The sequence below is a fragment of the Streptomyces sp. AA4 genome (assembly GCF_000158875.1).
GTDB lineage: Bacteria > Actinomycetota > Actinomycetes > Mycobacteriales > Pseudonocardiaceae > Amycolatopsis.
This window is the reverse complement of record NZ_GG657746.1, coordinates 1,583,078-1,640,608: the sequence shown is the minus strand read 5'-3', so window position 1 is coordinate 1,640,608 and position 57,531 is coordinate 1,583,078. Positions and strand designations below refer to the sequence as shown.

51 protein-coding genes (2 of these 51 only partly in view) are annotated in these 57,531 nt (G+C 69.6%); 10 read left to right on the top strand and 41 right to left on the bottom strand.

What is annotated here, in order from left to right; all coding sequences use genetic code 11:
• On the bottom strand, positions 1-1,085 hold the 5' portion of the coding sequence (locus tag SSMG_RS07660; protein WP_009074381.1) for an 8-oxoguanine deaminase. 253 nt of this gene lie to the left of the window's left edge; the window shows 1,085 of its 1,338 coding nt (coding positions 1-1,085); its start codon is at positions 1,083-1,085; the stop codon falls past the left edge of the window.
• Between the two features lie 69 nt (positions 1,086-1,154).
• Positions 1,155-3,035 (bottom strand): molecular chaperone HtpG, encoded by a 1,881-nt coding sequence (gene htpG, locus SSMG_RS07655; protein WP_037712914.1) that lies wholly within the window; start codon positions 3,033-3,035, stop codon positions 1,155-1,157.
• Between the two features lie 161 nt (positions 3,036-3,196).
• Here htpG and SSMG_RS07650 point away from each other — a divergent pair, with 161 nt between their 5' ends.
• Positions 3,197-3,586 carry a nuclear transport factor 2 family protein gene (locus tag SSMG_RS07650; RefSeq protein ID WP_050788406.1) on the top strand — a complete coding sequence of 130 codons (390 nt, stop codon included), beginning with the start codon at positions 3,197-3,199 and terminating at the stop codon, positions 3,584-3,586.
• 53 nt (positions 3,587-3,639) lie between these two features.
• Here the strand turns inward: SSMG_RS07650 and SSMG_RS07645 are convergent, their stop codons facing one another.
• Together SSMG_RS07645 and aceB are read right to left on the bottom strand one after the other, a co-directional pair.
• Positions 3,640-4,836 (bottom strand): aldolase, encoded by a 1,197-nt coding sequence (locus SSMG_RS07645; protein ID WP_009074374.1) that lies wholly within the window; start codon positions 4,834-4,836, stop codon positions 3,640-3,642.
• Positions 4,836-6,410 carry a malate synthase A gene (aceB, locus tag SSMG_RS07640; protein WP_009074372.1) on the bottom strand — a complete coding sequence of 525 codons (1,575 nt, stop codon included), beginning with the start codon at positions 6,408-6,410 and terminating at the stop codon, positions 4,836-4,838. Before aceB ends, SSMG_RS07645 begins: the two co-directional genes overlap by 1 nt.
• A gap of 108 nt (positions 6,411-6,518) precedes the next feature.
• On the opposite strand from aceB, the gene SSMG_RS07635 reads away from it, so the two are divergent.
• A complete protein-coding gene (locus SSMG_RS07635) occupies positions 6,519-7,283 on the top strand; it encodes an IclR family transcriptional regulator (protein ID WP_037712911.1) in 765 nt (254 codons plus the stop codon).
• On the opposite strand, the gene SSMG_RS07630 is transcribed toward SSMG_RS07635, so the two are convergent.
• Together SSMG_RS07630 and ftsY are read right to left on the bottom strand one after the other, a co-directional pair.
• Positions 7,276-7,758, bottom strand: coding sequence for a GNAT family N-acetyltransferase (locus SSMG_RS07630; RefSeq protein ID WP_009074368.1), 483 nt, complete (start codon positions 7,756-7,758; stop codon positions 7,276-7,278). The genes SSMG_RS07635 and SSMG_RS07630 overlap by 8 nt on opposite strands.
• Positions 7,759-7,762: 4 nt before the next feature.
• Positions 7,763-9,106: a signal recognition particle-docking protein FtsY gene (gene ftsY / locus SSMG_RS07625; protein WP_009074366.1), complete on the bottom strand. Its 1,344-nt coding sequence runs from the start codon at positions 9,104-9,106 to the stop codon at positions 7,763-7,765.
• A gap of 140 nt (positions 9,107-9,246) precedes the next feature.
• Between ftsY and SSMG_RS07620 the strand changes: the two genes are divergently transcribed.
• Together SSMG_RS07620 and SSMG_RS07615 are read left to right on the top strand one after the other, a co-directional pair.
• Positions 9,247-10,461, top strand: a complete 1,215-nt coding sequence (locus tag SSMG_RS07620) for an anhydro-N-acetylmuramic acid kinase (protein ID WP_009074364.1) — start codon at positions 9,247-9,249, stop codon at positions 10,459-10,461.
• A gap of 9 nt (positions 10,462-10,470) precedes the next feature.
• Positions 10,471-12,036 carry a sodium:solute symporter gene (locus SSMG_RS07615; RefSeq protein WP_009074362.1) on the top strand — a complete coding sequence of 522 codons (1,566 nt, stop codon included), beginning with the start codon at positions 10,471-10,473 and terminating at the stop codon, positions 12,034-12,036.
• Between the two features lie 52 nt (positions 12,037-12,088).
• Here the strand turns inward: SSMG_RS07615 and SSMG_RS45275 are convergent, their stop codons facing one another.
• The 11 genes from SSMG_RS45275 to kdpF form a co-directional block, all read right to left on the bottom strand.
• Positions 12,089-12,613, bottom strand: a complete 525-nt coding sequence (locus SSMG_RS45275) for a hypothetical protein (RefSeq protein WP_158688000.1) — start codon at positions 12,611-12,613, stop codon at positions 12,089-12,091.
• A 145-nt stretch (positions 12,614-12,758) separates the two neighbouring features.
• Positions 12,759-16,361 carry a chromosome segregation protein SMC gene (smc, locus tag SSMG_RS07605; RefSeq protein WP_037716752.1) on the bottom strand — a complete coding sequence of 1,201 codons (3,603 nt, stop codon included), beginning with the start codon at positions 16,359-16,361 and terminating at the stop codon, positions 12,759-12,761.
• Between the two features lie 179 nt (positions 16,362-16,540).
• Positions 16,541-16,828, bottom strand: coding sequence for an acylphosphatase (locus SSMG_RS07600; protein WP_037712908.1), 288 nt, complete (start codon positions 16,826-16,828; stop codon positions 16,541-16,543).
• A 279-nt stretch (positions 16,829-17,107) separates the two neighbouring features.
• Positions 17,108-17,389 (bottom strand): hypothetical protein, encoded by a 282-nt coding sequence (locus SSMG_RS46030; protein ID WP_199785833.1) that lies wholly within the window; start codon positions 17,387-17,389, stop codon positions 17,108-17,110.
• An 18-nt stretch (positions 17,390-17,407) separates the two neighbouring features.
• Entirely contained in the window at positions 17,408-17,704 is a 297-nt protein-coding gene (locus SSMG_RS46025; RefSeq protein WP_009074354.1) for a hypothetical protein, read from the bottom strand.
• 77 nt (positions 17,705-17,781) lie between these two features.
• Complete coding sequence (locus SSMG_RS07590) at positions 17,782-18,480, bottom strand: response regulator (RefSeq protein ID WP_009074352.1); 699 nt, start codon at positions 18,478-18,480, stop codon at positions 17,782-17,784.
• Positions 18,477-21,035, bottom strand: coding sequence for a sensor histidine kinase KdpD (locus tag SSMG_RS07585; RefSeq protein WP_078560726.1), 2,559 nt, complete (start codon positions 21,033-21,035; stop codon positions 18,477-18,479). Before SSMG_RS07585 ends, SSMG_RS07590 begins: the two co-directional genes overlap by 4 nt.
• 5 nt (positions 21,036-21,040) lie before the next feature.
• Positions 21,041-21,652 (bottom strand): potassium-transporting ATPase subunit C, encoded by a 612-nt coding sequence (locus SSMG_RS07580; RefSeq protein WP_009074348.1) that lies wholly within the window; start codon positions 21,650-21,652, stop codon positions 21,041-21,043.
• A gap of 1 nt (position 21,653) precedes the next feature.
• A complete protein-coding gene (gene kdpB / locus SSMG_RS07575; RefSeq protein ID WP_009074345.1) occupies positions 21,654-23,747 on the bottom strand; it encodes a potassium-transporting ATPase subunit KdpB in 2,094 nt (697 codons plus the stop codon).
• Positions 23,744-25,405 carry a potassium-transporting ATPase subunit KdpA gene (gene kdpA / locus SSMG_RS07570; RefSeq protein WP_009074343.1) on the bottom strand — a complete coding sequence of 554 codons (1,662 nt, stop codon included), beginning with the start codon at positions 25,403-25,405 and terminating at the stop codon, positions 23,744-23,746. The genes kdpB and kdpA overlap by 4 nt, the downstream gene beginning before the upstream one ends.
• A gap of 1 nt (position 25,406) precedes the next feature.
• Complete coding sequence (gene kdpF, locus SSMG_RS07565) at positions 25,407-25,508, bottom strand: K(+)-transporting ATPase subunit F (protein WP_037712906.1); 102 nt, start codon at positions 25,506-25,508, stop codon at positions 25,407-25,409.
• A 422-nt stretch (positions 25,509-25,930) separates the two neighbouring features.
• Here kdpF and asnB point away from each other — a divergent pair, with 422 nt between their 5' ends.
• Positions 25,931-27,772, top strand: a complete 1,842-nt coding sequence (gene asnB, locus SSMG_RS07560; protein WP_009074340.1) for an asparagine synthase (glutamine-hydrolyzing) — start codon at positions 25,931-25,933, stop codon at positions 27,770-27,772.
• A gap of 148 nt (positions 27,773-27,920) precedes the next feature.
• Here asnB and SSMG_RS07555 read toward each other — a convergent pair whose 3' ends face one another.
• Positions 27,921-28,424 (bottom strand): GNAT family N-acetyltransferase, encoded by a 504-nt coding sequence (locus SSMG_RS07555; RefSeq protein WP_199785832.1) that lies wholly within the window; start codon positions 28,422-28,424, stop codon positions 27,921-27,923.
• A 53-nt stretch (positions 28,425-28,477) separates the two neighbouring features.
• The gene (locus SSMG_RS07550) at positions 28,478-29,137 is read right to left on the bottom strand and encodes an SDR family NAD(P)-dependent oxidoreductase (RefSeq protein WP_086024874.1); all 660 of its coding nucleotides are present in this window, start codon (positions 29,135-29,137) and stop codon (positions 28,478-28,480) included.
• 61 nt (positions 29,138-29,198) lie between these two features.
• Here SSMG_RS07550 and SSMG_RS07545 point away from each other — a divergent pair, with 61 nt between their 5' ends.
• Positions 29,199-29,795 carry a TetR/AcrR family transcriptional regulator gene (locus SSMG_RS07545; protein WP_037712902.1) on the top strand — a complete coding sequence of 199 codons (597 nt, stop codon included), beginning with the start codon at positions 29,199-29,201 and terminating at the stop codon, positions 29,793-29,795.
• Position 29,796: 1 nt separating this feature from the next.
• Here the strand turns inward: SSMG_RS07545 and SSMG_RS07540 are convergent, their stop codons facing one another.
• Both SSMG_RS07540 and SSMG_RS07535 read right to left on the bottom strand, forming a co-directional pair.
• Positions 29,797-30,798: a Gfo/Idh/MocA family oxidoreductase gene (locus tag SSMG_RS07540; RefSeq protein WP_009074332.1), complete on the bottom strand. Its 1,002-nt coding sequence runs from the start codon at positions 30,796-30,798 to the stop codon at positions 29,797-29,799.
• Positions 30,795-31,805, bottom strand: coding sequence for a LacI family DNA-binding transcriptional regulator (locus tag SSMG_RS07535; protein WP_009074330.1), 1,011 nt, complete (start codon positions 31,803-31,805; stop codon positions 30,795-30,797). The genes SSMG_RS07540 and SSMG_RS07535 overlap by 4 nt, the downstream gene beginning before the upstream one ends.
• Before the next feature lie 99 nt (positions 31,806-31,904).
• Here SSMG_RS07535 and SSMG_RS07530 point away from each other — a divergent pair, with 99 nt between their 5' ends.
• The 4 genes from SSMG_RS07530 to SSMG_RS07515 are packed head-to-tail and all read left to right on the top strand — an operon-like array spanning position 31,905 to position 35,612.
• Entirely contained in the window at positions 31,905-32,777 is an 873-nt protein-coding gene (locus tag SSMG_RS07530; protein WP_009074328.1) for a sugar phosphate isomerase/epimerase, read from the top strand.
• 29 nt (positions 32,778-32,806) lie between these two features.
• Positions 32,807-33,808 carry a sugar ABC transporter substrate-binding protein gene (locus SSMG_RS07525; protein WP_009074326.1) on the top strand — a complete coding sequence of 334 codons (1,002 nt, stop codon included), beginning with the start codon at positions 32,807-32,809 and terminating at the stop codon, positions 33,806-33,808.
• Positions 33,805-34,833 carry an ABC transporter permease gene (locus SSMG_RS07520; protein WP_009074324.1) on the top strand — a complete coding sequence of 343 codons (1,029 nt, stop codon included), beginning with the start codon at positions 33,805-33,807 and terminating at the stop codon, positions 34,831-34,833. Before SSMG_RS07525 ends, SSMG_RS07520 begins: the two co-directional genes overlap by 4 nt.
• Positions 34,830-35,612 carry an ATP-binding cassette domain-containing protein gene (locus SSMG_RS07515; protein ID WP_037712900.1) on the top strand — a complete coding sequence of 261 codons (783 nt, stop codon included), beginning with the start codon at positions 34,830-34,832 and terminating at the stop codon, positions 35,610-35,612. The genes SSMG_RS07520 and SSMG_RS07515 overlap by 4 nt, the downstream gene beginning before the upstream one ends.
• Positions 35,613-35,644: 32 nt before the next feature.
• On the opposite strand, the gene SSMG_RS07510 is transcribed toward SSMG_RS07515, so the two are convergent.
• The 20 genes from SSMG_RS07510 to SSMG_RS07415 form a co-directional block, all read right to left on the bottom strand.
• A complete protein-coding gene (locus tag SSMG_RS07510) occupies positions 35,645-36,463 on the bottom strand; it encodes an alpha/beta fold hydrolase (RefSeq protein ID WP_009074320.1) in 819 nt (272 codons plus the stop codon).
• Positions 36,464-36,530: 67 nt separating this feature from the next.
• Positions 36,531-37,475: a PD40 domain-containing protein gene (locus SSMG_RS07505; protein WP_037712898.1), complete on the bottom strand. Its 945-nt coding sequence runs from the start codon at positions 37,473-37,475 to the stop codon at positions 36,531-36,533.
• Positions 37,472-38,704 carry an MFS transporter gene (locus tag SSMG_RS07500; protein ID WP_009074315.1) on the bottom strand — a complete coding sequence of 411 codons (1,233 nt, stop codon included), beginning with the start codon at positions 38,702-38,704 and terminating at the stop codon, positions 37,472-37,474. Before SSMG_RS07500 ends, SSMG_RS07505 begins: the two co-directional genes overlap by 4 nt.
• A 9-nt stretch (positions 38,705-38,713) precedes the next feature.
• Positions 38,714-40,357, bottom strand: a complete 1,644-nt coding sequence (locus SSMG_RS07495) for a discoidin domain-containing protein (RefSeq protein ID WP_078560724.1) — start codon at positions 40,355-40,357, stop codon at positions 38,714-38,716.
• A gap of 244 nt (positions 40,358-40,601) precedes the next feature.
• Positions 40,602-41,657 (bottom strand): NAD(P)-binding domain-containing protein, encoded by a 1,056-nt coding sequence (locus SSMG_RS07490; RefSeq protein WP_037712895.1) that lies wholly within the window; start codon positions 41,655-41,657, stop codon positions 40,602-40,604.
• Positions 41,658-41,695: 38 nt separating this feature from the next.
• Positions 41,696-42,985 carry a diguanylate cyclase gene (locus SSMG_RS07485; protein ID WP_199785831.1) on the bottom strand — a complete coding sequence of 430 codons (1,290 nt, stop codon included), beginning with the start codon at positions 42,983-42,985 and terminating at the stop codon, positions 41,696-41,698.
• Positions 42,986-43,129: 144 nt separating this feature from the next.
• Complete coding sequence (locus SSMG_RS07480; protein ID WP_037712893.1) at positions 43,130-43,870, bottom strand: SRPBCC family protein; 741 nt, start codon at positions 43,868-43,870, stop codon at positions 43,130-43,132.
• Between the two features lie 133 nt (positions 43,871-44,003).
• Positions 44,004-44,858, bottom strand: coding sequence for a xanthine dehydrogenase family protein subunit M (locus tag SSMG_RS07475; RefSeq protein WP_009074305.1), 855 nt, complete (start codon positions 44,856-44,858; stop codon positions 44,004-44,006).
• The gene (locus SSMG_RS07470; protein WP_037712892.1) at positions 44,855-47,293 is read right to left on the bottom strand and encodes a xanthine dehydrogenase family protein molybdopterin-binding subunit; all 2,439 of its coding nucleotides are present in this window, start codon (positions 47,291-47,293) and stop codon (positions 44,855-44,857) included. The genes SSMG_RS07475 and SSMG_RS07470 overlap by 4 nt, the downstream gene beginning before the upstream one ends.
• Entirely contained in the window at positions 47,293-47,820 is a 528-nt protein-coding gene (locus SSMG_RS07465) for a (2Fe-2S)-binding protein (protein WP_286156938.1), read from the bottom strand. Before SSMG_RS07465 ends, SSMG_RS07470 begins: the two co-directional genes overlap by 1 nt.
• A gap of 908 nt (positions 47,821-48,728) precedes the next feature.
• The gene (locus tag SSMG_RS07460) at positions 48,729-49,841 is read right to left on the bottom strand and encodes an XdhC/CoxI family protein (protein WP_037712891.1); all 1,113 of its coding nucleotides are present in this window, start codon (positions 49,839-49,841) and stop codon (positions 48,729-48,731) included.
• A complete protein-coding gene (locus SSMG_RS07455; protein WP_037716746.1) occupies positions 49,834-50,949 on the bottom strand; it encodes a VWA domain-containing protein in 1,116 nt (371 codons plus the stop codon). The genes SSMG_RS07460 and SSMG_RS07455 overlap by 8 nt, the downstream gene beginning before the upstream one ends.
• Before the next feature lie 1,281 nt (positions 50,950-52,230).
• Entirely contained in the window at positions 52,231-53,109 is an 879-nt protein-coding gene (locus SSMG_RS07450) for a MoxR family ATPase (protein ID WP_009074293.1), read from the bottom strand.
• A 152-nt stretch (positions 53,110-53,261) separates the two neighbouring features.
• Positions 53,262-53,852 carry an NTP transferase domain-containing protein gene (locus tag SSMG_RS07445; protein WP_009074291.1) on the bottom strand — a complete coding sequence of 197 codons (591 nt, stop codon included), beginning with the start codon at positions 53,850-53,852 and terminating at the stop codon, positions 53,262-53,264.
• 9 nt (positions 53,853-53,861) lie between these two features.
• Entirely contained in the window at positions 53,862-54,668 is an 807-nt protein-coding gene (locus SSMG_RS07440; protein ID WP_009074287.1) for an IclR family transcriptional regulator C-terminal domain-containing protein, read from the bottom strand.
• 10 nt (positions 54,669-54,678) lie between these two features.
• Positions 54,679-55,080 (bottom strand): 4-carboxymuconolactone decarboxylase, encoded by a 402-nt coding sequence (gene pcaC, locus SSMG_RS46715; protein ID WP_009074285.1) that lies wholly within the window; start codon positions 55,078-55,080, stop codon positions 54,679-54,681.
• Positions 55,077-55,856 carry a 3-oxoadipate enol-lactonase gene (gene pcaD / locus SSMG_RS07430; RefSeq protein WP_037712886.1) on the bottom strand — a complete coding sequence of 260 codons (780 nt, stop codon included), beginning with the start codon at positions 55,854-55,856 and terminating at the stop codon, positions 55,077-55,079. The genes pcaC and pcaD overlap by 4 nt, the downstream gene beginning before the upstream one ends.
• 30 nt (positions 55,857-55,886) lie before the next feature.
• Positions 55,887-56,438 (bottom strand): protocatechuate 3,4-dioxygenase subunit alpha, encoded by a 552-nt coding sequence (pcaG, locus tag SSMG_RS07425; RefSeq protein ID WP_009074282.1) that lies wholly within the window; start codon positions 56,436-56,438, stop codon positions 55,887-55,889.
• Positions 56,435-57,145, bottom strand: coding sequence for a protocatechuate 3,4-dioxygenase subunit beta (gene pcaH / locus SSMG_RS07420; protein ID WP_286157031.1), 711 nt, complete (start codon positions 57,143-57,145; stop codon positions 56,435-56,437). Before pcaH ends, pcaG begins: the two co-directional genes overlap by 4 nt.
• A 39-nt stretch (positions 57,146-57,184) precedes the next feature.
• Positions 57,185-57,531, bottom strand: the end of a protein-coding gene (locus tag SSMG_RS07415) for a thiolase family protein (RefSeq protein ID WP_009074278.1). Its footprint extends 835 nt past the window's final position; 347 of the gene's 1,182 nt are visible here — the last part of the coding sequence; its start codon lies off the right edge, out of view — the gene reads right to left on this strand; its stop codon occupies positions 57,185-57,187.

The following is a 57,531-nucleotide window of genomic DNA, read 5'->3' as shown; positions in this document are numbered from 1 at the left end:
AGACAGCGCGCGCCGCCCATTGTCCCGAGCCACAAGGCTTCCCGCGTGGTCAAGCCCTTCGGCCCGCCGCGTTGCCGGGCCTGCAGCAACGCCTGATGCAGTTCCTCAGCCAAGCCGCCGGATTCGCTCGAAGCCGCGCCGTCGACGCCCAGCCCGACCGGGGCGCCGGCGTCGAGCAGGTCCCGCACCGGGGCGATTCCGCTGCCCAGGCGGCCGTTCGACGTCGGGCAGTGCGCGGAACCCGTTGCCGTCGCGCCAAAACGACGGACCGCGTCCGGGGCGAGGTGCACGGTGTGCGCGAGCCAGACGTCCGACGCCAGCCAGCCCAGTTTGTCCGCGTACTCCGCGGGCGTGAGGCCGGTTTCGGCGAGGCATTGCTTTTCCTCGTCCTGCGTTTCGGCCAGGTGCGTGTGCAGCCGGACGCCCTTGCGCCGCGCCAGCTCGGCCGATTCCGCCATCAACCGCTCGGTGACGGTGAACGGCGAGCACGGGCCCGCCGCGATCCGCAGGTGCGCGTTCGGCGAGGCGTCGTGGTAGCGGTCGATCGCGGCTTCGGTGCCGAGGAGGGCGTCCTCGGCGGTCTCGACCAGGCTGTCCGGCGGGAGTCCGCCGTCCGATTCGCCGCGGTCCATCGAGCCGCGGACCAGGTGCAGCCGCAGCCCGATCCGCTCCCGCGCGGCGACGAGCGCGGCCACCTGGTCGCCGCCGTCGGCCGGGAAGACGTAGTGGTGATCGGCGACCGTGGTGCAGCCGCTGAGGGCGAGCCGCGCCATTCCGGCGGCACCCGCGGCGTGCGTGATCTCCGCGTCCAGCTTGGCCCACACCGGGTACAGCGCGACCAGCCATTCGAACAGCGTGTGGTCGGCGGCGAGTCCGCGGGTGGCCCACTGATAGAGATGGTGGTGCGTGTTCACGAGGCCGGGCGTGACGAGACAGCCAGCCGCGTCAACGCGTTCGTCCGCCTCGCCGGTGAAGGCCCCGTCGCCGACCGCCGCGATGCGGTCGTCCTCCAGCACGACGTGCCCGTTGCGGTACTCGGGACCGCTGACCGTCGCGATCGCGGCGTTCTCGACGACTGTCCTCATGCGACACTCACCTCCGGAAGGTCTCGGGAGTGGCTACCCCGAAGCCGGGGCCGCCACTCCCGGACCGCCTCACAACGCCTTGGCCGCGCGATCCGCCACCAGGTTCAGGAACCGGCTCGGGTCGCTCAGCTCGCCGCCCTCGGCGAGCAAGGCCATGCCGTGCAGCAGCTCCGCCGTCTCGGCCAGCGACGCGTCCTCCGGGTGCTCGGCGAACGCCTTGCGCAGACCGGTCACCAGCGCGTGCTCCGGGTTCAGCTCCAGCACCCGCTTCACCGGCGGCAGCTCCTGCCCCATCGCGCGGTACATCTTCTCCAGCGTCGGCGTCAGGTCGCCCGCGTCGCCGACGATGCAGGACGGCGACGTGGTCAGCCGCGACGAAAGCCGGACCTCCTTGACGGTGTCGGACAGGGTCGCCGACATCCACTTCAGCAGGTCCTCGTACTCGGCCTTCTTCTCGTCGGTCGTCTCGTCGCCGAGGTCGACCTCGCCCTTCGCGACCGACTGGAACGTCTTGCCGTCGAAGCCGCTCACCGCGTCGGCCCACATCTCGTCGACCGGGTCGGTGAGGATCAGCACCTCGTACCCCTTGGCGCGGAACGCTTCCAGGTGCGGCGAGTTCTCGATCGTGGTGCGCGAATCGCCGGTCAGGTAGTAGATGTGCTCCTGGCCCTCCTTCATCCGCGACACGTAGTCGCGCAGCGAGGTGGGCTTCTCGGCGTGGTGCGTCGAGGCGAACGACGAGATCTCCAGGATCTGCTCCCGGTTCTCCGGGTCGTCGAGCAGGCCCTCCTTGATCGCGCGGCCGAACTCGGCCCAGAACTTCGCGTACTTCTCGGCGTCCTCGGTCATCATCGTCTTGACCGTGGACAGGATCTTCTTCTCCAGCCGCCGCCGGATCGCGCGGATCTGGCGGTCCTGCTGCAGGATCTCGCGCGACACGTTCAGCGACAGGTCCTGCGCGTCGACGACGCCCTTCACGAAGCGCAGGTAGTTCGGCATCAGCGCTTCGCAGTCGTCCATGATGAACACGCGCTTGACGTACAGCTGCACGCCGCGCTTCGCGTCCCGCATGAACAGGTCCATCGGCGCGCGCGAGGGCAGGAACAGCAGCGCCTGGTACTCGAAGGTGCCCTCGGCCTGCATCCGGATCGTCTCGAGCGGGTCGGTCCAGTCGTGGCTGATGTGCTTGTAGAACTCGTGGTACTCCTCGTCGGAGACCTCGTCCTTCGACCGCGCCCAGAGCGCCTTCATCGAGTTGACGGTCTCGAGCCCCTCTTCGCCCTCACCGGTCTTGGCCATCTGCACCGGCCAGGTGATGAAGTCGGAGTAGCGCTTGACGATCTCGCGCACCTTCCACGGCGACGTGTAGTCGTAGAGGTGGTCCTCGTCGTCGGCGGGCTTGAGGTGCAGCGTGACCGAGGTGCCCTGCGGCGCCTCGGAAAGCGACTCGATCGTGTAGGTGCCCTCGCCGGTGGATTCCCAGCGGACGCCCTCGTCGGCGCCCGCGCGGCGGGTCACGAGCGTGACCTTGTCCGCAACCATGAAACTGGAGTAGAAGCCAACGCCGAACTGCCCGATCAGGTCCTGGCCCGCGGACTCCTTCGACTCCTTCAGCTTGCGCAGGAAGTCGGCGGTGCCGGATTTCGCGATGGTGCCGATCAGGTTGACGACGTCGTCCCGGCTCATCCCGATGCCGTTGTCGCGCACGGTGAGGGTGCGCGCGTCGGAGTCGAGGAGGATCTCGATGTGCAGGTTGTCCGTGTCCGCCCGCAGATCCTTGTCGCGGTACGTCTCCAGCTTCAGCTTGTCCAGCGCGTCGGAGGCGTTGGAGACCAGCTCGCGCAGGAAGATGTCCTTGTTCGAGTAGATCGAGTGGATCATCAGCTGCAGCAGCTGGCGCGCCTCGGACTGGAACTCCAGCGTTTCGACCGTCCCGGTTTCCTCAGCCATGGCTTTCGTGTTTCCTTTCGCCCCTGAAAGACCGGCGTGAAGTCTACCGAGGGGGTACGGCAAAACGTGCGGAGACCGCGAAGTCCGATTGCCGCCAGCGACCCCGGCCCGCGGCGGCCACGCTGGGGCCCGTGACTGATCCCGCAGCCGTGCTCGACGGCATGTATCGAGCCGAAGCCGAGTATTTCGCCGCCGGCGGCCCCGGTTCGGCTTCTTTTGCCCCGCTGGCCCCGTATTTCGCCGAGGATGTCGTACTTCACCAGGCCGACGGACTGCCGTTCGGCGGCGACTGGCACGGCCACGCCGGGCTGGAGAAGTTCTTCCTCGAGATGAGCCGGATCTGGGAGCTGTTCGAGATCGGCGAGCAGGAGTACCTCGCCGTCGGCCCGACGTCGGTGGTGCTCACCCAGGTCCGCGCCCGCACGCGGACGACCGGGCGCGAGCTGGAGTTCCCGATCCTGCAGGCGATCCGGATCGAGGACGGGCGGATCGCCGAGGTGCGGCCGTTCTACTGGGACACCGCGGCGATCGCGGAGGCCTACGGCAGCTGAAGACTCGTGAGCGGCTAAGCCGGTTCTAACCGGCCTAGCCACTCACGAGCAGTTCAGGCTTGCCGCCGCGCGTACGCGTCCAGCCGAGCCACCTCGAACGGCAGCTCCGACTCCGCCAGCGCACCGCACTGGTACCCGCCCAGCAGGTACCGCGCGAGCGCTTCCGCCGTGGCCGGTTCGTCCAGCACTCCCCCGGCCGTCTTCGACGCGTAGTCCTGCAACCGCTTGGCCGCCGCCGGGGCACCCTCGCGGTAGAAGGCGTACGTCGCCGCATACCGGGTCGGCAGCTGGTGCGGATGCAGGTCCCAGCCCTGGTAGAAGCCGTTCTCCAGCGACCGCCGCACCAGACGCAGGTGTTCTGCCCACGCGCCCGGCAGGTCGTCGCCCACCGGGAGCCGGTTGGTCGAACCGTCGGACAGCCGCACGCCCGTTCCGGCAGCCGCGACCTGCATCAGCTGCTTCGCGAAGTCGGCGGCGGGGTGCGCCATGCTTTGGTACGCCGCGCTGATTCCGAGACCCGCGCTGTAGTCGTACGTCCCGTAGTGCAGCCCGGAGCACCGGCCGTCCGCGGCCTGGATGATCCGCGCCACCGAGACCGTGCCGTCGGTCGAGAGGATCGACTGCGCGGTCTCGATCTGCACCTCGAACCGCAACGCGCGGTCGGGGAGTCCGTACGCGGTTTCCAGTCGCCCCAACACTTCTGCGGCGACTTCGACCTGCTCGACCGCGGTGACCTTCGGCAGCGTCACCACGAATCCGTCCGGCAGCGAGCCTTCGGACAGCAGGCCGGACAGGAACAGGTCGAGCGTCCGGATGCCGCGGCGCCGGGTCGCGGCTTCGAAGCTCTTGAACCGGATGCCGGCGAACGGGGTGCCGCCGGTGGTCGCGAGGGTGCGCCCGGCAGCCTCCGCCGCCGCGTCCTCCGCTTCGTCGCCGGGACGGCCGTAACCGTCCTCGAAGTCGATGCGGAGGTCCTCGATCGGCTCGGTGAGGAGCTTCTCGCGGACCCGCTCGGCCACCGCCGGGTCGAGGTTCAGCAGGTCGCCGTGTTCGACGAAGACCCGCATCGCCTGTTTGCCCCAGTCGGCGACCAAGCGCGTGCGGTACTGCGAGGCCGGCACGTAAACCGTGTGCACCGGACGACGGCCCGGAGACTCGCCGGGGTACTTCGCCGCCACGCGCGCGTCGGCCTCGGCCAACCGCGCGTCGGCGGCGCTGTAGACGTCCTCGGCGAGCCGTCCGCCGCCCATTACTGGATGTGCTCGTACGCCGGCAGGGTCAGGAAGTCCGGGAACTCGTCGGCCAGCGCGACCTGCTCGAACAACTCGACCGCGGGCTTCAGCAGATCGTCGGCGATCTCCGCGGCCAGCTCGCCCCGGACGTCGGCGACGACGCCGCGCACCAGCTCCGCGGTGACCTTCTCGCCGTTGTCCAGCTGCGTGCCGTTCTTGACCCACTGCCACACCTGCGACCGCGAGATCTCGGCCGTGGCGGCGTCTTCCATCAGGTTGTGGATCGCCGCCGCGCCGTTGCCGCCCAGCCACGAGGCCAGGTAGCGGATGCCGACGTCGACCGCCGCGCGCAGCCCGGCCGCGGTGGCGCTGCCCGGCGTCGAGGCGACGTCCAGCAGCTGGTCGGCGGTCACCTGCACGTCGTCGCGGGTGCGGTCGAGCTGGTTCGGCTTGTCGCCGAGGACCTTGTCGAACTCTTCCTTGCAGAGTGCGACCATGCCCGGGTGCGCGACCCACGAACCGTCGAAGCCGTCCCCGGCCTCCCGCGACTTGTCGGCGTGCACCTTCTCGAAGGCGCCCTGGTTGACCTCCGGGTCCTTGCTCGGGATGAACGCGGCCATGCCGCCGATCGCGAACGCGCCGCGCTTGTGGCAGGTGCGCACGAGCAGCTCGGTGTAGGCGCGCATGAACGGCGCGGTCATCGTGACCGAGTTGCGGTCCGGCAGCACGAACTTCTCGCCCGCGTCGCGGAAGTACTTGATGACGCTGAACAGGTAGTCCCAGCGGCCCGCGTTGAGGCCGGAGGCGTGCTCGCGCAGTTCGTAGAGGATCTCTTCCATCTCGAACGCGGCCGGGATGGTCTCGATCAGCACGGTCGCGCGGACGGTGCCGTGCGGGATGCCGAGCGCCTTCTCCGCGTGCGTGAACACGTCGTTCCACAACCGCGCTTCGAGGTGGCTTTCCATCTTCGGCAGGTAGAAGTACGGGCCCTTGCCGCGGTTGAGCAGTTCCTGGGCGTTGTGGAAGAAGTACAGGCCGAAGTCGACCAGCGCGCCGACGCCCTTGCGGCCGCCGAAGGTCAGGTTCCGCTCGTCGAGGTGCCAGCCGCGCGGGCGGACCACGATGGTGGCGTGCTCGACGTCGGGCTTCAGCTCGTAGTGCTTGCCGTTCTGGTCCAGCGTGATGGTGCCGCGGATCGCGTCGGACAGGTTAACCTGGCCGCCCACGACGTTCGCCCAGTGCGGCGTGTTCGCGTCCTCGAAGTCCGCGAGCCACACCTTGGCTCCGGAGTTGAGGGCGTTGATGGTCATCTTGCGGTCGGTCGGGCCGGTGATCTCGACGCGGCGGTCGCGCAGCGCCTCCGGAGCGCCGGCGACCTGCCAGTCGCCCTCGCGGATCTCCTTCGTCTCCGGGAGGAAATCGAGCCGGCCGGTAGTGCGGGCCTCCTCGCGCCGCTTCCCGCGCGCGACGAGGAGTTCGTCGCGCCGCGCGGCGTACTCGTCGTGCAAGCCCGCTACGAAAGCGAGGGCTTCCGGCGTCAGAATCTCGTCCCCACGCTCGACGGACCCGCCGAGAACCTGGACCTCAGACATGCGCAACACCCCGAGTAGTGCTTTGGATAACGTCCCTACGGTTTTTACCTGACGGACTATAGTTTCTGCATAGCGGAACATCAATCGGGTCTGTGAGGAGGACCACTGGTGGCGGCTGAGAAGAGCGGACGAGACGGCGGCGTCCAGTCCCTGCAGCGCGCGTTCGAGCTGCTGGAGCACCTGGCGGACACCGGCGGCGAGGCCAGCCTGTCGGAGCTGGCGACCCTGTCCGGGCTGCCGATGCCGACGATCCACCGGCTGATCCGCACGCTGGTGTCGCTGGGCTACGTCCGGCAGAACACCAACCGGCACTACGCGCTCGGCGCCCGGCTGATCCGGCTCGGCGAGAACGCCAGCATGCAGTTCGGCGCGTGGGCGCGGCCGTTGCTGGTGGAGCTGGTCGAGGAGGTCGGCGAGACGGCGAACCTGGCGGTGCTGGAACGCGACGAGGTGGTGTACGTCGCACAGGTGCCGTCGAAGCACTCGATGCGCATGTTCACCGAGGTCGGGCGGCGCTTGCTGCCGCACGGCACCGGCGTGGGCAAGGCGATGCTGGCGGAACTGCCCGCCGACGAGGTCGCGGCGCTGCTGGAGCGCACCGGGATGCCCGCGTACACCGAGCACACCTTCACCGATCCCGACGCGCTGGCGGTAGAGCTGAAGAAGATCGCCGGACAGGGTTACGCGCTGGACGAGGCCGAGCAGGAACTCGGGGTGCGCTGCATCGCCGTCGCGATCCCCGGCGCGCCGGTCCCCGCCGCGGTGTCGGTGTCCGGCCCGTCCGGCCGCCTGACCGCGGACGCGGTGAGCCACATCGCGCCGGTGGTGCAGAAGGTGGCGGACCGGCTTTCGCAGCAGCTGCCGGTTACCTGAGTTCGCCCTTGAGGAGGTCCATCAGCAGCCCGTCGTGCCAGGTCCCGTCGAGGCCCTGCTCGTAGTCGCGAAGGACGCCGACGCGCCGGAAGCCGAGCTTCTCGTACACGTGGATCGCGCGGTGGTTGGCCGCCGCCGGGTCGATGGTGATCCGGTGGTGCCCCTGGTCGAACAGCCGCTGGGCGAGGATCCGGATCGCCTCGGAGCCGAGCCCGAGACCGTAGTGGTCCGGATGCACCGCGAGGTCGATTCCGGCGTGCCGGTAGCGGCGTTCGAGTTCTTCCCAGCTCTGGATCACGCCGACGGTCTGGCCTTCGTACCCGATGGCGTACGCCGTGTGGTCCCCCTGAGCGAAAAGCCCGTCGGTCTCCTCGTCGGGATCGCCCCACCACTGCGCTACTTCCGGCGCGGACAGGATCTCGTGCACTCGCGACCGATCTGCTTCGGTCAGCGTGCGAAGGGTGACGCGGTTCACTTCATCAGCCCAGCAAAGCGTCCACGAACGCCCCCGGCTCGAACGGAGCCAGGTCGTCCGGCCCCTCGCCCAGCCCCACGAGCTTCACCGGCACCCCCAGTTCCTTCTGGACCTGGAACACGATCCCGCCCTTGGCCGTGCCGTCCAGTTTGGTCAGGACGATGCCCGTCACGTCGATGACCTCGGCGAACACCCGCGCCTGCGCCAACCCGTTCTGGCCGGTCGTGGCGTCCAGCACCAGCAGCACCTCGTCCACTCGCGCCTGCTTTTCCACGACTCGCTTCACCTTGCCGAGTTCGTCCATCAGGCCGGTCTTCGTGTGCAGGCGGCCCGCGGTGTCGACCAGGACCGTGTCCACGCCCTCGCTGATTCCCTGCTTAACCGCGTCGAACGCGACCGCCGCCGGGTCCGCGCCTTCCTTGCCTCGGATCACCGACGCGCCTACCCGCTCGCCCCACGTCTGGAGCTGGTCGGCGGCAGCCGCGCGGAACGTGTCGGCCGCGCCGAGGACGACGGTGCCGCCCTGCGCCACCAGGACTCGGGCGAGTTTGCCGGTCGTCGTGGTCTTGCCGGTGCCGTTCACGCCCGCGACCAGCACGACCGCGGGCTCCTTCTTGCCGTCCACCTCGTGCGGGAGGGCCCGGACCGCGCGCTCGGCGTCCGTGGACAGCGCGGCGGTCAGCACCTCGTGCAGCAACTCGCGGGCTTCCGCCGACGTGCGCACCGCGCGGCGGTTCAGTTCGTCGCGCAGCCGGTCCACGATCTGGGTCGTCGTGGCGGCGCCGAGGTCCGCCATGAGCAGCGTGTCTTCGACGTCCTGCCAGGAGTCCTCGTCCAGGTCGCCGCCGCCGAGGAGGCCCAGCAGGCTCTGGCCGAACACCGAGCGGGACTTCGACAGGCGGCCGCGCAGGCGCTCGAGCCGGCCCGACGGGGACTCGATTTCCTCGATGGGCTCGACCGTTCCCGGGACGACCGCCTCGGGAGCCTCTTCCTCGACCGGCTCGGGGAGTTTGACGTCGCGCACCGTGCGCTGGTCGGAGTCGCGCGGGACCGCGGCGTCGTCGCCGACCGCGGGCTGGCCGTCGACTTCCGGCCGGTCTTCGACCGGATGCTCGACCACCGGCTCCGGCGAAGGCTCGGGAACCGGCGGCGCCTCAGCGGTCTTCCCACCGGGAGCCAGCGAGATCCCGCCGCTCGCGGCGTACCCGCCGCCCTTCGGCTTCTCCTCGACCTCGCGCTGTTCGGCGATGCTGATCCGCCGCTTGCGCGCGATGAGCAGCCCGGACACCAGCAAGGCGACCAGGACGACGACGGCGACGACAACGATCCAGAACCAGGTGCTCGACACGCCACCATCCTGTCATCCGCGTGCACAAGCCACCGGACACCCCACCGCGAAGCCAACGAGTAACGCGAACGGTTCCGATTCGGCCAAGACTCCACGAAGCGTCTTGCGCCACCCCTTCGGTGTTGACTAGACCACATCGGATGACCACCCCCGCCGGCCACTGTTTCCGCGTCCTCGGGCTGCTTTCGGGCACGTCCGCGGACGGGATCGACGTCGCGGTCGCCGAAATCCGCGCCGAGAACGAGACCGTCGTCCTCACCCCGCTCGGCGAACTCGACGTGCCTTATCCCGCCGACCTCCGCGCGGATCTTCTCGACGCCCTCCCGCCGCGGCCGAGCAGCGCGCGCCAGCTGACCGTCCTCGACACCCGGGTCGGCCAGGCGTTCGCGGACGCGGCCGCGCGCGGGATCGCCGCGTACGGGCCGGTGGACGTGATCGCCTCGCTCGGCCAGACCGTCTACCACTGGGTGGAGAACGGCGTCGCGCTCGGCACGCTCCAGCTCGGCCAGCCGGCGTGGATCGCCGAGCGCACCGGAGTGCCGGTGATCGCCGACCTCCGCATCCGCGACATCACCGCGGGCGGCCAGGGTGCACCGCTGGCCAGCACTCTCGACGCGATGTGGCTGCGAGGCCTTGCCGAGGAGACCGGACGTCCGGTGGCCGCGCTCAACCTCGGCGGCATCGCGAACATCACCGTCGTCACGCAGTCCGACAAGGTGCTCGCCTACGACACCGGCCCGGCCAACGCGTTGCTCGACCTCGCCGCCGCGCACGTCAGCGACGGCAAGCTGTCCGCCGACGTAGACGGACACCTCGCGCTCGCCGGTTCGGTCCGGAAAGACCTGCTCGACCGGCTGCTGGCCGACCCCTATTTCGCCGCTCCTCCCCCGAAATCCACTGGCAAAGAGCACTTCCACGGCGGATACCTGAACGCAGCCCTGTCCGGACTGCCGCCGTTGTCCCCGGAGGACCTGCTGGCCACGCTCACCGAACTGACCGCCGCGACGGTCGCCGCGGAATGCCGGCGGCACGGCGTCGCGACCGTTGTCGCGTCCGGCGGCGGGGTCGCGAACCCGGCGACTATGGCCGCGCTCGCCCGGCTTCTGCCCGGCGGCGCGCTCCGCACCAGCGACGACCTCGGCCTCCCCGGCTCCGGAAAAGAGGCCTATCTGACCGCGCTGCTCGGCTGGCTGAGCTGGTGCGGTGTCCCGGCGACGCTGCCGTCGGCCACCGGAGCGAGCGGTCCCCGCCTGCTCGGCGCGCTGACGCCGGGCGCGGCGCCCCTGAATCTCCCCGCCCCGCTGGGGGGCGCCGCGACCCGGCTCCGGGTCGCGGAATCCGGGCAACCACGGTAGGAGAACCCCATGAATCCAGTCGATCTGGTGATCGTCATCGTGTATCTCGCGGCGATGCCGGTCATCGGCGTGCTGGTCGGACGCAGACAGAAGTCCGCGAACGACTACTTCGTCGGCGAGCGCAGCATGCCGTGGTGGGCGGTCACGCTCTCGGTGGTGGCCACCGAGACGTCCACGCTCACCGTGATCTCCACGCCCGGGCTCGTGTTCGGCAGCGCCTTCCTGTTCCTGGAAGTCGCGTTCGGCTACATCATCGGCCGCGTGATCGCCGCGTTCGTGCTGCTGCCGCGCTATTTCCGCGGCAATTACGTGAGCGCGTACGAATTCCTCGGCCGCCGCTTCGGCCGCGGGCTGCAGGGCACCGCGTCGGTCACCTTCGTGGTGACGCGGCTGCTCGCCGAAGGGCTGCGGCTGTTCGCCGGGGCGATCCCGATCAAGGCGATCCTCGGCCACTACGGCATCCACACCGAGTACTGGCACATCGTCGTCCTGCTGACCGCGCTCACCGTGGTCTACGCGTTCGTCGGCGGCATCAAGTCGGTGATCTGGGTGGACGTCATCCAGTGGTCGCTCTACATCCTCGGCGCGATCGGCGCGGTGATCTTCCTGTCCACGAAGCTGCCGTCCGGCTGGACGCAGCTCGCTTCGAGCCAGGGCCGGTTCCAGTTCACCGATTTCGCGTCGAACCTGCTCACCAACCCGTACGCGTTCCTCTGCGCGGTGGTCGGCGGCGCGTTCCTGTCGATGGCTTCGCACGGCGCGGACCAGCTGATCGTCGGCCGCCTGCTGTCGTGCCGGAACCTGCGGGACGGGCAGCGCGCGCTGATCGGCTCGGCCTTCGTGGTGTTCGTCCAGTTCGCACTGTTCCTGCTCGTCGGCGCGATGCTGTGGGTCTACACCGGCGGCAAGACCGGCGCGACGGCCACCGCGGTCGCGGCCGGGAAGATGTCCGGCGACGACGTGTTCTCCAATTTCATCGTCAACGACCTGCCGGTCGGCCTCGCCGGGCTCTTGATCGCCGGCATCCTCGCGTCGACCATGGGCGCGCTCGCCTCCGCGCTCAACGCGCTGTCCACGTCCACCATCGCCGACCTCTACCAGCGGTTCACGCACAAATCGATCGAGGACGCCAAGCTGCTCCGGCACGGTCGCATGTGGACACTCATCTGGGCGGCGGTGTTCGCGGTGTTCGCGTCGATGTTCACCAACTCGAAGGACCCGGTGATCCAGCAGGGCCTCGGGATCGTCGGCTACACCTACGGCGCGCTGCTCGGCTCGTTCTTCCTCGGCCTGCTGGTGCGCAAGGCCCGGCAGTCCGACGCGGTGATCGCGTTCGCCTGCTCGGTCGTCGGGATGGCGTTCCTGATCCTGTTCGTGAAATTCGACAAGGCGACCACCGCGGTGCACATCCACTTCGGCGCGGCGACCAAGACGCTGGTGCCGCTGGCGACGTATTGGTACACCTTCGCGGGCGTGCTGATCACGCTGATCGTGGGCGGGCTGCTGTCCCTGCGGCGGCGCGGCGTGGACCCGAATGTCGAGCAGGTCGAGGAGCCGGCGGAAACCCCGGCGTAGAAAGCTGGTGCGTGGTTGTGCCGGGACTCACCGGCACAACCACGCACCGGGCTCAAACGGCCTTGCCGTGGAACGAAAGCCCCTTGCTGCCGCAGAAAAACTGCTTGCTGCCGCCGTTTCCGCCGTCGTATCCGCAGTTCCAGCCGTCGACGTCGAGGAAACGCCCGGTGCCCTCCGCTTTGGTCGGGGCCTGGGCCAGGTAATCGGACATCACGTTAATCGCTTCGGTGCAGCCGACGGTGCCCGCGGGCATCGCTTCGGTCACCACGTCGACCTGGCCGCCGGGGCCGTCGACCGGACCGCAGTCGGCGCCCTTGCCGAGTTCTCCCTTGCCCGGCAACCGGTCTCCGCTGGGCTGCTCCTTGGCCGGAGTCGAGTGTGTCTTGGGCGGGGCGGGCTTGCTCGCGTGGGTGGTCGGCGCGGAAGAACTCGGCGCGGCCGCCGACGACGCGGTCGGCGCGGTCGAGAGCGCACTTTGCATCGCCGCGACCTGCCCGCTCTGCGAGCCGCTGCCGCACGCGGCGACCGTCACCGCGGCGCCGAGGATCGAACCGGAAATCAGGGTGCGGGGCACCATGGTGCGCATTGTCGAATCCCCTCCAGGAGGTGGTGCTTGCGAACACCCCTGAAGACGCGTCGGCGCCACGGCAGTTGGCCGATCGAACGACAGTCCGGGCAGGCCTGCCCGTTCGGGCACGATCGCCGGAACGGGCGCAACCCGCCTAGGACGCCGGGACGGGTTCCTCTTCCGCGGTGCGCAGCCGCTGCGAGATCACCTTGGTGATGCCGTCGCCCTGCATGCTCACGCCGTACAGCGCGTCGGCGATCTCCATCGTCGGCTTCTGGTGCGTGATGATGATCAGCTGCGACGAATCGCGCAGCTGCTCCAGCAGGCCGATCAGCCGGCGCATGTTGGTGTCGTCCAGCGCCGCCTCGACCTCGTCCATCACGTAGAAGGGCGAGGGGCGGGCGCGGAAGATCGCCACCAGCATGCCGACCGCCACCAGCGACTTCTCGCCGCCGGACAGCAGCGACAGCCGCTTGACCTTCTTGCCCGGCGGGCGCGCCTCGACGTCCACGCCGGTGGCGAGCAGGTCGTTCGGCTCGGTGAGGACCATCCGGCCCTCGCCGCCGGGGAACAGCACGCCGAAGACGGTCTCGAACTCGCGCGCCACGTCCGCGTAGGCCGAGGTGAAGACCTCCAGGATCTTCTCGTCGACCTGCTTGATGACGGCCTCGAGGTCCTTGCGCGTGTCCTTGAGGTCTTCCAGCTGGGTGGAGAGGAACTTGTACCGCTCCTCCAGCGCCGCGAACTCCTCCAGCGCCAGCGGGTTCACCTTGCCGAGCAGGGTCAGGTCCTTCTCCGCGCGCTTGGCGCGGCGGGCCTGGGTGTCGCGGTCGTACGGCATCGGCGGCGGCGGGGTGACGTCCTCGCCGCGTTCCTTGGCCGCCTCGTACTCGGCCATCTCGCCCGCGCTCGGCGGCACCGGCACGTTCGGGCCGTACTCCTCGACCAGGTCCGCCAGGCCGATGCCGAAGTCCTCGGCGATCTTGGCCTCCAGCGTTTCCAGCCGCAGCTTCTGCTCGGCGCGCAGCACCTCGTCGCGGTGCACGGCGTCGGTCAGCTTCTCCAGTTCGCCGGACAGCTCGCGCACCTTCGCGCGCACCGCGGTCAGCGCGGTTTCCCGGCTTTGGCGCTGCGCCTGGGCTTCGTCGCGCTCGGCGGCCGCGCGCTGCACGGACACCTCGATCCGCTCCAGCGCGAACTCACCGGCGTTGACGACCGCGTTCGCGATTTCCGCGCCGCGCTCGCGCGCCTCCCGGGCCTTGGCCGCACGCTCGCGCGCCTGCTGCTCGGCATAAGCCGCGCGGCGCAACGATTCCGCGCGTCCGGCGATGCTGCGCGCGCGTTCCTCGGCGGTGCGCTGCGCGAGCCGCGCTTCGACTTCTTCCTGCCGTACCACGGCAAGCTGCTCGGCGGCCTCGTCGCGCTCGGCGGTGTCCGGGTCGTCCTCGACCGGCTGCTCGGCGACCGCGGCGAGCCGTTCTTCCAGCTCCGCCAACTGTTCCAGCGCCTGCTCGCGGCTCTGCTCGACCTTCGCGCGCTGCTGAGTCAGCCGTTCGACCTCGGCCTGCGCGGACCGGGCCGCCTGCTGCAACCGGTTGAGCCGCTCGGAAGAACGGGCCTTGCGCACCTTGGCTTCGCCGAGCGCGTCCTTCGCCTGGCTGACCTCTTCGCGCCGGGACTGCTGTTCGGCGCGGGCGCCTTCCAGCTCGGCGGAGTACCGCTCCAGCGCGCGTTCGGCCGTGCGCAAGCGTTCCTGCGCCTCGTCGACCGCCGCCTGGACCTCGATCACGCTCTCGCGGGCGGCGGAACCGCCGGCGATCCAGTCGGCCCCGAAGACATCGCCCTCGGCGGTGACCGCACGGACCTCCGGGTGCTGCGCCACGAGCTGACGCGCGGCGTCCAGGTCCGGCACCAGCGCGAGCCGGTCCAGCGCCTTCTCGACCGCGGGCCGCAGCTGCTCCGGCGCGCTGACGACCTCGCGGGCCCAGCGCGCGCCCTCCGGCAGCGTCGGCCACGAGCTGGTGTCCACAGTGGACCCGGCACCGACCGGCACGATCCCGGCACGGCCGGAATCGGTGTCCTTCAAGTACTTCAGGGCCGACAGCGCGTTCTCGCCGCCGGACACCGCGACCGCGTCCGCCACCGGCCCGAGCGCGGCGGCCAGCGCGACCTCGTGCCCCGGCTGCACGGTGAGCAGCGCGGCGACCGAGCCGAGCAGGCCCGGCAATTCCGCGGACGCACCGAGCAGCGCGCCCGCGCCGTCCTTGCGCTTGAGCCCCATCGACAGCGCTTCGACGCGAGCCTTCTCCGACGCGATCTCCCGCTCGGCCCCGCGTTCGGCCTTCACCAGCTCTTCGACGCGGGCCTTGGCGGCGTTGTTCGCCTCCACCGCGCGGTCGTGGCGCTGCTGCAGGTCGGCGTCGTCGGATTCTTCCGTGCCGCCGGCGGCTTTCGCTTCTTCCAGCTCCTCGACCGCGATTTCCGCGCGCTCGGCCGCTTCCTGCAGGCCGACGGTGAGCCGGTCGACTTCTTCCGCGGTCGCACCGTTCTTGCTGCGCAACGCTTCGACCTGGCCGGTCAGCTTCGCCATGCCCTCGCGGCGGTCGGCGATCGCCCGGACCGCGGCCCAGTGCGCGCGCTCCGCGGCCTGCACCCGCTGTTCGAGATCTTCCCGGCGCAGCACGGTTTCCGCGAGAAGTTCGCGGGCCTCCATGACCGCCTCGGTCAGCTCCTGCTCGCGCTCCGCGGCCTGCTCGGCCTCGGCGAGCAGCTCCTCCGGGTCACGTCCGCCGGTCGGCGCGGAGACGTCGGAAGAAAGGTGCCGCTGCCGTTCGACCGCCAGCCGCACGGTGCCGCGCAGCCGTTCGGTGAGCGCGGACAGCTTGTACCAAGTCTCCTGCGCGGTCTGCAGCCGCGGCGCGTCCTCGGCGAGCGAAGCCTCCAGTTCGGCCTCTTCGGCGGCCACGATTTCCAGCGCCTGCTCGACCTCGGCGCGGCGCTGGCGGGCGGTGCGCTCGTCGGCCTCGTCGCGGGCGATGGACTCGCGCTGGGTGACCAGGTCGTCGGCGAGCAGCCGGAGCCGGGCGTCGCGCAGGTCGGACTGCACCGACTGGGCCTTGCGGGCGATCTCGGCCTGTTTGCCCAGCGGTTTGAGCTGACGGCGCAGCTCGGTGGTGAGGTCGGTGAGCCGGTCGAGGTTGCCCTGCATGTTGTTGAGCTTGCGCAGGGTCTGCTCTTTGCGCTTGCGGTGCTTGAGGACGCCCGCGGCCTCCTCGATGAACGCGCGCCGCTCCTCGGGTTTCGACTCGAGGATCGCCGACAGCTGGCCCTGCCCGACGATGACGTGCATCTCGCGGCCGATGCCGGAGTCCGACAGCAGTTCCTGGACGTCCATCAGCCGGCAGCGGTCGCCGTTGATCTCGTATTCGCTCGCGCCGTCGCGGAACATCCGGCGGGTGATGGAGACCTCGGCGTACTCGATCGGCAGCGCGCCGTCGGCGTTGTCGATGGTGAGCGTGACCTCGGCGCGGCCGAGCGGGGCGCGGCCCGCGGTGCCGGCGAAGATGACGTCCTCCATCTTGCCGCCGCGCAGGTCCTTCGCGCCCTGGGTGCCCATGACCCAGCGCAGCGCGTCGAGGACGTTCGACTTCCCGGAGCCGTTCGGGCCGACCACGCAGGTGATGCCGGGTTCGAAGCGCAGCGTGGTCGCCGAGGCGAAGGACTTGAAGCCCTTGAGCGTCAGGCTTTTCAGGTGCACGTGCTGCCGACCCCTCTTGGCCACGGGTACTGGATGGCTACCGGTTCCCCCGGTTCGGGACAGGCTACCCGGGGGTTCCGGCGCGCCGTGGGAGGCCGGGCCGCCCGGGCGCGCCTAGCACAGGATCGGCCGCCCCGGCAACCCCAGGCACCCCGTCAGCCGCATCCGTCCCAGCGGCCTCAGCGTTCGGCGAACCCGTCCAGCCCGCCCTTGGCGGCGGTCCAGCGTTCAACTACCCGTTCCACTCTTCCGGGTGAGGTTCCGGAGCGCAGCGCGGCCAGCAGTAGCGCACAGTTGTCCCGGTCACCCTCCGCGACCACTTCGACACGGCCGTCCGGGAGGTTCCTGGCGAATCCGGTCAGCCCGAGTTCGAGCGCGCGGCTCCGGGTCCACCAGCGAAAACCGACTCCCTGCACCTGCCCGTGCACCCAGGCGGCCAGCCGGACGGGCTTTTCCTGCTCGTTCACCGGTCCCATCCTGCCGCACGCGCCCGGCTGCGGACGGTGACGGCCCCCGTCCCTCGGTCGCGCGATCGGGTCCTGAGCAGTGATAACCTCCCGCCTGGCATCCGGGGCCGGAGCCCCGCTCCCCCGTGCCGCCCCTCGACTCGAGCGTTGACCCTTCTAAGGAGCCTGCATGTCCCGTCCCGACGGGCCTGAACCAAGCTCGGCGTCGCCGGAGATCGCGGTGAGCGCCGCCCCCACCGCTCCGCCGAAGGGCGCGAGCGGGAGGCTCAGCCGCTCCGGCTACGCGATCCTGGGCGTCAGCGGCCTCGTGGTCGCGACGGCCTTCGCCGCGGTCGCCGAACTGGCCGGCCCCGGCTCGGTCACCGACACCGCGACCAGCACCAGCGGCGGCGGAATCGGCGGCCAGCCGGTCGGCTCGCAGGTCGTCGTCCCGGGCAACGCCGTCCCCGGCGGTCCGATGACCGTCCCCGGCTCGCCGACCCCCGGCCAGACCGTCCCGCCGACCCCGACGACCGTGGTGGCCGTCGGACCGGACGGGAAGCCGACGACGAGCGTGATCACGCCTCCGCCGAACGCCGGTCAGCCCGGCGGGCAACCGGGAGGGCAGCCCGGCGGCGGACAGCCCGCACCGCCCCCCGGCGGGAATCCGGGCAGTTCGCCGAGCACGCCGCGCAGCGACACGCCGCCCCCGAAGACGGTCACCCCGACGCCCCCGGACACGACGACCACTTCGCCGGGCAGCTCGAGCGCGACTCCTCCGGCTTCGGACAGCTCGGCGCCGAAACCCCCGCCGGGCAGCAGCTCGACCGGCGGCCAGCCGTCGTCGTCCTCGTCGCCGAGCGCGTCCACTTCGGACAGCAACCCGACGAGTCCCACCAGCCACTGAAGTCCGTGAAGGGCTCCTTGAGGGAATCTGATTCCTTCAAGGAGCCCTTCACGGCTTTGCGGCCAGGTCAGGCTTCGAAGCGGTACCCCATGCCGGGTTCGGTAAGCAGATGCCGCGGCCGCGACGGTTCCGGCTCCAGCTTCCGCCGCAGCTGCGCCAAATACACGCGCAGATAATGGGATTCCGTCTCGTACGACGGCCCCCACACCTCGTGCAGCAGCTGCTTCTGCGCCACCAGCCGGCCCCGGTTGCGGACCAGCAGTTCCAGCACTCCCCATTCGGTCTTCGTCAGGTGCACCTCGCGGCCCTCGCGCAGCACCTTCTTCGCCGCCAGGTCGATCGTGAACGAACCGGTGTCCACCACAGCTTCCGCGCCGTCCGTGCCCGCCACCGACGAACGGCGGACCGCGGCGCGCAAGCGGGCCAGCAGCTCGTCCATGCCGAACGGTTTGGTGACGTAATCGTCCGCACCCGCGTCGAGTGCTTGGACCTTGTCCGCCGAATCGCCGCGCGCGGACAGCACGATGATCGGCACCGTCGTCCAGCCGCGCAGTCCCGCGATCACCTCGGTGCCGTCCAGGTCGGGCAGGCCGAGGTCGAGCACCACCACGTCCGGTTTCGTTTCGGCGACCGCTTTCAGCGCGGCGGTGCCGTCGTGGGCGGTGATCACCTTGTACCCGCGCGCGTTGAGGTTGATCCGCAGCGCCCGCACGATCTGCGGTTCGTCGTCGACGACCAGCACCGTCGCCGTTTGGTCGGCAGTCATCGCGCCGCGCCCTCCTCCGCCGATTCTGCTTCCACCAGTTCCCGTCCGGTACAGGCCGGGAGCGAGATCACCACGGTCAACCCTCCGCCGGGAGTGTCCTCCGCGCGAACCGTACCGCCCATCGCCTCGGTGAACCCCTTCGCGACCGACAAGCCGAGCCCGACGCCCGGCGTCGAGTCCCGGTCCCCGCCCAGCCGCTGGAACGGCGCGAACGCGGACTCCGCGGCGCCCTTCCGCAAGCCCTTGCCGTGGTCGACGATCCGCAGTTCCACGAACTCCGAATGCGCGCTCGCCCGTGCCGAGACGTCGCCGCCGCCGTGCCGGAGAGCGTTGTCCAGCACGTTCGCGATCACCCGTTCCAACAGGCCGGGATCCGCCTGCACCGAAGGCAACCGCGCGTCGACCGACACCTGCACGTGCTGCGAGTTGTCCACAGTGGACAGCGCGTGCGCGACCACCTCGTCGTAGCCGACCGGCCGCAGATGCGGGGTGACCGCACCGGTCGCCAGCCGGGACGAGTCGAGGAGGTTGTCGATCAGCCCGGCGAGCCGGTCCGCGGAAAGCTCCACGGCTTCCATCAGTTCCTCGGTGTCCTCATCGGACAGCGACAGGTCCGGCGCGCGCAGGCTGCCGATCGCCGCCTTGATGGACGTGAGCGGCGTCCGCAGATCGTGGCCGACCGCGGAAAGCAGTGTCGTGCGCAGCTCGGTCGCCTCGGCCTTGCGCTCGGCAGCCGCCGCGGCCGCGGCCATCCGCTGTTGCCGCAAGGCGAGCAACGCTTGTCCCGCAACGGCTTCCAGCACCCGACGGTCTGCCGCGGGCAACGCACGACCGCGCAACGTCAGGTGCACGTCAGCGGTCACCGCAATGTCCACATCGGCCTCATCCGGATCCGCGCACGGCTCGCCACCGGACAGCGCGACCTTGTCCCATTTCCCATTGCGTTTCTCCAGCAGCGTCACGGAAGTGAGGCCGAAGTTCTCTCGCACCTTCTCCAGCAACCGCTCGATCGGGTTCGGATTGGTCAGCACCGTGCGCGCATAAGACGCCAGCAGCGACGCTTCCGTCCGAGCCCGCGCCGCCGCCACACCGCGCCGAGCGGCGGAAGCGACCACCAGCGCCACCATCACCGCCACCACGATCATCGCGATCAGCGTCACGACGTTCTGCGGACTGTGCACATCCAGCGTGTACAGCGGTGGCGTGAAGAAGAAATTCAACAGCCCAGCACCGAAAATCGACGCCACCAGAGCCGGGCCGAGCCCGCCCACCAAAGCGACGATGACCGTCGACAGCACGAAGAGGATCACGTCGGTGGAGAACTCGACCGCGTCGCGCAGCAGCACGCCGAGACCGGTCGCGACGACCGGCAGCAGGATGCTCAGCACCCAGCCCATCACGAGCCGCGACGGCGCCAGCGGGCTCGTGCCCAGCCGCGCCCGCAGCCGTCCGCCGGCGTAGGAGTGCGTGACCATGTGCACGTCGATCGGCCCGGACTGCTGCACCACGGTCGCGCCGATCCCCTGGTCGAAAAGCCGCGCGATCCGGGAACGCCGCGAGGTGCCGACCACCAGTTGCGTCGCGTTGACCCCGCGCGCGAAGTCGAGCAACGCGGTCGGCACGTCGTCGCCGACCACCGCGTGGAAGGTCGCGCCGACCTCCTCGGCCAGAGTGCGGCAGCGGGCCATCGCGGTCGGCCCGAGCCCGGCGAGACCGTCGCCGCGCAGGATGTGCACGACCTGCAGTTCCGCGCCCGCCCGGTTGGCGATCCGGCTGGCGCGCCGGATCAGCGTCTCGCTTTCCGGACCGCCGGTGATCGACACGACCACTCGTTCGCGGGTTTCCCACGTGTCGGTGATCTTCTGCTCGGCGCGGTAACGCTGCAGCGCGACATCGACCTGGTCGGCTACCCACAGCAGCGCCAGCTCGCGCAACGCCGTGAGGTTCCCGGGCCGGAAGTAGTTGCCCAGCGCGGCGTCGATGCGCTCGGCCGGGTAGACGTTGCCGTGCGCGAGCCGCCGCCGCAGCGCCTCCGGCGTGATGTCCACGAGCTCCAGCTGCTCCGCCCGGCGCACGACCTCGTCTGGCACGGTCTCCTGCTGGGTGACGCCGGTGATCCGCTCGACCACGTCGTTGAGGCTCTGCAGGTGCTGGACATTGACCGTGGACAGCACGTCGATGCCCGCTTCGAGCAGCTCGTCGATGTCCTGCCAGCGTTTCTCGTGCCGTCCGCCGGGCACGTTCGTGTGCGCCAGCTCGTCCACGACGACGACCTCGGGCGCGCGGGCGAGCACCGCGTCGAGGTCCATTTCGGCGAACTCGTGCCCGCGATGGCTGATGGTGCGCCGCGGCACGACCTCCAGCCCGTCGAGCAGATCGGCGGTTTTCTTGCGGCCGTGCGTCTCGACCAGGCCGACGACCACGTCGGTGCCGCGGTCGAGGCGGCGGCGCGCTTCGCCGAGCATGGCGAAGGTCTTGCCGACCCCCGGAGCCGCGCCGAGATAGATCCGCAGTTCTCCTCGGCGCGGCTTCGGGGGTGTGTCAGAGGTGCTCACAGTGTTCAGTGTGCTCCAGGAGCGGCCGAATGCACGGCAAGGTTGAGCAGGAGCACGTTCACGCCCGGCACCCCGATCCCGTTGCCGGTGGTGTTGTCCGCGACCAGCTGCCGCACCTTCTCCTCGCTCAGCCCGGTGTTGCGGGCCACGCGAAGCACCTGCAGGTCGGCGTAGGCGACGCTGATCGCCGGGTCGAGCCCCGAGCCCGAAGCGGTCACCGCGTCCGCGGGCACCTCCGCCGGGGTGACGCCCTCGCGCCGCGCGATCAGGGCCCGCCGCTGCGCGATGGCCTTGGTCAGATCCTCGTTGTACGGGCCCTTGTTGGACGGCCCCGACGTCGACGGGTCGCCCGGCCCGAGCACGTCCTTCGAGCCGGCGGAGGGCCGGTTGTGGAACCACGGGTCGCGCGTGGCGTCGGCGGGCACCGGGTCGATCCCGATCAGCGACGAGCCGACACCCTCGCCCTTCTGCGTCACCACCGAGCCCTCGGCGTTCCCCTGGAGTCCGGGAATGCGGGACACCGCCCACACGCCCAGCGGGTAGAGGATGCCGAGCAGCACGGTCATCGCGATGAGCAGGCGCAGGCCCGCCCAGGTCTGCTTGAGCAGGACGTTCATGTCAGCCAATCCCTGGAATGTGGCGCACGATCAGGTCGATCACCCAGATCCCGAGGAACGGGCTGACGATCCCGCCGAGGCCGTAGACGAGCAGGTTGCGGCGCAGCAGCGCGGACGCCGACGACGGCCGGTACCGGACGCCGCGCAGGGCGAGCGGGATCAGCGCGACGATGATCAGCGCGTTGAAGACGACCGCGGAGAGGATCGCCGACTTCGGCGTCGCCAGGTGCATGATGTTGAGCGCGCCGAGCTGGGCGAAGATGCCGGTGAACATCGCGGGCAGGATGGCGAAGTACTTCGCCAGGTCGTTCGCCACGCTGAACGTGGTGAGCGCGCCGCGGGTGATCAGCAGCTGTTTGCCGATGGCGACGATCTCGATCAGCTTCGTCGGGTTCGAGTCGAGGTCGACCATGTTGCCGGCCTCTTTCGCCGCCATGGTCCCGGTGTTCATCGCCACGCCGACGTCGGACTGCGCGAGCGCGGGCGCGTCGTTCGTGCCGTCGCCGGTCATCGCGACGAGCCGGCCGCCCTCCTGCTCCTTCTTGATGAGCGCCATCTTGTCCTCGGGCTTGGCCTCGGCGAGATAGTCGTCGACGCCCGCGTCCTGCGCGATGGCCTTCGCGGTGAGCGGGTTGTCGCCGGTGATCATCACCGTCTTGATGCCCATCGAGCGCAGTTCCTCGAAGCGCTCCTTCATGCCCGGCTTCACCACGTCCGACAGCCGGATCACCCCGCGCACGAACGCCGTCCCGCCCGCCGCTTCCGCGACCACCAGCGGCGTTCCGCCCTGCTGGCTGATCTCGTCCACGACGCGTTCGGTCTCGTCCGGGACGTCGCCGCCGCGGTCGCGCACCCACTGGCGCACCGCCGAAGTCGCACCCTTACGCACTTCGCGGCCATCGAGGTCGACACCGCTCATCCGCGTTTGCGCGGTGAACGGCACGAACTCGGCCAGCTTCTCGCTCTCGTCCGCCGCGCCGGGCAGCCCGTGTTGCTCGGCAACCAGCTCGACGATGCTGCGCCCCTCCGGGGTGCCGTCGGCGAGGCTGGACAGCCGGGCCGCGCGCGCCAGGTCGTCCACAGTGGACTTGCCGACCGGGATCAGCTCGGTCGCGCGCCGGTTGCCGAAGGTGATCGTGCCGGTCTTGTCCAGCAACAGGGTCGACACGTCGCCGGCGGCTTCGACCGCGCGGCCGGAGGTGGCGAGGACGTTGCGCTGCACCAGCCGGTCCATTCCGGCGATGCCGATCGCGCTCAGCAGCGCGCCGATCGTCGTCGGGATCAGGCAGACCAGCAGCGCGGTCAGCACGATCACCGACTGCTCGCTGCCGGAGTAAGCGGCCATCGGCTGCAGCGCCACGACGGCGAGCAGGAAGATGATGGTCAGCGTCGACAGCAGGATGGTCAGCGCGATCTCGTTCGGCGTCTTCTGCCGGGAAGCGCCTTCCACCAACGCGATCATCCGGTCCACAAAGGACTCGCCGGGCTTCGTGCTGATCCGCACGACGATCCGGTCGCTCAGCACCGTGGTGCCGCCGGTGACCGCAGACCGGTCGCCGCCGGACTCGCGGATCACCGGGGCCGATTCGCCGGTGATGGCCGATTCGTCGACCGTGGCGATGCCTTCGACCACGTCGCCGTCGCCCGGGATCACCTGTCCGGCTTCGACCACCACGCGGTCGCCGACGCGCAGGTCCACGCCGGGCACCTGCTCCTCGGAGCCGTCTTCGGTGAGCCGCCGCGCGACCGTCTCCTTTTTGGTCCGCCGCAATGATTCCGCCTGCGCCTTGCCCCGCCCCTCGGCGACGGCTTCGGCCAGGTTCGCGAACACGACAGTGAACCACAGCCACACCGCGATGAGGATGGAGAACACGCTCGGGTCGGTGATCGCGAAGACGGTGGTCAGGACCGAACCGGCCCACACCACGAACATCACCGGGTTTTTGAGCTGGTGCTTCGGGTCCAGCTTGCGCAGCGCGTCCGGCATGGACGACCACAGCTGCTTCGGGCTGAAAACCCCGGCTCCGACGCGTCCGGTGTTCTCTACGTGGTGCTGCGTCTCCTCTTCCGGAGTCCGCTCCTGGGTGATGGTCATGCCAGCGCCTCCGCGATGGGCCCCAGCGCGAGCGCCGGGATGAACGTGAGGGCCGCGACGAGGACGACGGTGCCGGTCAGCAACGTCCCGAACAGCGGCCCGGTGGTGGGCAGCGTGCCCGAGGTCTCGGGAACTTTTTTCTGCGCGGCGAGCGAACCGGCCAGGCAGAGCACCGCGACGATGGGCACGAACCGGCCGATCAGCATGGCCACCGAGAACGACGCCTGGAACCAGTCGTTCGTCGCGGTGAGGCCGCCGAAGGCGCTGCCGTTGTTGTTGCCGGTGGACGCGTAGCCGTAGAGGATCTCCGACAGCCCGTGCGAACCTGAGTTGCCGAGCGCGTCTCGCGTGCTCGGGATCATCAAGGCGATGCCGGACCCGAGCAGCACCACGACCGGCATCGCCAGCATCGAGATCGCCGCGCAGGTGACCTCGCGCTTGCCGAGCTTCTTGCCCAGGTACTCCGGCGTCCGGCCGACCATCAGCCCGGCGAGGAACATCGCGATCACCGCCATGACGAGGATCCCGTACAGCCCGGTGCCGACGCCGCCCGGCGAAATCTCGCCGAAGAGCATGTTCAGCATCGTGCCCCCGCCGCCGAGGCCGGACAGGCTGTCGTGCGCGCCGTTGACCGCGCCGGTCGACGTGCCGGTGGTGGTGTCGGCGAACAACGACGTGCCGCCGATCCCGAACCGCTGTTCCTTGCCTTCGAGATTCGCTCCCGCGGCCAGCGCCGCCGGGCTGTTCGTGCGCGCCTCGGACGTCCAGATCACCGCGAGCATCGCGGCCCACAGCCCGGCCATCACCGACAGCAGCACGTAACCCTGCTTGCGGTTGCCGACCAGCTGCCCGAAGGCGCGGGTGAGGCAGACCGGGATCACCAGGATCAGGAACATCTCGACGACGTTGGTCCAGACATTCGGGTTCTCGAACGGATGCGCGGAGTTGGCGTTGAAGATGCCGCCGCCGTTCGTGCCGAGTTCCTTGATCACTTCCTGGCTGGCCGCCGGGGCGAGCGCGATCCGGCTGGTGCTGCCGTCCGGGTTCGTCACCGCGACGCCGGAACGCAGGCTCTGCACCACGCCGAGCGCCACGAGGACGAGCGCGAACACGAACGCCATCGGCAGCAGCACGCGGATCGTGCCGCGGGTCAGGTCGACCCAGAAGTTGCCCAGCCGGTCGGTGCGCGAGCGGATGAACCCGCGCGTCACGGCGATCGCCACGGCGAGCCCGATGCCCGCGGACAGGAAGTTCTGCACGGTGAGGCCGGCCATCTGGACGAAGTGGCCCATGGTCGTCTCGGGCGTGTAGGACTGCCAGTTCGTGTTGGTCACGAAGGAAACCGCGGTGTTGAACGCGACGGCGGGCGAAACCGGCCCGCGATCGAAGTTCCACGGCAGGATCGACTGCAGGCGCTGCAACAGGTACAGCAGGATCACCGAGACGAACGAGAAGCCGAGCACGCCCGAGGCGTAGGTCTTCCAGTGCTGTTCGGTGTCCGGGTCGACCCGGACGATCTTGTACAGGGCCTTCTCGACCCGCAGGTGCTTCTCGGCGGAGAAGACGCGGGCGAGGTAGTCGCCGAGGGGTTTGTAGACCACCGCGAGGGCGACCAGGAGCACGCCGGCTTGCAGGAAGCCGGCCGCGACGTCACTCATCTCAGAATTTCTCCGGCCTCACGAGCGCGACGAACAGGTAGCCGAGAAGGCCGAGCGCCAGCAGTCCGCCGACGACATTGGCCACGGTGCCCGCGCCGCTCACAGCTTCTCCAGCCCGCGCAGGACACCGGCGAGCACCGCGAAAACGCCGATGAGCAATAGGGCGTACAGCAAATCCGCCACCAGGCACCTCTCAGGAAGGGTCACCCGCCATGGGCGACCGTCGGTCGAGAGCCACTCTGCGGCCGTCGCGGAGGGTGAGCACCCGCGTCTGACGCCTCCTTGACGCCGCGACCTGGGGGCGTTTACGCGATCTTGACGGCCGGTGACCCGGGCCACCGCGTCAAGCGCCATCCGGGTCAGCGAGCCGGATAACTGTCCGTAGTTGGTGGGTGACTTGCGGCACAGCTGGTAGTGGATCAAGGACAGAGAGTGCAATTCGGGCAGACAAGATCCGGGGCCCGTGTTACACCTGAGTAACCAATAGTTGTATCAACTAACTAACTAGGTTCAGGGAGGGCTCGTATGTGCGGAATCGCGGGCTGGGTTTCCTACGACACCGATCTCACGCAGCAGCAGGAGATCGCGGACGCGATGACCGAGACCATGGCCTGCCGAGGACCCGACGACCGCGGAACCTGGGTCCGCCGCTCGGTCGCGCTGGGCCACCGACGGCTCGCCATCATCGACCTGCCGGGCGGACGCCAGCCGATGAGCGTGAAGACCCCGAACGGCGAAGTCGCGATGGTCTACAGCGGCGAGGCGTACAACTTCTCCGAACTTCGTGAAGAACTCACCAAACTGGGGCACCGCTGGGAGACCGACAGCGACACCGAGGTCGTGCTGCACGGCTACCTGCAGTGGGGCACTGAGGTCGTGGACCACCTCAACGGCATGTACGCGTTCGCGATCTGGGACGAGCGCGACCAGAAGCTCGTGATGATCCGCGACCGGATGGGCATCAAGCCGTTCTACTACTACCCCACCCGCGACGGCGTCCTGTTCGGCTCCGAGCCGAAGGCGATCCTGGCGAACCCGTTGGCGCGCAAGGCAGTAGACAGCGACGGCCTGCGCGAGCTGATGGGCTTCACGAAGCGTCCGGGCTGGTCGCTGTGGAAGGGCATGTACGAGGTCGACCCGGCCACCGTCGTGACCGTGACCCGCGAGGGGATCAACACCCGCACCTACTGGAAGCTCGACGCGAAGCAGCACACCGACGACCAGGAGACGACGGTCGAGCGCGTGCGCGAGCTGATGACCGACATCGTCCACCGGCAACTGGTCGCCGACGTCCCGCGCTGCGTGCTGCTCTCCGGCGGCCTCGACTCGAGCGCGGTCACCGGTCTCGCCGCCGCGCGGCTGGCCGAGGAAGGCGAGCAGCTGCGCACCTTCTCGGTCGACTTCTTCGGGCAGGAAGAGAACTTCAAGCCCGACGAAATGCGCGACACCCCGGACTCGCCCTACATCCGCGACGTCGCCAAGCTCGTCGGTTCCGCGCACCAGGACGTGATGCTGAACCCGGCCGACCTGAGCGACCCCGAGGTCCGCCGCGCGGTGCTGCGCGCCCGCGACATCCCGACCGGGCTCGGCGACATGGACACGTCGTTGTACTTGCTGTTCAAGGCGATCCGGGCGGAATCGACGGTGGCGCTGTCCGGCGAATCGGCCGACGAGGTCTTCGGCGGCTACCGCTGGTTCCACGACGAGGCCGCGGTCAAGGCGGACACCTTCCCGTGGCTGGCGTTCCGCAACAGCCTGATGGACGACCGGGAATCGCTGCTCGAACCCGGCCTCGCCGCGAAGCTCGACCTGGAGTCGTACATCGACGACCAGTACCGCACCGCGGTGTCCCAAGTGGACTTGCTGGACGGCGAATCCGAGCGGGATTCGCGGATGCGGGTCATCTGCAACCTCCACCTGACCCGGTTCGTGCGGCAGCTGCTCGACCGCAAGGACCGGATGTCGATGGCGGTGGGCCTGGAAGTGCGCGTGCCGTTCTGCGACCACCGGCTCGTCGAGTACGTCTACAACACGCCTTGGTCGCTGAAGACCTACGACGGCCGGGAAAAGAGCCTGCTGCGGCACGCGACGAAGCACGTGCTGCCCGCCTCGGTGCGGGACCGGGTGAAGAGCCCGTATCCGTCCACTCAGGACCCGGGGTACGCCGTCGCGCTGCAGGAGCAGATCAAGGAAGCCTTGGCGCAGAAGGACAATCCGGTGTTCCAGGTGATCAGCCGGGAACGGCTGCAGCAGTCGGCGGACACCGATCCGGCGGCGATCAGCCAGGCGCAGCGGGTCGGCATGGACCGGGCGCTGGACTTGCACCACTGGTTCGACATGTACTCGCCGGAGCTGGAACTCAACTGACCCCGGCGCTCGGCCCGGACCTCCCCAATGCCACATTGGGTGCATCCGACGCACCCAATGTGGCATTGGTTGCGTGCCACGCACCCAATGCGGCGTTCGGTGCGTCCTGCGCACCCAATGCCGCATTGGGGCGGTGCCGGGCGAGCGGTCAGAACTCCAGGTGCGCGTCGATCTCCGTGCCGCGGACGTCCAGTTCCGCACCGGCTCCGCTCATCAGCCGCCGGGCCGCCGCATTGTCCACAGTGGTCGTCGCGACGAATTTCGCCGCGCCGCCGTCGCGGGCCGCGTCGAGCAGCACCGCGGTCACTTTGCGGCCGATTCCGCGCCCGCGCGCCGAACGGCCGAGCCACACCCCGGCTTCGACCTCCAGCGCGGCCCGCCCGGACACCGGCCGCAAGCGGGCTGCCCCGCAGACCTGGCCGTCGACTTCCACGACCCAGGTCGTTTCGATGGCGGTGTCCGGATTGAGCGATCGTCGGCGGTGGAACGCGAGAAACGCTTCGCGGCGGGCTTCGGTCCATCCGGCGGGGCCTTCGACCGGCGGCATGACCTCAGCCGGTTCGGCGTCGGCCACCGCGGCTTCCAGCAGCCGCTCCAGCCCCTGCTCGTCGAGCGGGATCAGCACGATCTCGGATTCTCCCGATCCAGGCACGCCCCGCAGCTTGGCACGCGAAGCGGCCGGGCGCTACCCGATCGGCCCAGTCGTTACCAGGGAACCGGCTCGCCGAAGCGGTCGAGGAACTGCAGCCCCAGCTCACCCGCGCGCGCTTCGAGCACGTCGACGACCGCGGGGATGCTTTCTTCCGGCAACAACGGCGCGTCCGGCCCGCCGAGCCGCGTCCGGTTGTGGCCAGGGTCGATGAGCAGTTTGGTCCGCCCGTCGCTCTCGTGCCGGGTGGCGTAGCTGCGCATGAGCTGGTTGAGCGCGGCCTTGCTGGCCTTGTACAGCTCGTATCCCGGTTCGACGTTCCTCGAGACGCTGCCCTGTTCGGACGACATCACCGCGACCGTGCCGCCCGGGGCGACCAGATCGTCCAGTCCTTCGAGGACTCTCAACGGGCCCAACGCATTGGTGATCATCACTTCGGTGAACATCTCGACGGGCACTTCATTGATCGGCAGGTTCCCGCGATCGATCGCCGCGTTCACGAAGAGCAGATCGAGCGGACCGTCCACTCTGTCTCTGAGCGCCGCGATCTGTGCTTCATCGGTCATCTCCAGCTGTTCGGTCCGCATTCCTTCCAACGGCACCGAACCGCTGCGGGTCGTCGCGATGACCTCCCACCCGCGCCGGTCCAACTCGGTGACCAGCACCAATCCCAGCCCCCGCGAAGCCCCGACCACCAACGCCCGGCGTGCCGCCATGACCGCTCCCTTGTCTAGACGCAACGTCACGTCTAGACAGTAGCACGGTAGGGTGTCCGGTATGCCCGCAGTCAATTCCCAGCCCCGCAGGGCACGCTCCGGCAACCGGCGCGACGAGGCCGCCCGCCTGGCGGTGCTCCACGCCGCCGACGACCTGCTGGTCGAGCACGGCTTCGGTGCACTGACCGTGGAAGCGATCGCGCGCCGCGCCGGCGTCGCGAAGCAGACGATTTATCGGTGGTGGCCGTCGAAGGTCGAAATCCTGCTGGACACGCTGATCGAGGACAGCGAGAAACGCCTGCCGGTGCCGACGGAAGACCCGACGGCCGACCGCATCCGGGCGTATCTGCGCGACTTCGCGCACTTCCTCACTGAAGACCCCGCGGGCAAATGCCTGCTCACGTTGCTGGCCGAGGCGCAGCACGATGTCGGGACGGCAGCGCGGTTCCACGAGCGCTACCTGGAGCCGCGGCAGCTCGCGGAACGACAAATGCTGACGCGGGCTGCCGAAGCGGGCGAGATTTCTCCGGTGTTGGCTCCGGAGGCCACAATGGACGCTTTGCTGGGGCCGATTGTCTACAGTGCACTGACCGCGTCGACGGTACCGGCGGATGTGGTGGATACGTTGGTGGAGAAGCTGCTTCGCCCGCGAGCTTGACCTACCGCCGCACCTCGACGACCCGCACCGGGCGGTTCTCCCTCCGCGAGACCTCGCACGCCTCCGCGATGTAGAACGCCTCCAACGCATCCTCCGCCCCCGCGGGCGACGGGATCCGGCGGGCGGCGACGTCCAGGAACGCCCGCAGCTCGGCAGCATAAGCCGTCCGGAAGCGTTCCATGAAGCCCGGATACGCCGGTCCCGGCAACGGTCCGAAGCCCGGCTCCACTGACCGCAGCGGGGCCTGATCGTCCAAGCCCACCACGGCATTCCCCAGCGAGCCGAGGGCTTCGAAGCGCACGTCGTAGCCCGCGCCGTTGTAGCGGGCCAGCGAGACCGTCGCGAGGGTTCCGTCGTCGAGCGTCAGCACTACCGCGGCGGTGTCGACGTCTCCGGCGTCCGCGAAGAACTGCTCGCCCTTGTTGCGCCCCACCGCGAAAACTTCCGAAACCTCCCGGCCGGTCACCCAGCGGAGGATGTCGAAGTCGTGCACGCCGCAGTCCCGGAACAGGCCGCCGGAATGCGCGACATAGGCGGCGGGCGGCGGTGCCGGGTCCAAAGTGGTCGCCCGGACGCTGTGCAGCCAGCCCAATTCCCCGCTCTGCACCGCGACCCGCGCGGCTTGGTAGCCCGCGTCGAACCGGCGCTGGAAGCCGATCTGGACCGGGACGTCCGCGTCCGCGATCCGGTCGATGACCGCGAGCGTGCCGGGAATGTCCGCGGCGACCGGCTTTTCGCAGAACACCGGCACCCCCGCGTCGACCGCTTGGATGATCAACTCCGGATGCGCGTCGGTGGCCGCGGCGATGACCAGACCGTCGAGACCGGCCCGGAACAGTGCGTCGATTCCCTCGGCCGCCTCGACCCCGAGCCGAGCGGCGACCGACTGGGCTCGCGCGGGGTCCACGTCCGCGACGACCACGGACGCGACCTCGTCGAAGCCCGCGAGCGTTTCCGCGTGCGCGGCGCCGATCCGTCCGGCCCCCGCCAGTCCCACCCTCATCGCTGTGCCTCCCCTGAGTTGGGCCCCGTGGTCTCCCGCACGACCAGGGACGGATGAAGCAGATGCCGCACCGGTTCAGTGCGTTCACCGCGGATGCGCTCCAGCAGCGCATCGAAGGCCAGCCGCGCCATTTCCGCGCGCGGTTGGTCCACTGTGGTCAGTGAAATGTGCCGCAGGGAGGCCAAGGAAGTGTTGTCGTAGCCGACCACCGAAACGTCCTCCGGTACCCGCAACCCGTGTTCCTCAAGCGCCGAGATCGCGCCGACCGCGTTGAAGTCATTGCCCGCCACCAGTGCAGTCGGCGGCGGCGAGTACGAGGACAGCAACTCCTGTACGGCCTTTTCGCCCGCGGTGTCAGTGTGCTCGCTGCGCACCACGATCGGCTCCAGTTCGTGGGCCCGCATCGCCCGCTGGAAACCTCGCCGCCGAGCTGCGGCACCGGCCGCTCCCCCGCCGTCGAGATGCGCGATCCGCCGATGCCCGAGCTGCACCAAGTGCTCGACGGCCAACGCCGCGCCAGCCTCGCCGTCGTCATTCACAGTATCGACAGTGGACAAACGAGAAGTACGCGACACCAACACTACCGGACACTGCCGTGCCGCGGCTTCGATCGCAGCGGCCGGAACCACCGGTGACAACAGCACGACGCCGGCCGGACGGAACGACAGGAGACTGCGCAACGCCGCGCCCTCCCGAGAAGGCATCCGGCCGCCGGTGTTGAGGATCAGATCGAACCCGGCTGCCTGAGCCGCCGCGTCCAGCCCTTCCACCACGTCCGCGAAGAAGGCGTTGCGCAGGTCGTTCACCATCACGCCGAGCACCGTCGAAGTCCGGCTCGCCAGCGAACGCGCCATCACGTGCGGCGAATATCCGAGTTCCTCAGCCGCTTTCCGCACTGCCGCGCGGCGCTGCGCCGAGACGTTCGGCGCGTTGCGCATCACGAGCGAAACCAGTGCCCGGGAGACCCCGGCTCGCGCGGCGACGTCCTCCATGGTGGGCTTCCCCATGCGAAAACCTCCCCGGAGAAGCGCTTGACGCGACGGGTCGGACGCTACAAGCTTAGAGCGCTCTAATCAAGGGCCCGTCCCCCGACCGGAGAGGGATCCATGACCGCGAAGATCCGCGTCGCCGCCGCCCCGATCTCGTGGGGAGTCTGCGAGGTGCCCGGCTGGGGCCGGGTGCTCGAAGCCCCGGCAGTGCTCGGCGAGATGGCCGAACTAGGCGTCACCGCAACGGAATTGGGTCCACCCGGTTATCTGCCGCGTGCCCCGGCTGAGCTGAAGAGCCTTCTGGAAAGCCATCGCCTCGAACTCGTCGGCGGCTTCCTTGCCGTGCCGTTGCACGAAAATCCGGACGCGGCCGTCGCCGAAGCGGAAGACTCGGCCGCGCTCTTCGCGGCCTGCGGCGGCGGAATACTCGTTCTCGCCGCGGCGACCGGCCTCGACGGTTACGACGAACGGCCCACCCTTGCCGACGCCGAATGGTCCACTTTGGTCCGCACGGCAGGCAAGATCCGCGGCATAGCAGCAAAGCACGGCCTCCAAACGGTCCTGCATCCCCACGTCGGCACGCACGTCGAAACCGAGGCCGAAGTCGAACGCTTCCTCGCCGATTCGGACCTGCAGCTCTGCCTGGACACCGGTCACCTGCTGATCGGCGGCACCGACCCGGTCGCGCTCGCGCAACGGCACCCGCGGCGGATCGGGCACCTGCACCTCAAGGACGTCCGCGGCGAACTCGCCGACGCCGTCCGCGCGGGCGAACTGCCGTACGCCGAAGCCGTCGGCAAGGGTCTCTACGTACCGCTCGGCGAGGGCGACGTGGACATCGAAGCCATGGTCCGCTCCGTCGCCGAAGCGGGCTACGACGGCTGGTACGTCCTGGAGCAGGACACCGCGCTGAGCGACGACAGCCCGGCGGACCGCCCCGGTCAGGACGTCGCGGCCAGCCTCTCGTATCTGCGCACCATCACCGGCTGACGTTGGACACCAAGCGAGGAGAGACAACGATGTCCCATCGCTGGGAGCGCGCACGACGCTCCGGCCGCGCGGTGGCAAGCCTGCTGGCCGCGGGCCTGCTGCTGGCGTCCTGCACCGGTCCGGCCGCCGAACCGAAGACGACCGCGCCCGCCGCCGCGTCGACGCCGTCCGGGCCGCTGAAGGTCTCGGTCATCACGCACGGTACCGCAGGCGACGCGTTCTGGAACGTGGTCAAGAACGGGGCCGAGCAGGCGGGCAAAGACCTTGGCGTGCAAGTGGAGTACACCTCAGACGGTGATCCGGGCGCGCAAGCGAAGCTGATCGACAACGCGGTCGCGCAGCAAACCGGCGGGCTCGTGGTGTCGATGGCGAATCCCGAGGCGCTGCGTCCGTCCATCGAAGCCGCGGTGCGCGCCGGGATCCCGGTGATCACCATCAACTCCGGCGAGGACAAGAGCGCGGCGTACGGTGCGCTCACACACGTCGGGCAGAACGAGTCGATCGCCGGTCAGGAAGCCGGGAAGAAGTTCAAAGACCTCGGCAAGCACAAGCTGTTGTGCGTGATCCACGAGGCCGGGAACGTCGGTCAGGCGCAGCGCTGCGACGGGGCGAAGACCGGATTCGCCGGCACCGTGCAGACGCTGCAGGTCGACATCTCCAACCCGACCGACGCCGAGTCCCGCATCCGCGGCGCGGTGCAGACCGATTCGTCGATCGACGCGGTCCTCACGCTGAACTCGCAGGTCGCCGCCCGCGCGGTGAGCGCGATCAAGTCGGTGAACGCGAAGGCGCAGGTCGCCACGTTCGACCTCAACTCCGACGTCGTGGCCGCGATCAAGGCCGGCGACGTGCTGTTCGCGGTCGACCAGCAACAGTACGAACAGGGCTATCTCCCGGTGCAGTTCCTGAAGCTGTACCGGGACAACGCGAACGTCGTCGGCGGCGGCAAACCGGTGCTCACCGGACCCGACCTGGTCGACAAATCCACAGTGGACAAGGTCGGCCAGTACGTGCAAAGGGGCACCCGATGACGACCCTCGACGAACGCCTGGCGAAGCCGCGGCTGACCGACCGGTTGGTGGTCCGCCCGGAGATCGGCGCGCTCCTCGGCGCGGTCGTGGTCTTCCTGTTCTTCACCTTCGCGTCCGACAAGTTCTTCAGCGCCAGCGGAGCCGCGACCTGGCTGGACGACGCGGCGACGCTGGGCATCATGGCGGTGGCGGTGTCGCTGCTGATGGTCGGCGGCGAGTTCGACCTGTCCGCGGGCGTGATGACCGCGTCCACCTCGCTGGTCACCGCGATCCTCGCCACCCAAGCCGGCTGGAACGTGTGGCTCGCGTTGCTCGTCTCGCTGGTCTTCGCGCTGACGGTCGGCGCGTTCAACGGCTGGCTGGTGATGAAAACCGGCTTGCCGAGCTTCATCGTCACACTCGGCACTTTCCTTGCTCTGCAAGGCTTGAATCTCGGCGTGACCCGCCTGGTCACCGGCACCGTGCAGGTCTCCGGCATGCGCTCCACCGACGGTTACGCGTCCGCCGGTTTCGTCTTCGCCTCCACAGTGGACATCGGCGGCACGCCATTCCAGATCTCCATCGTCTGGTGGCTCGGCGCGATCGCGGTGGCCGCGTGGCTGCTGGTCCGGACGCGCTTCGGCAACTGGATCTTCGCGGTCGGCGGTTCGGCGGGAAGCGCCCGCGCGGTCGGCGTTCCCGTGGTGCGCACGAAAATCCTGCTGTTCATGGGCACCGCGCTGGCCGGATGGCTCGTCGGTTCGATCAACATCCTGCGGTTCGCGAGCGTCCAGGCGAATCAGGGCATCGGGCTCGAATTCCAGTACATCATCGCCGCGGTGATCGGCGGCTGCCTGCTGACCGGCGGGTTCGGTTCGGCGGTGGGCGCGGCGATCGGCGCGCTGATCTTCGGCATGGCGCGCCAGGGCATCGTCTTCGCCGGCTGGGACAACGACTGGTTCATGCTGTTCCTCGGGATCATGCTGCTGGCGGCGGTCCTGGTCAACAACGCGCTGCGGCGGCGCGCGGAAAGGGTCCGGCGATGAACGCTCTCCTCGAAGTCAAGGACGTCGGCAAGCGTTACGGCACCGTGGTCGCGCTGCGCGAAGTGTCCACTGTGGTCAACGCGGGCGAGGTCACCTGCGTGCTGGGCGACAACGGCGCGGGAAAGTCCACCTTGATCAAGATCCTCGCCGGGGTGCACCAGCACGACGAAGGCGAGTTCCTCGTCGAAGGCGCGCCGGTGCGGTTCGCCTCTCCCCGGGAAGCGCTGGACCGCGGGATCGCCACGGTCTATCAGGACCTGGCCGTGGTGCCGCTGATGAGCGTCTGGCGCAACTTCTTCCTCGGCTCCGAGCCGACCGTCGGGTTCGGCCCGTTCCGGGCCCTGGACCGGCGCAAAGGCCGGGAGCTGACGAAGAAAGCCCTCGCCGACCTCGGCATCGACCTGCGGGACGTCGAACAGCCGGTCGGCACGCTGTCCGGCGGCGAGCGGCAGTGTGTCGCGATCGCCCGGGCCATCCACTTCGGCGCGAAGGTGCTGATCCTCGACGAGCCGACCGCCGCGTTGGGCGTGAAGCAGGCCGGCGTGGTGCTGAAGTACGTGGCCCAGGCCCGCGACCGGGGCCTGGGCGTCGTCCTGATCACGCACAATCCGCACCACGCGTACCCGGTGGCCGACCGCTTCCTGCTCCTCAAACGCGGCACGGCGCTCGGCTCCTACGAGAAGTCGGAGATCGAACTGCCGGAGCTGACCCGGCAGATGGCGGGCGGGGCGGAGCTGGAGGCACTGGAACACGAGCTGCGGCTGGGTGGGGGGTCGTGAGCGTTCCAGCCGGTTAGAACCGGCCTAGGCACTCACGAGGTCACTTTCTCCAGCCACGGCCGCACCAACGGCACCACGGTGGCCGCCTGCATCGCGCTCATGTGGTCGAGCCCGTCGAGCACCTCGACGGTCCACCCCCGCGCCTCCAGTTCGGCACGTTCGCGCAGCAGCGGCCCGGCGATGTCGACGGTCACCCCGCCCCACCGCTCGCTGTACACCATCCGGTCCTCCGACCCCGCGAAGCACAACCGCGGGCACGACAGCTCGACGGCCCGGTCGTCGAAGTCCTGCAACGCCTCGTACAACGTCACGAACTGCTTCGTCTGGTCCGTCGACAACTGGACGTCCACCGAATCCCAATCGCCCGGCTCGGCTTTAGCCTCGGCCGACGGCCCGGCAAGCGCCATCTCGTACGTCGCCCGGGTCACCGCGAGCATCGCCGCGTACGGCCCGTCCAGCGGCGGATACCCGCCCATCACCAACGCGTCCAGCCGATCCGTCCGCAACGCCAGCTGCAGCCCGGAAAGCGCCAGCCACGAGTACCCGTAGTACGAGAACCGCTCCGCCCCGACCGCGTCCGCCACGGCCAGGAAATCCGCCGCGACCACGTCCGGCGTCAAGTCGGCCGGATGCGCCATCCGGTGCCCCTGGTAGTCGAAGGCCGCCACCCGGAACCCGGCGAATCCCTCGATCAGCGAACGGCCCAGCTCCGGATCGGCGCCCCACTGCCGGGCCGCCTCGGCCTCCGGCCCCTCGGCGGGCCGGGGGTCCACCGGGAGCAGCAGCACCGGCCCGTCCCCGCGCACCTGCGCATCGATCCGCGTTCCGTCGTGCAGAGTCGCTTCAGCCATCTCATCTCTTTACGTCGTAAAGTATTGCCGGACAGGAGAGTACTATACGAGGTAAAGAGATGTCGAATCAGCTGGTGACGGCGGGCGACCCGGCGTCGGAGACGAGCTTGCGGGGGGCTCCGGACCCGTCCGCGGGCACCGCCCACACGGCGTTCTCGAGGCCGTAGAGGATCGTGTGGTCGTCCTGCCAGAGCGCCTGGTCGTCGACGCTGCGGGTCTCGGCGAGCGCGGTCTCCCGCATCGTCTCGAGGTCGAGCACGGACAGCCGCCAGACGCCCTCGCCGACCTTCTTCTTGAACGCGATCCGCGTTTCGTCCGGCGACAGCGACGGGCATTCCACGTTCTCCCGCAGCGCTTTGCCGCGGTAGGTGTCGTAATCGCCCTCGATCAGGTACGTCTTGCCCTTGCTGCCCAGCGTCGAGTAGAACCGCTTGCCGTCTTTGCTGAACGTGATGCCCCAGTAGTTGACGTCGGAGGAGAAGTACCGCTTCCCCTCGACCAGGACCGGCAGTTCCTCGATCGTCTTTTCCAGTTCGCCGTTGTCCAGCTGGTAAACCCCAGCACGGGTCGAAAACCCGGTGGCGGCATAGGAATCGCCGGTGACGAACACCGTCCAGTACACCCGCTTGCCGTCCGGCGACACGCGTGCCCGGCTCGGCGTTCCCGGCAGGTAGTCCTTGTGCGTCGTGGTGAAATTCCGGTCGAGGATGCTGAAGTCGCTGACCGCGGGCAATGTGCCGGGCCGCACCGCGAGACACATCCCGGTCGACGCGGACACCGCGAACCGGTCGCACTTCAGGTCGCTGAACTTCGGCTCAGCACCAGGATTCGCGAGCGGAACGACGCCGACGTTGCCCGTCTTCGTGCTGCGAAAGAACAACTGTCCGGGCGCGAGCGAAAGGTGCTCGACCTTCGACGGTTCGGCCGGACTGGGCCGCGCGGCAACCGTGTAAACCACCGCGGTGGCCGCGAGCACCACCGTGCCGGCAACGGCGAGAAGGACCTTTTTCATTTGCGCACCGGCCTTGCGAAAGCGGCGCCGAGCGCCACGACAGCGAGCGCTCCGGCCGCCACGAGGACGGCGGGCTGGAGATCCCACAAGGTCCAGGCGAGTCCGAAGAGGACAGAGGAAAGCATCCGGGCGGCCGCCTGTCCAGTTTGGACCACAGCCAATCCGGTCGCGCGAAGATCAGCAGGTACCAAAGGTCCGGCGGCAGCCATCAGCACCCCATCAGTCGCCGCGTAGAACACGCCGTGCAGCCCCAACGCGAGCGCCGCGAGCCAGAAACCCGACACCGGCCCGCACAACGCGACCAGCGCGGCCACCAAAGCGACGTGCCCGCCGAGAAACACCGGCCAGCGCCCGATCCGGTCGGCCAGCTTGCCCAGCGGCACCGCCAGCGCCAGGTACACCCCGGCGGTGCCGAGCGGCAGCAACGGGAAGAACGTCGCCGCGACCTCCCACCGCCGCTGAAGCACCAGGTACACAAAGGAATCGCCAAGGGTGACGAACCCGAGCAGCGCCGCCCACACGGCCACCCGGCGGAAACCACGCTCGCGCAACAGCCCGAAGGCGGCCTTCACGGACACTGCGGCCCGGTCGACCGCGGCGGGCCGGTCGCGCACGAACAACACCAGCAGCAGCACCGCGATCGCCGCGATGCAGAAACTGGTGAAGAACACCGACGTATAGCTGCCGAGACTCAGCGCGAGCACGGCCATCGCGACGAGCGGGCCGAGGAACGCGCCGACGGTGTCCATCGCGCGGTGCACGCCGAACGACCGGCCGAGCGTGTCGGGCTCGCTGCTGAGCGAGATCAACGCGTCGCGCGGGGCGGTGCGCAGCCCCTTGCCGGTGCGGTCGGCGGCCAGCACCACGCCGATCGCCGCGACCGAAGCCCCGGCCGCGACCAGGCCGAGCTTGCACACCGCGGACAAGCCGTAGCCGAACCCGGCGACCGCCTTGAGGCGGCGCCACCGGTCGGCCAGATGCCCGCCGAGCACGCGGACCACGGCGGTGGCTCCCGCGTAAAGCCCGTCGAGCAGACCGAACTGCAGCGGGTTCAGCCCGAGGCCGAGCACCAGATACAGCGGGAGCACCGCGGTCACCATCTCCGAGGAGATGTCGGTGACCAGGCTGACCGCGCCGAGTGCGACGACGTTCGCCGACACCCGGCGCAGGCCGGCCTTCCGCTCGGTGCCCGCCGCGACGTCCGAACTACGGCTTGTCGCGATGTACATGACCGGCCCCTAGTTGTGGCAGGTGTAGGTCGGGCTGCTGTCCTGGACCTTGCCGTCGAGACCGATCAGCTGCTCGGAGAAGGTGTTGTCAGTCATCGTCAGCTTCAGCACGCCGAAGGTGTCCTTCAGCAGCTTCGCCGTGGTCGGATGCGCCGCGTGGACCGGGTACGGGTTCGCCCCGCCCATGCCGCCGACGATCTCGACCGGGCCGGCCGGGTCCGCCTTGCCGCTCGCGTCCTGCGGGACGAACCGCTCGTAGTGGTGGTCGTGGCCGTTGAGGATCAGGTCGACCTTGTTCTGCGCGAACAGGTCCCACAGCTGCTTGGAGCCGCGCTGGTCGCCGTGGTCGCCAGAGCTCCACCGCGGGTGGTGGTAGTACGCCGCGACGCAGCCCTTGGTGTTCTTCGCCAGGTCCTGCTTGATCCAGTTCATCTGGTCGGTGTCCGTGAGCACGCCGCCGTCCTTGTCGTCGACGAAGCCGTTGGAGTCGATGGCGATGAAGTGCCAGTTGCCCATTTCCCAGCTGTAGTACCGCTTTCCGTTCGGCGTGGCGATCTTGCCGAAGTACTGCTCGTAGGCCTCGAACGGCTTGTTGTCGTCGTAGGTCTCGTGGTTGCCCGGGATCGGGTGCGTGATGCTCTTGAACTTGCCCCAGGTCTTGTCGTAGTAGTCCTTGAAGTTCTGCAGCTTCAGGCCGACGTCGTCGGAGTCGTACTGGTTGTCGCCCATCGTGATTACCGCGGCCGGGTTCATGTCCTGGACGAGCTTCGCGGTCTTCGGGTGGATGCAGCTGGAGCTGCTGGCGGTGCACTGTTCGGCGATGTCGCCGGCGGCGGCGAGGACGAAGGTGTTGCCCGCGGTCCCCGGCTTCGTATGCACCTTGACCGCGCTGCTGGCCGGCGAGGTGTTGCCGGCGGCGTCCTTCGCGCGGACGGTGTAGGTGTAGTCGGTGTCCGGCGAGAGGCCGTTGTCGGTGTAGGACGTGGTCGCGCTGGTGGCGACGGACTTGCCGTCCCGCAGCACCTCGTACCCGCTGACGCCGACGTTGTCCGTCGCCGCGGCCCAGGTCAACGCGACGCTGTTGGAGCCGATCTCGCCCGCGGCGAGGTTCGACGGAGCGGTGGGCGGCTGGGTGTCCCCGGACGAGTCCGGCGTGCCGTACGCCTGCAGCTCCCACAGCGAATAGCCGTACTTCGTGGCGCGCTCGGTGCCGACGAAGCGCAGGAACCGGCCGTGCCCGGACAACCCGGTGAGGTCGTCGGTGCCGCCGTCGCCGTTGGTGATCGTCGCGATCGACTTGAAGTTCTCGCCGTCGTCGGAGATCTCGATGCGGTACTTCTTGGCGTAGGCCGCTTCCCAGTTCAGCTTCACCCGGTGGATCGTGGCGGCCTGCCCGAGATCGACGCGCAGCCACTGCGCGTCGGCGCTGACCGCACTGGCCCAGCGGGTCTTGAGATTCCCGTCGACGGCGTTCTCGCCGCTCAACGAGGACGTCTCGAGCGTGGACGTGCTGACGGGTTTGCCTTGGGACAGCAGCACATCGGCGGCAGCGGCCTGGGCGTCGCGCGCGGGCGAGACCGCGGCGGGCAGCAGCACCACCGCGGCCGCCGGCAAGGCGAACCGGGCGAGACTTCGGACACGGGACGAGGACACGTCGCACTCCTTCGGGCCGGACGGGAACAGGGCGGCGGCGTTAGTTCTGCGGCGTCTCGTTGCGTTAAGAAAGTTTCCTAACTAAAACGGCACAGTAGCGGGCCCGGTTTCTCCCGACAAGCCCGGAACGGACGTGAAACGATCAAGACCGCCCGAACGGCGGAGCGCCCCGGTGCTGCCGCGGAAAGTGCCGTGAGGGGAACCCTGAGGGACTCTGATTCCGTGAAGGTGGCCCTCACGTACCTCAGCTCTGCAGCAGCCGCCGGACTTCCTGCACCGCGGCGCGCCCGGCCCGGTTCGCCCCGACTGTGCTCGCCGAAGGCCCGTACCCGACGAGATGCAGGCGCGGCTCCGCGACTACCCGAGTCCCGTCCATCCGGATCCCGCCGCCGGGCGTCCGCAGGTGCAGCGGAGCCAGATGGTCGATCGACGCCCGGAATCCGGTCGCCCACAGGATGATGTCCGCGGGCTCGAAACCGCCGCCCTCCCAGACGACCCCGTCGGGGACCAGCCGCGAGAACATCGGCCGCCGGTCCAGATATCCGGCCGCCCGACCGGCGAGCACCTGCGGAGTCACCGGCAGGTCCGTCACGCTCACGACGCTCTCCGGCGGCAGCCCGGCCCGCACCCGCTGGTCGACCTTCGCCACCGCCATGCGGCCCCACTCCTCGCTGAACTCTTCCTCGCGCCACACCGGCGGACGCCGCGTCACCCACACCGTCGAGCGGGCGACCGGACCGATCTCCAGCAGCAGCTGGACCGCCGACGTCCCGCCGCCGACGACCACCACGCGCTGGTCGCGAAACTCCTCCGCGCCGCGGTAATCCGCGGTGTGCAGCTGCCGTCCGGCGAAGCTGCCGGGGTACCGCGGCCAGAACGGCCGGTCCCACGTCCCGGTCGCGCTGATCACCGCGCGCGCCGCCCACGTTTCCGCGGGCGATTCGACCACCAGCCGCTCCCCCGCGCGCCGCACCGCGGTCACGTCGACCGGACGGTGCACCGGCAAGTCATACGTCTTCTCGAAGCGCGCGAAGTACTCCGACACGGCTTCGCTCGCCGGACGCGTCGGATCCGGGGTGCCGAACGCCATCCCCGGCAGGTCGTGGATCCCGTGCACCTTGCCGACGACCAGCGACGGCCACCGGTACTGCCACGCCCCGCCCGCGCGTTTGCCGTGGTCGAGCACGACGAACCCGCTTTCGTTGGCGAACCCGGCCCGGCGCAGGTGATACGCCGCCGACAGCCCGGCCTGCCCGGCCCCGACCACCACGACGTCGGTCTCGTGATCCGCAGTGCTCATACAACGTTCAACAATTGCCCGCGCCCGGTATTTCCGGCTCAGACCGCCACCCGGTTCCGGCCGGCGTCCTTCGCCCGGTACAGCGCGGCGTCGGCGGACCGCAGCACCTCGTCGAGCGTGGTGCCCGCCTGCGGATAACAGGCGACCCCGACCGACACGGAGAGTCCGCTGATCCGCAGCGGACCCCCCACCGAGACGGTCAGCTCCCCCACCGCGACCCGAACCCGTTCGGCGATCCCGAGCACGTCGGTGCCGCCGGTCGCGGGCAGCAGGACCACGAATTCCTCGCCGCCGAACCGGCCGACAGTGTCGCTTTGCCGCACCGAAGCCTCGATCGCCACGGCCACCGCGGCCAGCACCTCGTCGCCGGTGAGGTGCCCGTACGTGTCGTTGATGCGTTTGAAATGGTCCAGATCGATCATGAGCACGGCGAACCCGCTGCCCGCCCCGCGCCGCCGGGCCCGGGTGAATTCGCGAGTCGCCAGTTCGTGCCAGCCCGCGGTGTTGAGCAGACCGGTCTTCTCGTCGGTCACGACCGCTACCTGCAACTGCTGCTTCAGCAAGAGATAGCGGTGCAGCAACAGCAACGGCGGCAGCACGAACACCGCCAGCACCGGCTGGTGGACGAAGGCCAGCGCGACGAGCCCGCCGAGACAGAGCGTCGCCAGCTCGAAGGCGTTGTCCTCCCAAGTGCCGATGAGGTCTGCGGGCGAGCGGCTGTTCGTGTACAGGTAGATGCCCGTCGCCACGAGGACGACGTTCACCAACTCGAAGACAGCTGCCGCTAAGGCGAGCGCGAGGACGCCGTACGCAGTGTCGAGCCGCGCTTGATCCAGGCCGCCGATGGTCAACACCGCCGACGCCGCGAAGCACGACAGCATCGCCCACGCGGTACTCGCCGCGAAGCGATGCGCGGGCCGCGTACGCACGTGTCGCCACACGCGCAGCCACAGATGCAGGTACAGCACCAATGCCAGCAACGCGACCCACGCCGGCGGAAGGAGGAACGCACCGGCGAGGTACCAGACGGACGTGACGTTGATGTGCGTCTGCCCGCTCATCCACCGCCGCAGCCGCTCGATCCGCCGCGACATTTCGGCCTGCGCGACACCGAGCCCCACGAGCACGCCGAACGAACTGAACTGCACCGGTCCGCCGAACCCGGTCGCGAGACCCGTCGCCGTGAGCGCCACGGCGACGGCCTCGCACGCCATCGCGTAGCCGATCCACCGCCGTCGCGCGACCGCCCACATCGCCCAGCGCGGCGGCCAGCCGCGCCAGGCCCGCACCGCGCCGCGCACCCCGATGGGGACAGGTGCCTGCGTCACGGGCGCCCCCACGCGAAATTCGGCCTACGGAAGTTGCCCAGGGTAGCGGGTCCGCTCCGCGGCTAGCCGAACCGAGCGAAAACTCGTCCGCGAACTGCCCGCTGGGCACGCTCTGGGTAGAGCGCGCGGGCAGTCCCGGATCGGTCAGCGGCGGCGCAGTTTCCGCACGATGGCCAGCACGATCAGCAGCACGACCGCGCCCGCGGCCACCGGGGCGAGCCGCTTCGCGACGGACTGGCCCGCGTAGTCGAGCAGGTCGATCGCCTCGGTCTCGCCGGTCGCGCCCCCGGCGGGCACGCTCCGCAGATGCGGTTTCTCCTCGGCGGCGGGTTTCTCCTCGGCCGCGGGCTTCCCAGCGGCCTTCTCGGCGGGGTTCTCCGCGGCGACCGGTGCCCCCGCCGCGGGCTTCTCTTCCGGCTTCTCCGCCGGAGCCGCTTCGGCCGGGGTCTCCAGCGAGGCCGCGAGATTGCCCGCGAAAGTGTCGAGGATCTTGCCGCCCACCTCGGAGATCAGGCCGCGGCCGAACTGCGCCGGACGTCCGGTGATCGCCAGGTCGGTGGCCACCGCGCCGTGCGTGCCGCCGTCGCGTTCGGTGAGCGTGAGGGTGACCGTCGCCGCCGCGGTGCCGCCGCCGCGGGCGTCCTTGCCGGACGCCTTGATGACGACCTTGCGCGCCGCCTCGTCCTTCTCCAGGAACTCGCCGGTTCCCTTGTACAGCAGCGAAATCGGCCCCAGCTTGACCTTCACCGTGCCCGCGAAGGTGTCCCCCTCCACCTTGGTGAGCGAGGCCCCCGGCATGCACGGGGCGACCCGCTCCGGGTCGATGACGGCCTGCCAGACCTCCCCGATCGGGGCGGGGACGGTGAATTCGTGGTCGAGCCGCACGGGCCGACCTCCTCTCCTGCGCACTGCTTCGAGCCGTTGCCGTCCACCTTACGGCCGTCTCCCGGCAAGCGGTCCGTGAAGGACTCCTTGGGGGAATCTGATTCCCCCAAGGAGTCCTTCACGACCGGTCAGCTCAGGCGCCCACCGCCGCCGCGACGGCACGCCCGGTCAGCACCCGCGCGAGATGCTGGCGGTATTCGACGTCGGAATTGCCGTCCGCGACCGGGTTGGTGCCCTCGGCCGCGTGCGCGGCGGCCGCCCGGATCGTTTCCGCGTTGGCCTGCGCGCCGAGCAGCGCCTGTTCGACGCCGGTCGCCCGGACGGGGGTCGCGCCCATGTTCGTGAGCGCCACCCGGGCTTCCTCGATCACGCCGCCTTCGGTGCGCACGGTGGCCGCCACCGCGCACATCGACCAGGCCTGGGCTACCCGGTTGAATTTCTCGTAATGCGCCCGCCAGCCGGTGTGCTTGGGCAGCCGCACCTCGACGAGCAGTTCGTCCGGGGCCAGCGCGGTGGTGAAGTAGTCCTGGAAGAACTCCGCCGCGGACACCGTGCGCCGCCCGTTCGGCCCGGCCAGCACCAGCTCGCCGTCGAGCGCGAGCACCGGAGCCAGCAGGTCGCCTGCCGGGTCCGCGTGCGCGATCGCGCCGCCGAACGTGCCGCGGTGGCGCACCTGCGGATCCGCGACGGTGTCGGTCGCCTCCTTCACCAGCGCGGCGTGCTCGGCGATCAACGGATCGCGCTGGACGTCGTAATGCGTCGTCATCGCACCGACCACGAGCGCGTCGCCGTCCTCGCGCACTCCGCGCAGTTCGGCGATTTTCCCGAGGTCGACCAGCGTGGTCGGCGCGGCGAGGCGCATCCGCAGCACCGGCAGCAGGCTTTGCCCGCCCGCCAGCACCTTGGCGTCCTCGCCCGCCTCGGCGAGCGCCCGCACAGCTTCGTCCACCGTGGACGGAGCGACGTAGTCGAACGGAGCCGGGATCACTGGGCACCTCCGGAGGCGTCGATCGAACCGAGACCGCCGCCGGCCTCGCCGCCGGGTCCGCCGGCATCAGGGGTGCCGTTCCGCACCGCGTTCCACACGCGCATCGGCGTGAGCGGCATTTCGATGTCGTTCACCCCGAAGTGGCGCACGGCGTCGACCACCGCGTTGACCACGGCGGGCGTCGAGGCGATCGTGCCCGCCTCGCCGACTCCCTTGGCCCCCAACGGGTTCGTGGTCGACGGCGTTTCCGTGCGGTCCGTGGTGAACGACGGCAGGTCGGCCGCCGAGGGCAGCAGATAGTCGGCGAACGTGCCGGTGGTGAGAGTGCCGCTCTCGTCGTGCACGGCCTCCTCGAACAGCGCCTGCGCGATGCCCTGCGCGAGCCCGCCGTGCACCTGGCCTTCCACGATCAGCGGGTTGACCACCTTGCCGACGTCGTCCACGCAGACGTACGAACGCAGCTTCACCCGGCCGGTTTCAGTGTCCACTTCGGCCGCGCACAGGTGGGTGCCGTGCGGGAAGGAGAAGTTCTCCGGGTCGAAGGTGGCGTCGGAATCGAGCGACGGTTCGACGCCGTCCGGCAGGTTGTGCGCGGCGAACACCGCGAGCGCGATGTCCTGGATCGTGGTGGAGGAATCCGTGCCCTTCACGGTGAATTTGCCGCCGGAGAACTCGAGATCGTCCTCCGAGCATTCCAGCAAATGCGCGGCGATCGGCTTCGCCTTCGCGACCACCTTCTCCGCGGCCTTGACGATCGCGATGCCGCCGACGACCAGCGAACGCGAGCCGTACGTGTCGAGGCCCTTGTGCGAGGACTGCGTGTCGCCGTGCAGCACCTCGACGTCCTCGAAGGGCACGCCGAGCTGGTCGGCCACGATCTGGCTCCACGCCGTCTCGTGCCCCTGGCCGTGCGCCGACGCACCCGTGGTCACCTCGACCTTGCCGGTCGGCAGCATCCGCAGGGAGGCGTATTCCCAGCCGCCAGCGCCGTAATCGAGCGAACCCAGCACCCGCGACGGCGCGAGCCCGCACATCTCGGTGAACGTCGAGATCCCGATGCCGAGCTGCACCGGGTCGTTCGACTCGCGACGCTCCTTCTGCTCGCGGCGCAGCGCGTCGTAGCCGAAGAGTTCCTTCGCCTTTTCGGTCGCGGCCTCGTAGTTGCCGGAGTCGTAGGTGAGCCCGCAGACCGTGGTGAACGGGAATTCCTCGTGCTTGATCCAGTTCTTTTCGCGCAGCTCGATCGGGTCCATGCCCAGCTCGTCGGCCAGCTCGTCCATGATCCGCTCGATCGCGAACGTCGCTTCCGGCCGGCCCGCGCCCCGGTAGGCGTCGGTGAGCGTGGTCGTGGTGAACACGTTGGTGCAGGCGAAGTGGTAGGCCGGGATCTTGTAGATCGCGTTGAACATGAACGCGCCGAGGATCGGCACGCCCGGCCCGACCAGGCCGTTGTACGCGCCGAGGTTGGCGAGCAGTTCGACCTTGAGCCCGGTGACCGTCCCGTCGGCCTTCGCGGAGATCGTGATGTCCTGGATCTGGTCGCGGCCGTGGTGCGCGGCGAGCATCGTCTCGGACCGGGATTCGTTCCACTTCACCGGCTTGCCGAGCTTGTTCGCGACGAGCACGGTCATCATTTCCTCGGGCAGCACGCCGATCTTGCCGCCGAATCCGCCGCCGACGTCCGGCGCGATCACGCGCAGCCGGTGCTCCGGGATGCCGAGCGTCAGCGCGGACATCACGCGCAGGATGTGCGGCACCTGGGTGGCCGACCACATGGTCAGCTGCGCGCCGGTCGGGTCGACCACGCACGCGCGCGGCTCCATGAACGCGGGCACCAGCCGCTGCTGGCGGAACCGCCGCTTCAGCACGACCTCCGAAGAGGACAGTGCTTCCTCGACGTTGCCGCCGGTCCCGGCCTCGGCCGAGTCGAAGACCCAGAACGCGTTCTTGTTGCTGCCGAGTTCTTCGTGCACCAGCGGCGCGTCCTCGGCGAGCGCGGCTTCCAGGTCGAGCACCGGCGGCAGCTCGTCGTACTCGACCTCGATCGCCTCGAGCGCGTCATGCGCCTCCGCGGACGACCGGGCGACCACCACGGCCACGCCCTCCCCCGCGAAATTCACCCGATCCGCCGCCAGCACCGGCCGTCGCGGCGCGGCCATGTCCGGCGTGATCGGCCAGGCGCACGGCATGCCGATCGCGCCCTCGGGGTCGAGGTCGGCAGCGGTGTACACGGCGACGACCCCGGGCAATCCCTTGGCCGCGGAGGTGTCGATCGAAACGATCTTGGCGTGCGCGAACGGACTCCGCAACACCGCGAGATGCAGCATCCCCGGCAAGGCGATGTTGTCCGTCCACCGGGTGCGCCCGGTGATCAGCCGCTCGTCTTCCTTGCGGCGGCGGGACTTTCCTACCTCAGGCTCGATCGTGGCAGTCATCATTCACCACCCACGCCGACGTGATTGGCCTGCTCGATCTTCTCGGCGTCCGGCCCCGCACCAGGACTCATGTGCTTCGCCGCGTCGCGAACCGCTTTCACGATGTTCTGGTACCCGGTGCAGCGGCAAAGATTGCCCTCGAGCCCCTCGCGCACGGCCTGCTCGTCCGGGTCCGGGTTGTCCGCGAGCAGGTCGATGGACTGCATGATCATGCCCGGCGTGCAGAACCCGCACTGCAGGGCGTGATTGTCGTGGAACGCTTGCTGGACGGGGTGCAACTGCCCGTCGCGGGCCAGCCCCTCGATGGTGGTGACCTCGCATCCGTCGGCCTGCACGGCGAGGACGGAACAGGATTTCACGCTGTGCCCGTCGAGATGGACGGTGCACGCGCCGCAGTTGCTGGTGTCGCACCCGACGACGGTGCCCACCTTCCCGACGCGTTCCCGTAAATAATGGACGAGCAGGGTGCGCGGCTCGACGTCATCGGTGTATTTCGTGCCGTCGACAGTGACGGTGATGCGCATCAAAGGCCTCCAAGTGCAAATGCCCGCCAGCCCCGGCGGAGGCGGCGGGCCGGTTCGGGAACGGCCAAGGCGCGATCGTGATCGGCCTCACAGGGGAGCGTGCTACGCCTTTCGCGCGCGGACAAGTCCTGATGTCGCACGTCGACTCGGTTGTTCCGCACCTGCGGGGTTTTTCGCGCTTTTGCCGCGCAGCTGCGTGAATCCGGACGGGTGATTTTTCGACTCGGGGCGACGGTGGCGGATCTTCCCGAGGGCGCGCGGTTTCGGGTCGGGGGTTCACCGGGTTTCGTTGCGGGGAGGGGTTTTCCCGGCGGATTGCGCTGGTGGAATCGCTCGTTGCGGGTGCCTTGAGGACGGCTTTCCGGCCTCGGGTTGGACGTTCTGGCTGGGGTCGCGGTGCCTTGCCAGCTGGGGCTCGCTGGTCGGCAGCCGGAATGCGCTCTTCGAGTACGGCTGCCGGACGCCTGCCGTGGTGCGGCTCTTTCTGGCGGCTTCTGCTCGCCGCACCGCTGCGCAGTCTCGGTCTCGCCGAGCGGGCTCCCTGCCAGTCGCCTCTCCTGTCGACTGCTTACCCATCGCAGCAACCGCCAGGCGATGCACCATTCCGGCTTTTCGAGGCGGTGTTGCCAAGCCGCAGAGCGAATGACTCCCGCTAGTGGCACCACCCGCCCAGCCACCCCGCGGTCTTCGCAGCATCTGCCGCGTTGCCAGGCCGCCCGGCACCGTCAGCTGCCGAACTCAGACCAGCCAGCAAGGCGCCCAGGTTTCCAGCTCCGCGTCCGCCCGGCGTCGCCAAATCCTGGCCCGTTCGAACGCGCCACCCGTCCAGCACCGAATCCCCGGCAGCCAGTGCCCGCGGAAGGTCCCGAACCCAGCCGCCAAGTCCCGCCCGCAAACGCTTGCCAGGCCTCTTAGCTGTGAATCCGCCCGCTCAACGCCGCCAGCCGCCGCCCGGTTCCGCTCCAGCGCAGGGCGATGATCTCCGCCGCGATCGACACCGCCGTTTCCTCCGGCGTGCGCGCGCCGAGGTCGAGGCCGATCGGCGACGACAGGCGTTCCAGCTCGCCCTCGGTGATCCCGGCCTCGCGAAGCCGCGCGAACCGGTCGTCGTGCGTTTTGCGGGAACCCATCGCGCCGACGTACCCGACGTCGAGCCGCAGCGCGACCTCCAGCAGCGGTACGTCGAACTTCGGGTCGTGCGTGAGGACCGCGATCGCCGTCCGCGCGTCGATCCGGCCCGCTTCGGCCTCCGCCTTCAGGTACCGGTGCGGCCAGTCGACGACCACGTCGTGCGCCTCCGGGAACCGGCTGCTGGTCGCGAACACCGGACGCGCGTCGCAGACCGTCACCTGATACCCGAGATAAGCACCCATCCGTGCCATTGCGGCGGCGAAATCAATCGCGCCGAACACCAGCAGTCGCGGCGGCGGCTCAAAGGAATTCACGAAGACAGCCATGCCCTCGCCGCGCCGCTGCCCGTCCGGTCCGTAATGGAGCGTCCCGGTGCGTCCCGCGGCGAGAAGCCCGCGCGCGTCGTCCGCGACCGCATCGTCCATCCGGGACGAGCCAAGGGACCCCTCGACCCGGTCCGGCCACACGATCATGTGCTCGCCGACCAGCCCCGGCGTCTCGTGCTCCACGATCGTGACCACCGCGACCGGCTCGCCGCTGCGCACCGATTCGACGACGCGCTCCAGTTCCGGCATCGATTCGCGGTCCACCGGTTCGACGTAGATGTCGATGATCCCGCCGCAGGTCAGCCCGACCGCGAAGGCGTCGTCGTCGCTGACGCCGTAGCGCTGCAAAACCGGCTTCCGCTCGGCGACGACCTCGTTGGCCAGCTCGTACACCGCGCCTTCGACGCAGCCGCCGGACACGCTTCCGACGACCGTGCCGTCCGGCGCGACCATCATCGAAGCGCCCGGTGCCCGCGGCGCCGACGAAAACGTGGCCACCACCGTGCCGAGCCCGACCGTTTCGCCCGCCTGCCAGCGGCGGTACACGTCGTCCAGTACGTCACGCATCGGCAATCTCCCCGAGGAGTCGTTCCAACGTCGCCAGGCTGTGCCCGGCCAGCAACCGGTCGATGTGCGGCAGGGCGGCCACGATGCCGGATTGGACGGGAGCATAACCCTCGCGCCCTGCGTGCGGATTCACCCAGAATACGGCGTGCGCGAGACGGCGCAGCCGGCCAAGCTGCTCGGCCAGCAGGCTGACGTCGCCGCGCTCCCACCCGTCCGAGAACACGGTGACTACCGCGCGTCGCGCGAACCCGCGTTGCCCCCAGCGGTCGAGAAAAACCCGCAGCGTCTCGCCAAGCCGCGTCCCACCAGCGAAATCGGGCACGGCAGTGCCCGCGGCGAGCATCGCCTGCTCCGGATCGCGCTGCCGGAGCTGCCGGGACACTCGCGTCATCCGAGTACCCAGCGTGAACACCTCGACCGACATCGGAGCCGCCCGCGCGACGACGTGCGCGAACCGCAGCAACGCGTCCGCGTACGGACTCATCGAGCCGGAAACGTCGATCAGCAAGACAACTTTCCGCGCCCGCGTCCCCCGCCGATGATGCGCCAGCCGAACCGGCTCGCCGCCGGACGCGAGCATCGCCCGCAGTGTCCGCGCCGGATCGAGCGCACCACGATGCGCGGGCGTCCGCCGCGCCGCCCGCCGCCGGGGCAGCACTGGACGCAACGTCGCCAGCAACTCCCGCAAATGCGCCCGCTCGGCCTTGGTCAGCTCGGCGAGATCCCGATGCCGGAGAACCTCGTGCTCGCTGGCCGCGACCCGGAGCGTGTCGTGAGATTCCTGGGTGCTGTCCCCGTCGCCGGCCGCCGCGACGAGCGGAGCGATCCGGGCCTGCTTGCGCGCCGGAGTCCCGGACGTCGCCTTCGGACTGTCGTCCCCTTCGAACCACCGCGCGAAGGCTTCCTCGTACCGAGGCAGGTCGTCGGGGTCGGAGCAGAGCGTCAGCCGCCCGACCCAGTACAACTGCGTCGGCCGAGCGACATCGACCTGTGCCACCGCGGACAGATAAGCCTGCACCCGCCGCGCGTCACACGCGACGCCCGCCTCCCGCAACGCCGCCGCGAACCCCGCGTAACCAGCAAGCGGGTCAGCGACTTCGGTGTTCATGTCCACCATTGTGACCCCACCACCGGAACCCGCGCCGCGACAGCCGATCCCGAGCCGCTCGGACGCCCTCCACTCGCTCCGGCCCCGACCGTTCCCGCCATCCCGCGTCGCGGTTGTTCAGCCGCAGGCCGCGGGTGGTCGGCGACGATCTTGGTACGCCGAGGTTTTCGCCCGCGCGGAGGTTCCCAGCCGGGTTCTTGGGCGGATTCTTGGGCACGCGAAGGTCTCAGCTTGAGCCGCTCCAGCTCGCCAGCGTTCCTCCGCACCGCCATTCCAGGATGAACCGCTTCGCTCGCCTGGATGTTCCGGATCGCCCGCAGAACTTCCCAAGGTTCCGCCCTACGACGGCCGCTTCCCAAGAAGGGCGGCCGCTGATGACGGATCCGCCTCGGGCGTCGTTCATGGACCCGACGGGCGGCACATCGCCGTCCTGGCCGAACCCGTTCCCGGCCGTCCCGCCCCATGCGGAGCACTTCCCAGGTCCGCCCCACGGCGGGCGCTTCCCAAGGTTTCACCCCACGCGGCCGGTTCCCCGGGTTTCGCTCTACGCCGAACGCATCCCAACGTCCCGCCCCACACGACCGCTTCCCGAGGTTCCGCCCACGCGGTGCATCTTCCGGGGTTTCGCCCCACACCGAACGCATCCCAGCGTCCCGCCCCGCGCGACCGCTTCCCCAGGTTCCGCCCACGCAGAGCATTCCCCCGGGCTCCGCCCACGCCGAACGCATCCCAACGTCCCGCCCCACACGGCCGCTTCCCCAGGTTCCGCCGACGCGGTGCAGCTTCCGGGGTTTCGCCCCACGTCGAACGCATCCCAACGTCCCGCCCCACACGGCCGCTTCCCCAGGTTCCGCCCACGCAGAGCATTCCCCCGGGCTCCGCCCACGCCGGACGCATCCCAACGTCCAGCCCGACGCCGCACGCTTCCCAAGGCCCACCTTCACTCTCACCGAGGCCGCGGCGTCGGCGTCGAGATCGGCCAAGGGCGGCCGCGCACGCCGTCCCGCCTCCGGGACAGCGTGCGCGGACCGTGGTTGCGCGCAGCGGCCAGCCTCGGTAGCGCAAGGCGGGCGCGCGGAACCTTCAGGAAAGAACGGGAACTCAGCGGACAGCCGGGAGGGCAGTCCGGACGAAGTCGGCCACGAGCCCTCCTTCCGGCACAGTCACAAGATCAGCAAAAATCAGTGAAGTCGGCGAAGTCGTTCAGTGATGCTTCAAGCATGCCCGATCCCACCCACCCGGCGCAACGGAATTAAGCCACCATCCACAATGGACAGAAACTCACGAGAACAGCGTGTCCAGCTTCGCCCGCACCCGGTCGAGATCCTCGCTGTACTTCAGCACCGCGCCCAGCGTGCGCGCGGCCGTCGCGGCGTCGAGTTCGTCGCGCTGGAGCGCGAGCAAAGCCCTTGCCCAGTCGAGAGATTCGGCGACCCCCGGCGGTTTGAGGAGGTCCATCGCCCGCAGCCGGTGCACCGCGTCGGCGATCTGCCGCGCTAGCGTCTCGCCGATCCCGGGAAGACGCCGGCGCAGGATCTTGATCTCCCGGGCCAGGTCCGGATGCTCGAGCCAGTGGTAAAGGCACCGGCGCTTGAGCGCGTCGTGCACCTCGCGCGTCCGGTTGGACGTCAGCACGACCAGCGGCGGCTGCTCCGCACGCACCTCGCCGTACTCCGGGATCGTGACGGTGTACTCGTCCAGCAACTGCAGCAGGAACGCCTCGAACTCGTCGTCAGCGCGATCGATCTCGTCCACCAGCAGCACGCACGGCGTCGTGGTGAGCGCCTGCAGCAGCGGTCGCGCGAGCAGGAACCGCTCCGTGTACAGCGAACGCTCGGCAGTTTCCGCGTCGAGCCGTCCGCCGTCGGCCGCTTCGAGGGCGCGCAGGTGCAGCAGCTGACGGGGGAAGTCCCATTCGTAGAGCGCCTGCGCGGCGTCGATGCCCTCGTGACACTGAAGCCGCACCAACGGCCACTTCAAGGCCTCTGACAAGGCAAGCGCCAGCGAGGTCTTCCCGGTGCCCGGCTCGCCTTCGCAGAAGAGCGGACGCTGCATTTGCGTCGCGAGGAATCCCGCGGTGGCCAGCCCCTCGTCGGCGAGGTAACCGGTGGTGTCGAGGGCTGCCGCGAGCGCGTCGGGCGAGGCGAGGGACTCTGTCACGCCCCCGATCGTAGATCCGAGACCGCCAAGTTCGCCGTTCGCCGCCGCTCCTCCTGCGATCCGGCGGGCTCAGCCGCTACTGCTTCAGCGACACAGCCCCTGACAAGGCAAGTCCTTCGCCGAACCTCCCTCGTCTACGAAGCCGCCCACCTTCATCGCCGCTCGGCACCAGGCCCAGCCAAATCCCCAGGCCGATCGACATCACTGCCGCTCCCGAGATCCCCGCACTCGACAAGCCGCACGTCCGCGCGTCCGCGCAACCAGTCCCGCGCCCCGTGGTCGCCGCTCGCCGACTCCGCGATCTCGCCCCACCAGCGCCGCCCGAACAACACCGGATGCCCCGGAACCCCCTGGTAGGAAGCCCGAACGACCGCGTCCTCGGAAGCCTCCCCGACGATCCGCGCGAGCGCTTCGGCGGGCACCCACGGCAGATCCACCAGGTGCACGAGGACCGCCACCGCCGACTCCCCCGCGAGCGATTCGAGCCCGGCTTTGAGCGACTCCCCCATCCCGTCCTGCCACCGCGCCGCGGGCACGGCAGTCACGTCCGGCGGCAGCAGTTCCCGGACCTGCTCAGCCGCCGCTCCGACCACCACCCGCACCGACGCGCATCCGGCCTCGGCCAGATTCCGGACCGCGCGCTGAACCAGCGGCTCCCCGTCGTACTCGACCAGCGCTTTGGGCCCGCCGAACCGCCTCCCCGCGCCGGCGGCGAGCAGCAGTCCGGCAACCGGTTCCGGCATCGGCGCTCCTCAGCCCTGGACCGCTCGCCCGGGCGCGACCGCGGCGAGCTCCGCCGAAATCGCGGCCGCGGTCTCGAGCAACGGCGGGACGAACTGGGTTCGGACCGTCTCCACGGGAGTCCGGCTCGCGTGCGTCGAGATGTTGACCGCGGCGACCGCGCGCCCCGCCCGGTTGCGGATCGGCGCGGCGACCGAACGCAGGCCTTCTTCGAGCTCCTGGTCGACCATCGCCCAGCCCTGTTCCCGGACCTTGACCAGCTCGGCTTCGAGCGCGGTGCGGTGGGTGAGCGTGTGCGGGGTCAGCCGGTCGAGGTCGGCGACGATGAAGTAGGCGTTGAGTTCGGTCCGGTCCATGTCGGCGAGCAGCACGTGCCCCATCGACGTGGCGTGCGCGGGGAACCGGGTGCCGACGTTGATGCTCACCGTCATGATCCGCGACACCGCGACGCGCGCGACGTACACGATGTCGGCGATCTCCAGCACCGACACCGAACTCGACTCGTGCACCTGCGCCGACAGCCGCTCCAGGTGCGGCTGCGCGATCTCGGCCAGGCTGAGGCTGGACAGATACGCGTAGCCGAGTTCCAGCACGCGCGCGGTGAGCGAGAAGTACTTGCCGTCGGTGCGGACGTAGCCGAGGTCCACGAGCGTCAGCAGGAACCGGCGCGCGGCCGCACGGGTCAGCCCGGTGATGCGTGCGACGTCGCTCAGCGTCGGATGCGGGGCCTCGGCGCTGAACGCTTTGATCACCGCCAGCCCGCGCTCCAGCGACTGCACGTGGTGCGCACCGCGTTCGGCCTGGTCGTCGGAGTCCATGCGGCGAACCCTATCCGGCCGGCGGCTGAGCGGTGGGCTCTCCCAGCTCCGCGAGCACCCGCTGGGCGATCCCGATCGCCGTGTTCGCCGCCGGCACCCCCGCGTACACGCCGGTGTGCAGCAGGACTTCGCGGATCTCGTCCGCGGTGAGCCCGTTGCGCACCGCCGCGCGGACGTGCATCGCCAGCTCGTCGTGGCAGTGCAGCGCGGTGAGCGCGGCCAGCGTGATGCAGCTGCGGGTCCGCCGGTCGAGACCGTCGCGAGTCCACACCGAACCCCACGCCGCTTCGGTGATGTACTCCTGGAACGGCTTGCTGAACTCAGTGGTCCGCGCGACCGCCCGGTCGACGTGCTCGTCGCCGAGCACCTCGCGGCGCACTCGCATGCCCGCCTCGTAGCGGTCTCCGGTCACTGTTCCTCCGTGATCCGCTCGAGGATCAGCCGGGTGAATTCGCCCGGCTGTTCGTAGTTGCCCAGGTGCGCGGCGGAGGCGACGATCTCGAGCCGGGCGCCGGGAATCCCTTCGGCGATGGCCTTCCCGTGCGGCTCGACGGGCGTCGACGGGTCGTCGGCACCGGCGATCACCAGCGTCGGAACGGCGATTTTCGGCAGGTCCCCGGTGAGGTCCATCCGCTCGATCACCTCGCAGCATCCGGCGTATCCCTCGTCCGGCTGCGCCGCGATCATCTCGCGCAGGTAGGCGACCTGATCCGGATGCGCCTGTGCGTAGGCCGGCGTGACCCAGCGCCCGACGCCGGCTTCCGCGACCGCCTCGGTGCCCTCGGCCCGCACGAGGCGTGCGCGATCGACCCACATCTCCGGCGGCCCGAGCCGCGCAGACGTGCAGCACAACGTGAGGCTCGACAACCGCTCCGCGGCGTGCACGCCGAGCCACATCCCGGTCATGCCGCCGAGCGACAGGCCGACGAAGTGCGCGCGTTCGACGCCGAGGTCGTCGAGCAGCCCCAGCACGTCGCCGCCCAGGTCGGCCAGGTCGTACGGCCCCGGCGGCACCGGCGAGGACCCGTGGCCGCGCGTGTCGTACCGGACCACACGGAATCCGCGTTCGGTCAACGGCGCGACCTGCGGCTCCCACATCCGGTGGTCGCTGCCGATCGAGTTGGACAGCACCACCACCGGACCCGTCTCCGGGCCTTCGACGACCCGGTGCACCCGGACACTGCTCACGTTCTGAACCTCCACAATGGACACGGCCGGTCAGACCGCGAAGAACACCGTCTCGCCTTCGCCTTGCAAACGCACGTCGAACCGGTAGCCGTCGCCGTCCTTCTTGGCCAGCAACGTATCCCGTCGTTCCTCGGGCACGCTCGCCAGCACCGCGTCGCCGGCGTTGTCCTGGTCCTCGAAGTAAATGCGCGTGACGACCCGGTTCAGCAGCCCGCGAGCGAACACCGACACGTCGATGTGCCGCGCCTGCGGAGCCCCGGACGTGTCCGGCACGATTCCGGGTAGCACCGTGAGAATCCGGTACTGGCCTTGTTCGTCGGTGGGACACCGGCCGAAGCCGCGGAACGGAGCGGCGGGTTTGCCGCGCGGGTCGTCGGGGTGGTCGAACCCGCCGTCCGGGTCGGCCTGCCACGTCTCGATCATCGCGTCCGGAACCGGGTTGCCCGCGCCGTCGTACACCCCGCCGCGGATCCACACCGCGCCTTCGGTGCCCTCCGGGACCACGAACGGCCCGTCGTCCCACGGCAGCCCGATGGACAGGTACGGCCCGACGGTCTGCGAAGGCGTGCCTTCCAGCCTCACTCGTCCTCCTCCTCGTCCTCGAACACCGACTGTTCGCGCCCGCGCACCACGATGTCGAACTGGAACGCCAGCGCCCATTGCTCCTCGGTGCGCTCGAGGTCGAACCGGGAGATCATCCGCTGCCGCGCCTTCTCGTCCGGGATGGAGTTGAAGATCGGGTCCTGCGAGAACAGCGGGTCGTCCGGGAAGTACATCTGGGTGACGAGCCGCTGGGTGAACGCCGAACCGAACACCGAGAAGTGGATGTGCGCGGGACGCCAGGCGTTGTCGTGGTTCTTCCACGGGTAGGCGCCGGGCTTGATGGTGGTGAACTCGTAGCGCCCGTCGTCGTCGGTCAGCGTGCGGCCGAGCCCGTCGAAGTTCGGGTCGAGCGGGGACGGCCAGCGGTCGCCGGTGTGCCGGTAGCGGCCGCCCGCGTTGGCCTGCCAGATCTCGACGAGCGAGTTGCGGATCGGCCGCCCGTCGCCGTCGAGAAGCCTGCCGGTGACGATGATCCGCTGGCCCTGCGGCTCGCCCGCGTGCTGGCGCGTGAGGTCGTTGTCGAACTCGCCGAGCCGTCCCGGCCCGAGCAGCGGACCGGTGACCTCGGTGAGCATCTGCGGCAGCAGGACCAACGGCTGCTTCGGATGCCGCAGCGCGGTGGAGCGGTACGGCGCGTAGTCGAGCGGCGCGTGGGTGCCGTCCGGATCAGGCCGGTACTGCGGCAGGCGCCGCTCGGTCGGTGTGGCCACGATGCCTCCCCTTTCTCAGCGATTCTCGAGCACGACAGCGAGACCCTGGCCGACGCCGATGCAGATCGCCGCGAGGCCCCAGCGACCGCCGGTGCGGCGGAGCTGATGCGCCAGCGTGCCGATGATCCGGCCGCCGGACGCGCCGAGCGGGTGCCCGATCGCGATGGCCCCGCCGTTGACGTTGACGATCTCCGGGTCCAGCTTCGACCATTCTTTCAGGCAGGCCAGCGATTGCGCCGCGAACGCCTCGTTGAGCTCCACGGCGGCGAGGTCGTCCCAGCCGATGCCCGCTCGTTCGAGGGCGATCTCCGCCGCGCGCACCGGGCCGATGCCGAACACGTCCGGGTCGACCCCGGCGGCGC

What these genes read in the sequence shown, in the direction of transcription:
- htpG (WP_037712914.1), bottom strand. Translation starts at nt 3,035, where the DNA reads ATGGCTGAGGAAACCGGGACGGTCGAAACGCTGGAGTTCCAGTCCGAG.
- SSMG_RS07650 (WP_050788406.1), top strand. Translation starts at nt 3,197, where the DNA reads ATGTATCGAGCCGAAGCCGAGTATTTCGCCGCCGGCGGCCCCGGTTCG.
- SSMG_RS07645 (WP_009074374.1), bottom strand. Translation starts at nt 4,836, where the DNA reads ATGGGCGGCGGACGGCTCGCCGAGGACGTCTACAGCGCCGCCGACGCG.
- aceB (WP_009074372.1), bottom strand. Translation starts at nt 6,410, where the DNA reads ATGTCTGAGGTCCAGGTTCTCGGCGGGTCCGTCGAGCGTGGGGACGAG.
- SSMG_RS07620 (WP_009074364.1), top strand. Translation starts at nt 9,247, where the DNA reads ATGACCACCCCCGCCGGCCACTGTTTCCGCGTCCTCGGGCTGCTTTCG.
- SSMG_RS07615 (WP_009074362.1), top strand. Translation starts at nt 10,471, where the DNA reads ATGAATCCAGTCGATCTGGTGATCGTCATCGTGTATCTCGCGGCGATG.
- SSMG_RS45275 (WP_158688000.1), bottom strand. Translation starts at nt 12,613, where the DNA reads ATGGTGCCCCGCACCCTGATTTCCGGTTCGATCCTCGGCGCCGCGGTG.
- SSMG_RS07590 (WP_009074352.1), bottom strand. Translation starts at nt 18,480, where the DNA reads ATGACTGCCGACCAAACGGCGACGGTGCTGGTCGTCGACGACGAACCG.
- SSMG_RS07580 (WP_009074348.1), bottom strand. Translation starts at nt 21,652, where the DNA reads ATGAACGTCCTGCTCAAGCAGACCTGGGCGGGCCTGCGCCTGCTCATC.
- kdpB (WP_009074345.1), bottom strand. Translation starts at nt 23,747, where the DNA reads ATGACCATCACCCAGGAGCGGACTCCGGAAGAGGAGACGCAGCACCAC.
- kdpA (WP_009074343.1), bottom strand. Translation starts at nt 25,405, where the DNA reads ATGAGTGACGTCGCGGCCGGCTTCCTGCAAGCCGGCGTGCTCCTGGTC.
- asnB (WP_009074340.1), top strand. Translation starts at nt 25,931, where the DNA reads ATGTGCGGAATCGCGGGCTGGGTTTCCTACGACACCGATCTCACGCAG.
- SSMG_RS07550 (WP_086024874.1), bottom strand. Translation starts at nt 29,137, where the DNA reads ATGGCGGCACGCCGGGCGTTGGTGGTCGGGGCTTCGCGGGGGCTGGGA.
- SSMG_RS07545 (WP_037712902.1), top strand. Translation starts at nt 29,199, where the DNA reads ATGCCCGCAGTCAATTCCCAGCCCCGCAGGGCACGCTCCGGCAACCGG.
- SSMG_RS07540 (WP_009074332.1), bottom strand. Translation starts at nt 30,798, where the DNA reads ATGAGGGTGGGACTGGCGGGGGCCGGACGGATCGGCGCCGCGCACGCG.
- SSMG_RS07535 (WP_009074330.1), bottom strand. Translation starts at nt 31,805, where the DNA reads ATGGGGAAGCCCACCATGGAGGACGTCGCCGCGCGAGCCGGGGTCTCC.
- SSMG_RS07530 (WP_009074328.1), top strand. Translation starts at nt 31,905, where the DNA reads ATGACCGCGAAGATCCGCGTCGCCGCCGCCCCGATCTCGTGGGGAGTC.
- SSMG_RS07525 (WP_009074326.1), top strand. Translation starts at nt 32,807, where the DNA reads ATGTCCCATCGCTGGGAGCGCGCACGACGCTCCGGCCGCGCGGTGGCA.
- SSMG_RS07520 (WP_009074324.1), top strand. Translation starts at nt 33,805, where the DNA reads ATGACGACCCTCGACGAACGCCTGGCGAAGCCGCGGCTGACCGACCGG.
- SSMG_RS07515 (WP_037712900.1), top strand. Translation starts at nt 34,830, where the DNA reads ATGAACGCTCTCCTCGAAGTCAAGGACGTCGGCAAGCGTTACGGCACC.
- SSMG_RS07510 (WP_009074320.1), bottom strand. Translation starts at nt 36,463, where the DNA reads ATGGCTGAAGCGACTCTGCACGACGGAACGCGGATCGATGCGCAGGTG.
- SSMG_RS07505 (WP_037712898.1), bottom strand. Translation starts at nt 37,475, where the DNA reads ATGAAAAAGGTCCTTCTCGCCGTTGCCGGCACGGTGGTGCTCGCGGCC.
- SSMG_RS07500 (WP_009074315.1), bottom strand. Translation starts at nt 38,704, where the DNA reads ATGTACATCGCGACAAGCCGTAGTTCGGACGTCGCGGCGGGCACCGAG.
- SSMG_RS07490 (WP_037712895.1), bottom strand. Translation starts at nt 41,657, where the DNA reads ATGAGCACTGCGGATCACGAGACCGACGTCGTGGTGGTCGGGGCCGGG.
- SSMG_RS07470 (WP_037712892.1), bottom strand. Translation starts at nt 47,293, where the DNA reads ATGACTGCCACGATCGAGCCTGAGGTAGGAAAGTCCCGCCGCCGCAAG.
- SSMG_RS07460 (WP_037712891.1), bottom strand. Translation starts at nt 49,841, where the DNA reads ATGCGTGACGTACTGGACGACGTGTACCGCCGCTGGCAGGCGGGCGAA.
- SSMG_RS07455 (WP_037716746.1), bottom strand. Translation starts at nt 50,949, where the DNA reads ATGAACACCGAAGTCGCTGACCCGCTTGCTGGTTACGCGGGGTTCGCG.
- SSMG_RS07445 (WP_009074291.1), bottom strand. Translation starts at nt 53,852, where the DNA reads ATGCCGGAACCGGTTGCCGGACTGCTGCTCGCCGCCGGCGCGGGGAGG.
- SSMG_RS07440 (WP_009074287.1), bottom strand. Translation starts at nt 54,668, where the DNA reads ATGGACTCCGACGACCAGGCCGAACGCGGTGCGCACCACGTGCAGTCG.